The organism is Trueperella sp. HMSC08B05 (genome assembly GCF_001808405.1).
Taxonomy (GTDB): domain Bacteria; phylum Actinomycetota; class Actinomycetes; order Actinomycetales; family Actinomycetaceae; genus Trueperella; species Trueperella bernardiae.
This window is the reverse complement of record NZ_KV793272.1, coordinates 84,472-140,357: the sequence shown is the minus strand read 5'-3', so window position 1 is coordinate 140,357 and position 55,886 is coordinate 84,472. Positions and strand designations below refer to the sequence as shown.

The 55,886-nt window shown below is 66.8% G+C and carries 56 protein-coding genes and 1 tRNA gene (2 of these 57 only partly in view); 46 read left to right on the top strand and 11 right to left on the bottom strand.

What is annotated here, in order from left to right:
* Both HMPREF3167_RS08595 and HMPREF3167_RS08590 read left to right on the top strand, forming a co-directional pair.
* Positions 1 to 30, top strand: the 3' end of a protein-coding gene (locus tag HMPREF3167_RS08595; RefSeq protein ID WP_143601997.1) for a CpaE/TadZ family protein. It extends 1,086 nt beyond the left edge of the window; 30 of the gene's 1,116 nt are visible here — the last part of the coding sequence; its start codon lies off the left edge, out of view; its stop codon occupies positions 28 to 30.
* Positions 31 to 84: 54 nt separating this feature from the next.
* Positions 85 to 552, top strand: a complete 468-nt coding sequence (locus HMPREF3167_RS08590; RefSeq protein ID WP_062613407.1) for a DUF6912 family protein — start codon at positions 85 to 87, stop codon at positions 550 to 552.
* 71 nt (positions 553 to 623) lie between these two features.
* On the opposite strand, the gene HMPREF3167_RS08585 is transcribed toward HMPREF3167_RS08590, so the two are convergent.
* From HMPREF3167_RS08585 to HMPREF3167_RS08555, 7 genes are all read right to left on the bottom strand, one after another.
* The gene (locus HMPREF3167_RS08585) at positions 624 to 3,752 is read right to left on the bottom strand and encodes an AAA family ATPase (protein WP_070446468.1); all 3,129 of its coding nucleotides are present in this window, start codon (positions 3,750 to 3,752) and stop codon (positions 624 to 626) included.
* Complete coding sequence (locus HMPREF3167_RS08580) at positions 3,752 to 4,891, bottom strand: exonuclease SbcCD subunit D (RefSeq protein WP_070446466.1); 1,140 nt, start codon at positions 4,889 to 4,891, stop codon at positions 3,752 to 3,754. The genes HMPREF3167_RS08585 and HMPREF3167_RS08580 overlap by 1 nt, the downstream gene beginning before the upstream one ends.
* A gap of 66 nt (positions 4,892 to 4,957) precedes the next feature.
* Positions 4,958 to 5,755, bottom strand: a complete 798-nt coding sequence (gene hisN / locus HMPREF3167_RS08575) for a histidinol-phosphatase (RefSeq protein ID WP_062613410.1) — start codon at positions 5,753 to 5,755, stop codon at positions 4,958 to 4,960.
* A gap of 111 nt (positions 5,756 to 5,866) precedes the next feature.
* Positions 5,867 to 6,883, bottom strand: a complete 1,017-nt coding sequence (gene rsgA, locus HMPREF3167_RS08570) for a ribosome small subunit-dependent GTPase A (protein WP_070446464.1) — start codon at positions 6,881 to 6,883, stop codon at positions 5,867 to 5,869.
* The gene (gene aroA / locus HMPREF3167_RS08565; RefSeq protein WP_070446462.1) at positions 6,870 to 8,141 is read right to left on the bottom strand and encodes a 3-phosphoshikimate 1-carboxyvinyltransferase; all 1,272 of its coding nucleotides are present in this window, start codon (positions 8,139 to 8,141) and stop codon (positions 6,870 to 6,872) included. Before aroA ends, rsgA begins: the two co-directional genes overlap by 14 nt.
* Positions 8,138 to 8,605, bottom strand: a complete 468-nt coding sequence (locus HMPREF3167_RS08560; RefSeq protein WP_062613413.1) for a DoxX family membrane protein — start codon at positions 8,603 to 8,605, stop codon at positions 8,138 to 8,140. The genes aroA and HMPREF3167_RS08560 overlap by 4 nt, the downstream gene beginning before the upstream one ends.
* A 166-nt stretch (positions 8,606 to 8,771) precedes the next feature.
* Positions 8,772 to 9,533 carry a FadR/GntR family transcriptional regulator gene (locus HMPREF3167_RS08555; RefSeq protein ID WP_062613414.1) on the bottom strand — a complete coding sequence of 254 codons (762 nt, stop codon included), beginning with the start codon at positions 9,531 to 9,533 and terminating at the stop codon, positions 8,772 to 8,774.
* A gap of 64 nt (positions 9,534 to 9,597) precedes the next feature.
* On the opposite strand from HMPREF3167_RS08555, the gene HMPREF3167_RS08550 reads away from it, so the two are divergent.
* The 14 genes from HMPREF3167_RS08550 (at position 9,598) to HMPREF3167_RS08490 (ending at position 21,711) form a co-directional block, all read left to right on the top strand.
* Positions 9,598 to 11,178 (top strand): ABC transporter substrate-binding protein, encoded by a 1,581-nt coding sequence (locus tag HMPREF3167_RS08550; RefSeq protein ID WP_062613415.1) that lies wholly within the window; start codon positions 9,598 to 9,600, stop codon positions 11,176 to 11,178.
* Between the two features lie 133 nt (positions 11,179 to 11,311).
* Complete coding sequence (locus HMPREF3167_RS08545; RefSeq protein ID WP_062613416.1) at positions 11,312 to 12,265, top strand: ABC transporter permease; 954 nt, start codon at positions 11,312 to 11,314, stop codon at positions 12,263 to 12,265.
* 3 nt (positions 12,266 to 12,268) lie between these two features.
* The gene (locus HMPREF3167_RS08540) at positions 12,269 to 14,350 is read left to right on the top strand and encodes a dipeptide/oligopeptide/nickel ABC transporter permease/ATP-binding protein (RefSeq protein WP_062613417.1); all 2,082 of its coding nucleotides are present in this window, start codon (positions 12,269 to 12,271) and stop codon (positions 14,348 to 14,350) included.
* A complete protein-coding gene (locus HMPREF3167_RS08535; RefSeq protein WP_062613418.1) occupies positions 14,347 to 15,150 on the top strand; it encodes an ABC transporter ATP-binding protein in 804 nt (267 codons plus the stop codon). Before HMPREF3167_RS08540 ends, HMPREF3167_RS08535 begins: the two co-directional genes overlap by 4 nt.
* Before the next feature lie 9 nt (positions 15,151 to 15,159).
* The gene (locus HMPREF3167_RS08530) at positions 15,160 to 16,074 is read left to right on the top strand and encodes a dihydrodipicolinate synthase family protein (RefSeq protein ID WP_062613419.1); all 915 of its coding nucleotides are present in this window, start codon (positions 15,160 to 15,162) and stop codon (positions 16,072 to 16,074) included.
* Positions 16,075 to 16,083: 9 nt separating this feature from the next.
* Positions 16,084 to 17,010, top strand: coding sequence for an ROK family protein (locus HMPREF3167_RS08525; protein WP_070446460.1), 927 nt, complete (start codon positions 16,084 to 16,086; stop codon positions 17,008 to 17,010).
* Positions 17,011 to 17,682 carry an N-acetylmannosamine-6-phosphate 2-epimerase gene (locus HMPREF3167_RS08520; protein ID WP_070446458.1) on the top strand — a complete coding sequence of 224 codons (672 nt, stop codon included), beginning with the start codon at positions 17,011 to 17,013 and terminating at the stop codon, positions 17,680 to 17,682.
* 16 nt (positions 17,683 to 17,698) lie between these two features.
* Positions 17,699 to 18,475, top strand: coding sequence for a glucosamine-6-phosphate deaminase (gene nagB, locus HMPREF3167_RS08515; protein WP_062613422.1), 777 nt, complete (start codon positions 17,699 to 17,701; stop codon positions 18,473 to 18,475).
* Positions 18,472 to 19,638: an N-acetylglucosamine-6-phosphate deacetylase gene (locus HMPREF3167_RS08510; protein ID WP_070446456.1), complete on the top strand. Its 1,167-nt coding sequence runs from the start codon at positions 18,472 to 18,474 to the stop codon at positions 19,636 to 19,638. The genes nagB and HMPREF3167_RS08510 overlap by 4 nt, the downstream gene beginning before the upstream one ends.
* 53 nt (positions 19,639 to 19,691) lie before the next feature.
* Positions 19,692 to 20,291: a sigma-70 family RNA polymerase sigma factor gene (locus HMPREF3167_RS08505; RefSeq protein ID WP_070446454.1), complete on the top strand. Its 600-nt coding sequence runs from the start codon at positions 19,692 to 19,694 to the stop codon at positions 20,289 to 20,291.
* Complete coding sequence (gene rsrA, locus HMPREF3167_RS08500) at positions 20,291 to 20,584, top strand: mycothiol system anti-sigma-R factor (protein ID WP_062613425.1); 294 nt, start codon at positions 20,291 to 20,293, stop codon at positions 20,582 to 20,584. The genes HMPREF3167_RS08505 and rsrA overlap by 1 nt, the downstream gene beginning before the upstream one ends.
* Before the next feature lie 58 nt (positions 20,585 to 20,642).
* Positions 20,643 to 20,717, top strand: coding sequence for a 50S ribosomal protein bL37 (locus HMPREF3167_RS10225; protein ID WP_099981265.1), 75 nt, complete (start codon positions 20,643 to 20,645; stop codon positions 20,715 to 20,717).
* 4 nt (positions 20,718 to 20,721) lie between these two features.
* Complete coding sequence (locus HMPREF3167_RS08495) at positions 20,722 to 20,949, top strand: hypothetical protein (RefSeq protein WP_070446453.1); 228 nt, start codon at positions 20,722 to 20,724, stop codon at positions 20,947 to 20,949.
* A 48-nt stretch (positions 20,950 to 20,997) separates the two neighbouring features.
* Entirely contained in the window at positions 20,998 to 21,711 is a 714-nt protein-coding gene (locus tag HMPREF3167_RS08490; RefSeq protein ID WP_070446451.1) for a C40 family peptidase, read from the top strand.
* 53 nt (positions 21,712 to 21,764) lie between these two features.
* Here the strand turns inward: HMPREF3167_RS08490 and HMPREF3167_RS08485 are convergent, their stop codons facing one another.
* Both HMPREF3167_RS08485 and HMPREF3167_RS08480 read right to left on the bottom strand, forming a co-directional pair.
* Positions 21,765 to 22,352, bottom strand: coding sequence for a GDSL-type esterase/lipase family protein (locus tag HMPREF3167_RS08485; RefSeq protein WP_082661162.1), 588 nt, complete (start codon positions 22,350 to 22,352; stop codon positions 21,765 to 21,767).
* A gap of 84 nt (positions 22,353 to 22,436) precedes the next feature.
* The gene (locus tag HMPREF3167_RS08480) at positions 22,437 to 26,168 is read right to left on the bottom strand and encodes a multifunctional oxoglutarate decarboxylase/oxoglutarate dehydrogenase thiamine pyrophosphate-binding subunit/dihydrolipoyllysine-residue succinyltransferase subunit (RefSeq protein ID WP_070446449.1); all 3,732 of its coding nucleotides are present in this window, start codon (positions 26,166 to 26,168) and stop codon (positions 22,437 to 22,439) included.
* 242 nt (positions 26,169 to 26,410) lie between these two features.
* Here HMPREF3167_RS08480 and HMPREF3167_RS08475 point away from each other — a divergent pair, with 242 nt between their 5' ends.
* The 4 genes from HMPREF3167_RS08475 to HMPREF3167_RS08460 all read left to right on the top strand — a co-directional run bounded on the left by HMPREF3167_RS08475 (position 26,411) and on the right by HMPREF3167_RS08460 (position 30,632).
* Complete coding sequence (locus HMPREF3167_RS08475) at positions 26,411 to 27,712, top strand: hemolysin family protein (protein ID WP_062613429.1); 1,302 nt, start codon at positions 26,411 to 26,413, stop codon at positions 27,710 to 27,712.
* Positions 27,709 to 28,737, top strand: coding sequence for a hemolysin family protein (locus tag HMPREF3167_RS08470; protein WP_062613430.1), 1,029 nt, complete (start codon positions 27,709 to 27,711; stop codon positions 28,735 to 28,737). The genes HMPREF3167_RS08475 and HMPREF3167_RS08470 overlap by 4 nt, the downstream gene beginning before the upstream one ends.
* Before the next feature lie 198 nt (positions 28,738 to 28,935).
* Entirely contained in the window at positions 28,936 to 29,841 is a 906-nt protein-coding gene (locus tag HMPREF3167_RS08465) for a M23 family metallopeptidase (RefSeq protein ID WP_062613431.1), read from the top strand.
* Positions 29,842 to 29,855: 14 nt separating this feature from the next.
* Entirely contained in the window at positions 29,856 to 30,632 is a 777-nt protein-coding gene (locus HMPREF3167_RS08460; protein ID WP_082661142.1) for a glycerophosphodiester phosphodiesterase family protein, read from the top strand.
* Here HMPREF3167_RS08460 and HMPREF3167_RS08455 read toward each other — a convergent pair.
* Positions 30,629 to 31,222, bottom strand: a complete 594-nt coding sequence (locus tag HMPREF3167_RS08455; RefSeq protein ID WP_070446447.1) for a hypothetical protein — start codon at positions 31,220 to 31,222, stop codon at positions 30,629 to 30,631. The genes HMPREF3167_RS08460 and HMPREF3167_RS08455 overlap by 4 nt on opposite strands.
* Before the next feature lie 589 nt (positions 31,223 to 31,811).
* On the opposite strand from HMPREF3167_RS08455, the gene HMPREF3167_RS08450 reads away from it, so the two are divergent.
* From HMPREF3167_RS08450 to HMPREF3167_RS08440, 3 genes are read left to right on the top strand one after another with little or no spacing between them, the layout of a single operon-like run.
* A complete protein-coding gene (locus HMPREF3167_RS08450; RefSeq protein ID WP_070446444.1) occupies positions 31,812 to 32,843 on the top strand; it encodes a peptidoglycan-binding domain-containing protein in 1,032 nt (343 codons plus the stop codon).
* Positions 32,843 to 33,499 carry an ABC transporter ATP-binding protein gene (locus tag HMPREF3167_RS08445; protein ID WP_070446442.1) on the top strand — a complete coding sequence of 219 codons (657 nt, stop codon included), beginning with the start codon at positions 32,843 to 32,845 and terminating at the stop codon, positions 33,497 to 33,499. The genes HMPREF3167_RS08450 and HMPREF3167_RS08445 overlap by 1 nt, the downstream gene beginning before the upstream one ends.
* Positions 33,496 to 34,569 carry a hypothetical protein gene (locus tag HMPREF3167_RS08440; RefSeq protein WP_148132430.1) on the top strand — a complete coding sequence of 358 codons (1,074 nt, stop codon included), beginning with the start codon at positions 33,496 to 33,498 and terminating at the stop codon, positions 34,567 to 34,569. Before HMPREF3167_RS08445 ends, HMPREF3167_RS08440 begins: the two co-directional genes overlap by 4 nt.
* 24 nt (positions 34,570 to 34,593) lie before the next feature.
* Here the strand turns inward: HMPREF3167_RS08440 and HMPREF3167_RS08435 are convergent.
* Positions 34,594 to 34,666: transfer RNA gene (locus HMPREF3167_RS08435), tRNA-Arg, on the bottom strand.
* A gap of 97 nt (positions 34,667 to 34,763) precedes the next feature.
* Here HMPREF3167_RS08435 and argS point away from each other — a divergent pair.
* From argS to HMPREF3167_RS08320, 23 genes are all read left to right on the top strand, one after another.
* Positions 34,764 to 36,443 (top strand): arginine--tRNA ligase, encoded by a 1,680-nt coding sequence (gene argS / locus HMPREF3167_RS08430; protein WP_070446437.1) that lies wholly within the window; start codon positions 34,764 to 34,766, stop codon positions 36,441 to 36,443.
* Positions 36,444 to 36,445: 2 nt separating this feature from the next.
* Positions 36,446 to 37,801, top strand: a complete 1,356-nt coding sequence (gene lysA / locus HMPREF3167_RS08425) for a diaminopimelate decarboxylase (protein WP_070446435.1) — start codon at positions 36,446 to 36,448, stop codon at positions 37,799 to 37,801.
* A 14-nt stretch (positions 37,802 to 37,815) separates the two neighbouring features.
* The gene (locus tag HMPREF3167_RS08420) at positions 37,816 to 39,093 is read left to right on the top strand and encodes a homoserine dehydrogenase (RefSeq protein WP_070446479.1); all 1,278 of its coding nucleotides are present in this window, start codon (positions 37,816 to 37,818) and stop codon (positions 39,091 to 39,093) included.
* Positions 39,093 to 40,196: a threonine synthase gene (thrC, locus tag HMPREF3167_RS08415; protein ID WP_070446433.1), complete on the top strand. Its 1,104-nt coding sequence runs from the start codon at positions 39,093 to 39,095 to the stop codon at positions 40,194 to 40,196. Before HMPREF3167_RS08420 ends, thrC begins: the two co-directional genes overlap by 1 nt.
* Complete coding sequence (gene thrB / locus HMPREF3167_RS08410; RefSeq protein WP_070446431.1) at positions 40,193 to 41,086, top strand: homoserine kinase; 894 nt, start codon at positions 40,193 to 40,195, stop codon at positions 41,084 to 41,086. Before thrC ends, thrB begins: the two co-directional genes overlap by 4 nt.
* A 217-nt stretch (positions 41,087 to 41,303) precedes the next feature.
* The gene (gene rho, locus HMPREF3167_RS08405; RefSeq protein ID WP_068538683.1) at positions 41,304 to 43,016 is read left to right on the top strand and encodes a transcription termination factor Rho; all 1,713 of its coding nucleotides are present in this window, start codon (positions 41,304 to 41,306) and stop codon (positions 43,014 to 43,016) included.
* A 138-nt stretch (positions 43,017 to 43,154) separates the two neighbouring features.
* Complete coding sequence (gene rpmE, locus HMPREF3167_RS08400) at positions 43,155 to 43,367, top strand: 50S ribosomal protein L31 (protein ID WP_062613442.1); 213 nt, start codon at positions 43,155 to 43,157, stop codon at positions 43,365 to 43,367.
* A gap of 69 nt (positions 43,368 to 43,436) precedes the next feature.
* On the top strand, positions 43,437 to 44,549 hold the full coding sequence (prfA, locus tag HMPREF3167_RS08395) for a peptide chain release factor 1 (RefSeq protein ID WP_062613443.1): 1,113 nt from the start codon (positions 43,437 to 43,439) through the stop codon (positions 44,547 to 44,549).
* The gene (prmC, locus tag HMPREF3167_RS08390; RefSeq protein ID WP_068538684.1) at positions 44,550 to 45,368 is read left to right on the top strand and encodes a peptide chain release factor N(5)-glutamine methyltransferase; all 819 of its coding nucleotides are present in this window, start codon (positions 44,550 to 44,552) and stop codon (positions 45,366 to 45,368) included.
* Positions 45,365 to 45,970 carry an L-threonylcarbamoyladenylate synthase gene (locus tag HMPREF3167_RS08385; protein WP_062613445.1) on the top strand — a complete coding sequence of 202 codons (606 nt, stop codon included), beginning with the start codon at positions 45,365 to 45,367 and terminating at the stop codon, positions 45,968 to 45,970. Before prmC ends, HMPREF3167_RS08385 begins: the two co-directional genes overlap by 4 nt.
* The gene (locus HMPREF3167_RS08380; RefSeq protein ID WP_082661164.1) at positions 45,967 to 47,061 is read left to right on the top strand and encodes an MraY family glycosyltransferase; all 1,095 of its coding nucleotides are present in this window, start codon (positions 45,967 to 45,969) and stop codon (positions 47,059 to 47,061) included. Before HMPREF3167_RS08385 ends, HMPREF3167_RS08380 begins: the two co-directional genes overlap by 4 nt.
* On the top strand, positions 47,051 to 47,458 hold the full coding sequence (locus tag HMPREF3167_RS08375; RefSeq protein WP_062613446.1) for a hypothetical protein: 408 nt from the start codon (positions 47,051 to 47,053) through the stop codon (positions 47,456 to 47,458). The genes HMPREF3167_RS08380 and HMPREF3167_RS08375 overlap by 11 nt, the downstream gene beginning before the upstream one ends.
* Positions 47,459 to 47,640: 182 nt before the next feature.
* On the top strand, positions 47,641 to 48,462 hold the full coding sequence (gene atpB, locus HMPREF3167_RS08370) for a F0F1 ATP synthase subunit A (RefSeq protein ID WP_062613447.1): 822 nt from the start codon (positions 47,641 to 47,643) through the stop codon (positions 48,460 to 48,462).
* A gap of 28 nt (positions 48,463 to 48,490) precedes the next feature.
* Positions 48,491 to 48,700, top strand: a complete 210-nt coding sequence (gene atpE / locus HMPREF3167_RS08365; RefSeq protein WP_062613448.1) for an ATP synthase F0 subunit C — start codon at positions 48,491 to 48,493, stop codon at positions 48,698 to 48,700.
* 2 nt (positions 48,701 to 48,702) lie between these two features.
* The gene (atpF, locus tag HMPREF3167_RS08360; protein WP_070446429.1) at positions 48,703 to 49,257 is read left to right on the top strand and encodes a F0F1 ATP synthase subunit B; all 555 of its coding nucleotides are present in this window, start codon (positions 48,703 to 48,705) and stop codon (positions 49,255 to 49,257) included.
* Between the two features lies 1 nt (position 49,258).
* A complete protein-coding gene (locus HMPREF3167_RS08355) occupies positions 49,259 to 50,068 on the top strand; it encodes a F0F1 ATP synthase subunit delta (protein ID WP_070446427.1) in 810 nt (269 codons plus the stop codon).
* A 42-nt stretch (positions 50,069 to 50,110) separates the two neighbouring features.
* On the top strand, positions 50,111 to 51,736 hold the full coding sequence (gene atpA, locus HMPREF3167_RS08350; RefSeq protein WP_062613451.1) for a F0F1 ATP synthase subunit alpha: 1,626 nt from the start codon (positions 50,111 to 50,113) through the stop codon (positions 51,734 to 51,736).
* Positions 51,737 to 51,738: 2 nt separating this feature from the next.
* Positions 51,739 to 52,626 carry a F0F1 ATP synthase subunit gamma gene (locus HMPREF3167_RS08345; RefSeq protein ID WP_068538689.1) on the top strand — a complete coding sequence of 296 codons (888 nt, stop codon included), beginning with the start codon at positions 51,739 to 51,741 and terminating at the stop codon, positions 52,624 to 52,626.
* Between the two features lie 13 nt (positions 52,627 to 52,639).
* Complete coding sequence (gene atpD / locus HMPREF3167_RS08340; RefSeq protein ID WP_062613453.1) at positions 52,640 to 54,103, top strand: F0F1 ATP synthase subunit beta; 1,464 nt, start codon at positions 52,640 to 52,642, stop codon at positions 54,101 to 54,103.
* Positions 54,100 to 54,387, top strand: coding sequence for a F0F1 ATP synthase subunit delta/epsilon (locus HMPREF3167_RS08335; protein WP_062613454.1), 288 nt, complete (start codon positions 54,100 to 54,102; stop codon positions 54,385 to 54,387). Before atpD ends, HMPREF3167_RS08335 begins: the two co-directional genes overlap by 4 nt.
* 12 nt (positions 54,388 to 54,399) lie before the next feature.
* Positions 54,400 to 54,819, top strand: coding sequence for a DUF2550 family protein (locus HMPREF3167_RS08330; protein WP_062613455.1), 420 nt, complete (start codon positions 54,400 to 54,402; stop codon positions 54,817 to 54,819).
* Between the two features lie 125 nt (positions 54,820 to 54,944).
* Positions 54,945 to 55,640 carry an endonuclease NucS gene (gene nucS / locus HMPREF3167_RS08325; protein ID WP_062613456.1) on the top strand — a complete coding sequence of 232 codons (696 nt, stop codon included), beginning with the start codon at positions 54,945 to 54,947 and terminating at the stop codon, positions 55,638 to 55,640.
* Positions 55,640 to 55,886, top strand: the 5' portion of a protein-coding gene (locus HMPREF3167_RS08320) for a hypothetical protein (protein WP_062613457.1). It continues 53 nt past the right edge of the window; the window shows 247 of its 300 coding nt (coding positions 1-247); it begins with the start codon at positions 55,640 to 55,642; the stop codon falls past the right edge of the window. Before nucS ends, HMPREF3167_RS08320 begins: the two co-directional genes overlap by 1 nt.

The following is a 55,886-nucleotide window of genomic DNA, read 5'->3' as shown; positions in this document are numbered from 1 at the left end:
TGGGAGGTCATCGGCGCCGCGGGCGCATAGCGGCGGGGGCATCAGGCGAGCGCGTCAGCGGGCGCGGCGGTTTAGGATGTGTCTATGCGCATCTACATTCCGCTCACGCCCGAGGACCTCGCCGCGGCCATCGAGCCCCGGCTGGTTCACGCCGTCACACCCGAACTCAAGCGGACCGTGCCACGGGAGGACGACGAGGGGTGGGAAATGATCGCCACCCTTGCCGCCGCTGACGACTCGCTCCGCCTGCTTGCCGGCCGTCAGGCGCGCCGCCGGATGGTGTGCGTGGCCGAGGTGCCCGGCCGTGCGCTAGAGCACGCGGCCGAGCTCCCCACTGCCCGCCGGCTCACCGCTTCCGTGGAGTGGGGGGACGTGGAGACCATCCTCGTGGATGAACCGGGATACGAGGAGCTCGTCTCCCGTGCCATCGCCGGTGAGGAGGCGGCCTTCGCGGCAACCGGTGACATCGACCTGCTCTGGTACGACGTCATCGAGCGCGCCGACCTGGCCGCCGAACTTGAGGCAGGCGCACTGGTCGAGCCGGGCGCCTAGGGCCCGGGTTTTGCGCCTGCCGGGTGGGACCGCGAGTCAGAACCGGGAAGGGTTCATGCTCCGCGACCGGCCTACGCGGAGACGCTCATCGTGGAGCCCCCGCGGTCGAGCGGCTTGACCGTGACCCGATCGGGGATCATGGCCTTGAGTTCCTCCACGTGGGAGACCACGCCCACCGTGCGCCCGTCCGCTCGCAGCTGCCCGAGTGTGTCCATGACCGTTTGCAGGTAGTCGCTCGACAGGCTGCCGAAGCCCTCGTCGATCAAGAGCGTGTCAATGCGGATCCCGCCGTTCTCCGCCTGCACCACTTCGGACAGGGCGAGCGCGAGGGCGAGCGAGGTGTAGAAGGTCTCGCCGCCCGAGAGGGTGCCGGGGGAGCGGACGTGGTCGCCGCCAGGGCCGGAGTCGTGATGGACCACCTCGAGCCCGAGGCCCGACTTAAGCTCCCCGCGCCCCTCGTCGGCCCGGCGTAGCTCGTAGCGGCCGAAGGAGAAGCGGGCGAGGTGCTCGTTGGCTCGCTCGACGATCTGCTCGAAGCGGCGCAGAAGCACCCACACCGTGAGCTTGACGCGGCTGAGCGACATCGACCCGGCGTTCGCCAGATCCGCCAGCCGGACGGCCGGCCCGGCCGCATCGCTGATCCTCTTCCAGTCCCGATGGGCGGCGTGTAGCCGAGCGAGGTGCCCATTCGAGGCGGTCATCCGCTGTGAGGCGATCGCCTCGGCACGGTTGGCCTGGGAGACCGCCTCCCGCGCGGCGGCATCGGCTCGCCGGGCGGCCTCCAGGTCCACCTCCTGGCCCTCAACCTGCAGCCGTTCGCTGGCCAGTTGGCCTTCGATGCTTGCGCACTGGGCCGCGTGGTCCTCTACCTCCTTCTTCAGCGCTGTGAGCGTGGGACGGGGGAGGTGGCTTGCGCGGGCCTGCGCGGCGGTGACGTGCGCGGCAGCGAGCGCCTCGGACGCCGCGGCGCGGGCCTCTTCGAGCGAGCGGGCCGCAGATGCCGCCGTCGTTGCCACTGCGCGCAAGCTGCTGAGCTGTTCGCGCTGCCGGCCAAGCGCGGCCTGGCGGTCATGAACGCTGGGGAATTCCCCGCGCGCGTCGGAGACGCGCGCGGTATCGGCCCCGAGCATCTGGCTGGCGCTTGCGGTACGTTCGGTCAGCGCTCGCTGATCCTCCCGGACCTGCCCCAGTGCCAGACGTTGCTTGGCCTGGGCGTCCTCCAGCGCCGCGCGCTCGGCCTCCATCGCCGCCGCGTTCTTTTCGGCAGCGCTGGCCTTTGCCAGGTCAGCCGTGAGAGCAACAATCGTGGCCGCGATCGACTCGGGCGTGGCGTCGCCCAGCTGGGAACGCAACGCTTCGGCAGAGCTGGACAGGGCCGTGACCTTTTGGTTCGCTTGGTCAAGTGCGGCGGCCAGCGGCGCGAGCGCCGCCTCCTCGGCCTGGACCTGCTCGAGCGTGGCCGAATCCGCCGCTGGGGCGGCCGGAGCGGGGTGCTCGGTGGAACCGCAAACGGGGCACGGCTCAGATTCGCTCAGCGTGCTGGCTAGGTTGGAAGCCATCGATCTGCGCCAGGCCTCCGTGGTGGCATTTAATTTCTCGCGTTGGGCCGAGTGCGCGGCGGCGGCCTTCACCAGGGTCCCGCGCGCCCGCTCGAGCGTGCCCTCAACGTCCGTGAGCTTCGTGGCCGTGGCTTGGGCCGCTTGCTGGGAGGCAAGCTTTTCCGTGATGACCGGGGCGGTGGCGGCAAGTGTGCGCTTGGCCTGGAGCGCGGAGTCGAATTCGGCGGCGCGCGAAGGGTAGGCGGCAAGCTGTTCATCGAGCTCGGCAGCCCTCGCTTGCAGTGCCTCTGCCTCCTTTTCAAGACCGGCCAGTTCCTCTCGGCGCTGCGACAGGCCGGCCTCGAGTGCGGCCAGCTCCGCGAGCGCGCCGAGCTGGGTGTTGATCCCGGCCAGTTCCGCATCGCAGGAATCGATGACAGATTCGGCGGCCTCCAGCACGCCCTCCTGTGCCGCGATAGCGCTGGCGAGCGAGTCAATATCCGTGACGGTCGCAGCCCCCGCGGCTGGTGTGCCCACCGCACCCGTAGCCGACGGCTCCGTAGCAGCCGCATCCGGCCCGGACGCCCCCGCGGACGCCATGCCCGCGGGCAGCGCGATAGCAGACAGCGCCTCCCGCGCCGAGTCCTCCCGGTTCAGGCGGTCGATGGCGAGTGCCACCGATTCGTGGGCGGCGATCTTCGCCCGCGCCTCCTCGATGCGTGGCGCACGCTCGGCCAGCACTGCGCGCTCGGCCACCAGCCGACCCCGTTCGGCGATGGCGGCGGTGAGGATCTCCGCCTGCTGCAGGGCCTGAGCGGCCTGCCGGGCGGCGGCGCCGACCTCGACGGTCAGCTCCGAGGCCGCCGCCCACGCCTGGCCAAGCACGTGGTCGGCTTCCGCGATCGCCTCGAGCGGCGCCTCATCGTCCGGCTCGAGGACGAGCTGGACCAGGTGGGGGAACTGTTCGGCCACCCCGTCGATATCAAGCCAGGAGTGCAAGGCGCGGATGGCCTCCTCCGAGGCGGCCTTGACCTTTCCGCGTGCCTCCTTCGCCGCATCCTCCAGGGCGTAGGCGAAACGCTTGTAATCGCTGGTGTTGAACAGGGTTTCGAGCAGAGCCGCCCGCTCGGTGGACTTCATCTTCAAGAACTGAGCGAACTGACCCTGGGGGAGCACCACGGTTTGCACGAACTGTTCGCGCGTGAGCCCCAAAAGCCCCTCCAGCTCGGCATCCACCTGTGAGATCTTCGAGCCGAGGATCTCCCCGGCCTCCCACTTCTTCGCCTCCACGGCCGCCTCGGACATGCGCCACAGGTGTGCGGTGGCGCCTATGGGCGTGGTGCCCTCCCCGCGCACCTTCTGCTTGAGGTAGGCGGGCGTGCGCCGCACGCGGTACGTGCCCGAGGCGATGGTGAACACGAGCTCCACCACCGACTCCACGGTGCCGGGCGCGTAGCTGGAGCGCATGCGGGACCGATCCGAGTCGATTCCCGCCACGTCCCCGTACAGGGCGAAGACGATCGCGTCGATAATTGAGGACTTCCCGGCGCCCGTGGGCCCGTCAAAAAGGAACAGGCCGGAGGCCGTCAGGTCATCAAAGTTGATCGTGTGCGTGCCCGGGAATGGGCCGATCGCACTGAAAGTCAGGTGCCGGAACTGCATCAGGCCCTCACCTTCTCCCACGTATCGGCCACGAGCTGGTCCTCCATCTCGGTCAGTTCCCGCCCTCCCGCATGCGCAAAGAATTCGCGCATGACGGCCAGCGGGTTGGAACGGATCTCGGCCAGCTCCCTCAGCGTGACGGCCGTGGCCTCACTCACGTGTTCGAGCACGAGCATGTGCGCAAAGCGCGCCTTGAGCTTGGCGTACAGATCGGCCGGCCTGTCCGGATCCGTGACTCGGATGCGCACGAAGTAATCGCCAAACGCCGCGTACTTTACCGACAGCAGGTTTTCCAGCGTGTCCTCCAACGTGGCAAGCGGCCGGTATACGGGCGCAGGGATGAGCTCCACGCCCCCGCTTTGGGTATCGAGCAGCACGGAGGATTTGACGTGCTTTTCCTCGGAGAAGGAAAAGGCGATGGGCGAGCCCGAATAGCGCATGAGCGGATCGCCCTCCGTGCCCACCCGTTGCGGGCCGTGGATGTGGCCGAGGGCCACGTAATCCGTGAGCCCGCCCAGGCGGAACAGGTGCGAGGGGATCGAATCCGCCCCGCCCACCGAGATATCCCGCTCCGACTCCGTGGGTTGCGCGCCGATGACGAACGAATGGGAGAGCACCACCCGGTACGGGTTGCCCCCGCGCCGCTTCATGTCCGCCTCCACGCGGGCCAGCATCTCGGTGTTAACCGCCATGTGGCTGCGTTCGAGCACCTCATCCCCGGCCAGCTTCTCCCGCTCCGTGGGCGGATCTAAGTAGGGGATGGGGTAGATGAGGGCGCCCCCGGTGTCGTCGTCCATCACCACGGGGACGTGGGCGCGGCGCGAATCGGTACAGATATGCAGCCGATCCCGCACCAAACCTGACAGGAAGCCGAGGCGCTGGGGCGAATCGTGGTTGCCGCTGGTCATGATCACCCGCGTGTGCTCGAGCAGGCGCCCAAGCGTGTCAGACAGCAGCTCCACCATGGTGACGGGCGGGACGTTGCGGTCAAACACGTCACCTGAAATGAAGAGCGCATCCACACTCTCCGCCGCCACGAGATCGACCACGTGATCGGCCCACTGCTCAAAGGCAGGGGTGAGATCGGCACCGTGCATTTCCCGGCCCAGGTGCCAATCGGCCGTATGTAAAAACCTCATGTCTTCAGGCTAGCGGTCCCCTCCGACAACTTTTTCTCCGCACGCCCCGCCGGCGGCAGAAACCGCTTAATCCCGCACGGAATTGAGGATCTCGAGGGCGGGGTTGTGAAGGTGGCCGTTCGTGGCGATCGCGTTGTGCCCCCACGGCCCATCCTCGCCCTCGAGCGAAGTGAAGCGCCCGCCGGCCTCGGTCACGATCGGCACGAGCGCGGCCATGTCATACAGGTTGAGCTCCGGCTCGCTCGCGATATCCACCGCGCCCTCGGCCACCAGCATGTACGACCAAAAGTCGCCGAAGGCGCGCGTGCGCCAGCAGGTCTGAGCCAGGCGCAAAAAGGCGCGCAGCTGGTTGCGATCCGACCAGCCATCCAGCGACGAATAGGACAGCGACGCGTCTGAGACCCGCCCCACCTGCGACACGTGGATGCGCCGCGCCGCAGCCGCCGACCGCCCCGCGTAGGCTCCCAGGCCCTTCGCCGCAAACCAGCGTTGCTTGAGCGCTGGGGCTGAGACGATGCCGAGCACGATCGCCCCGTTGTCCTCCAGCGCGATGAGCGTGGCCCACACCGGCACGCCGCGCACGTAATTCTTCGTGCCATCGATCGGGTCGATGATCCACCGCCGCCCCGACAGGCCCTCCACCGGGGCCTCCTCCTCGCCCGTCACGCCGTCGCGCGAACGGAACTGGCGCAACATGTCGCGAATGAGGCGCTCGGCGGCGCGGTCGGCGTCAGAGACGGGGGTCATGTCGGGCTTGGTCTCGACCCGCAGGTCGGCGGCCCGAAAGCGCTCGAGGGTAAGGACATCGACCCGGTCGGCGATCCCGAGGGCCACCTGCAGGTCATCGGCGTAACGTGGTTGCATGCCCCAAGCATAGCCGCTGATTGGCTTTCGCACGCCCCGCGCGCCCATCGAGCCCCGCGCACGACGCCGCCATGCCGGTTACGCCCCGGCCACCAGGCCCGCCCGGTGTGGCTAGGCCCAGTGGGGGTCCATCTTCTGGCGTGAATCGAGCAGGCGGTGGAAGGACTCAACACGGGCCATGAGCCGCTCGCCTTCCACCTCTTCGAGCGCGCATTCGAGCGCGCCGGGCTCGTGCGGGCAACCGCGCGGACAGTCTTCGGCCGCCTCGCGCAGATCCGGGAACCCGCGCAGCAGGTCCTCGGCCTCGACGTGCGCGAGGCCGAACGTGCGCACGCCTGGCGTATCGATGACCACGCCGCCGCCCTCGAGGCCGAAGGCCATCGCCGACGTCGACGTGTGCCGCCCGCGTCCCGTCACCTCGTTCACGTGCCCGGTCTCGCGCTCGGCGCTCGGCACGAGTGCGTTGATGAGCGTCGACTTCCCTACCCCCGAGTGCCCCACCAGCACCGACACGTGGCCTTCTAGCGCAGCGGCAATCTCACCCACGTCCGACGTCTCGCGCTTCTCGTCGATCGTGGAGGTGTAGATGTCGAGGTCGAGGTCGGCATACAGGTCGAGCAGCGCCTGGGGGCTGGCCAGATCCGACTTGGTGAGCAGCAGGATCGGGTGCATGTCGGCGTCGTAGGCGGCTACGAGGCAGCGGTCGATCATGCCGGGGCGCGGCTCGGGTTGGGCGAGCGCCATGACGATGACCAGCTGGTCGGCGTTCGCCACGATGACCCGCTCGGTACCTGCCGCCTCCGACTCCTCGGCCGTGCGCCGCAGGGCCGTCTTGCGCGGGTCCACCTGGACGATCCGGGCGAGCGTGTCCTTCCGACCCGACAGGTCGCCCGTGAGGGCCACGATGTCGCCCACCACGATCGCACCGCGTGCCAGCTCCTTGGCCTTGACGGCCGTCACCTTTGTTCCGTCCTCGAGCGTGACGTGATAGCGCCCGCGATCCACCCGGTAGACTCGGGCGCGCGCGGCCTGGCTGTAGTCGGGCCGGATCTTCGTGCGCGGGCGCGAGCCCTTGCCCGGGCGCACCCGCACCCGGTGGTCGTCCGTGCCGATGTCACGCCTCGACATGCCCGAACGCCCCTTCCCACATGGCAACGAAGCCCGGCAGTGTCTTCGCTGTCGTCTCCACGTTCTGGACGCGCGAGCCCTCCAGGCGTAGCCCGAGGAGCGCGGCGAACGTGGCCATCCGGTGGTCGTCGTACGTGTCGAACGTGGCGGGGCGCCCGGCCCCGCCTTCGATCACCAGGTCATCGCCCTCCTCGCGGGCCGAAATCTCAGCGCGGCCAAGCTCGGTCACGAGCGCCGCGAGCCGGTTCGTCTCATGCCCGCGCAGCTGGCCGATGTTGCGCAGGCGCGACGTGCCGCCGGCAAACGCGGCGACGGCGGCCACGGTTGGCACGAGCTCGCCCACGTCCTTCATGTCGGCATCAAACGGCACGATGCGCTCCGGCCCGGTCAGCTCCAGTGTGCCGCCCTCCAGGCGCGCCCGCCCGCCCATCTGGGTAAAGATCCGACGGTAGGCATCCCCCGGCTGCGTGGTCGCCTCCGGCCAGCGCTCCACGCGCACGGTTCCGCCGGTCACCATCGCGGCGGCGAGGAATGCCCCCGCGTTCGAAAGGTCTGGCTCGATCGCCACCTCGCCCAGTCTGGGTACGCCGGGGGAGACCACCCAACGCTGCCCCTCGTCCACGACCTCGATCCCCGCCTCGCGTAGGACCTCCACCGTCATCGCGATGTGCGGTGCCGACGGGAGGCTAGCGCCCACGTGGCGCAGGTCGAGGCCGCGCTCCATCCGAGGCGCGGCGAGCAGCAGGGCGGAAACAAACTGGGAGGAGGCCGAGGCGTCGATATCGAGCTGGCCGCCGGCCACGCGGCCAGTCCCGTGCACGGTCAGTGGCAAAACGGGGGAGCCTTCGTGCTCGCCGGCTTCCACGCGCGCCCCGAGCCTGCCCAGTGCTTCCACGATCGCGCCCATCGGCCGCACACGGGCCGCCCGGTCGCCGTCGAGAACCACGGGATCACCCGCCAGCGCGGCGAGCGGCGGAATGAAGCGCATAACCGTGCCGGCAAGCCCGCACTCGATGCGCCCGCCCCGGAACGGGCCCGGCTCCACGCGCCACGCATCGCCGCCGCGCACCACCCGCGCGCCCAGCGCCTCAAGGGCGCCGGCCATGAGCTCGGTGTCGCGCGCCACCAGCGGGTGGCGAATCACGGTCGGCTCATCGCCCAGGGCGGCAAGCACGAGGTACCGGTTCGTCAGCGACTTCGAGCCGGGGATGGAGAACGTGGCGTGGGCAGGGCCCGACGCGGGGGCCGGCCACGTCACCGGCTGGTACCGATGTGGGCGTTCTCGGAGACGTCCTTCGCCCACGTGGAGGCGCGCCAGCCGAGCGAGGGCCTGCCGCCCCGGTCGGTCGAGGCGATGAGGGCGCCACCGATGAGGCCGGCGTCGGCAACCAGCGCCGAAAGAGAGGCACGACGCGCGGGCCCAGACTGCTCCCAGAACGGGTTGCGGCCCAGCGACATCGGGATCTGCATCGCGCCCAGCATGAGGGCGGTAGAGCGCGGCATGCGCCCGCGCGCGAGCGAAACGCCGGCAACAGTGAAGACCGCACCCGTGACGCGGGTCAGCACGTCAACCGGGATGTCCTTCGTGGGCACGCCCGCCCGCTCGAGCACCCCGAGGATGCGTTCGGCGGCGGCACGGTGGCCGGCGGGCTTACGGATCGCGTCGATACCGGCGGCCACGAAGGGCGCCGCGAGCAGCGGGCGGGCAAGAGTGGAAAGCATGAGGTCCTCCGTTCGTCTGTGTGTCCAGTCTAATCGACCGCGCCGACACTGTCCGGACACAGCGCCATCACGCGCGAACAGACCCGCTCGGCGTCGCCCCTTGCCGGCCTGCGCGACGCCGTCCTTTGTCGGCTCGCCACGGGTCCGCCTTCGTGCCGCGCGGCGGTTAGCTCATCTCGAGGATGTCGGCGAGCGGGGCGTAGTGGTCGATGACCGCCTGGCGGTAGGCCGCCTCGTCGCCGGCCTCGGCCGTGAGGAGCATGCGCTCGTGGGCGCGCGCGGTCTGGAGCAGCCCGTCGTCCTGTTCCACGTCCAGATCGGGGATGAAGGTTTGGTGGATGAGCCACATCGCCGCGTTGAGCTGGGAGATCAGCTCGTTATCCAGGTAGGCCATGATCCCGTTGTGGAAGGCGCTGTCCTCTTCCATGTACCGCTCCCCGCGGGAGGCCTTCTCCACCATGCGCTCAACCAGCCGGTGCAGCTCCGGGTTGGCGGTGCCTTTCATCGCGGTGGTTACCGCAACGGCGACGCCCAGGTCGAGGAAGCGCCGCGTGGAGACCACCTGGCGCAGCGACTCCGTGCCCGAGGCCCGGTCGAGGGCGAAGCGCAACACGAGGGTTTCGACCATCGGCTCGAGTGACATGTCGCCCACGAAGGAGCCCCGGCCCTGGTGGACGCGGATGATGTCGAGCGCCTCGAGCTTGCGCAGGGCCTCGCGCACGGAGGAACGCGAAACGCCGAGCGCCTCGCACAGGGCCGCTTCGGTGGGAAGCGGATCTCCGGGCTTGAGGTCGTGTTGGATGATATAGGACTTGACGGCATCGATCGTGGCTGATGAGCGGTTCGTGGTTGGAATGGCGCTCTTCCCCGGCATCGTTGTCGGGGAGTACTTACTTAAAAGCACTTGCGCGGACTTGTCAGACAACATACGATGAGTGTACCCGATGAGAAGCGTTGGCGCTTCACATTTAACTCAATGGAGAGGAAACAACATGCGTTCTACAAAGCGCTGGGCGAAGTTGACGGCTGTCGCTGCCGCCACCACGCTCGCCCTGGCCGCCTGTGGCGGAGGAAGCTCGCAGACGCCGTCATCGTCCGGGACCACCGATTCGAACACCTCCACAGGTGGGGCCCCGTCCGGTCAGCTGAACCTGGGTGTCGCCTACGAGACCACGAACTACGATCCGTCCACCACCTCCTCGGCTCTGGCCATGGGTGCGAACTGGCACGTCGTTGAGGGTCTGTACGAGTTCGACATGTCCAACTACGAGCTCTTCCCGGCCCTGGCTGCCGGCGATCCGGTCAAGGTTTCGGACACCGAGTACGAGGTCACCCTGCGCGACGGCGCGAAGTTCTCGGATGGCACCGACGTCACCACGGCTGACGTGCTCGAGTCCTATGCCCGCACGACGGCCGACACCTCGATCTACAAGCAGTTCTTCAGCTTCGTCGATTCGGTCGAGGCGAAGGATGACAAGACGATCACGATCAAGACGAAGTACCCCTTCGCCGCCGTCGCTGAGCGCTTTGTCGATGTGAAGATCGTCCCCGCGGCCTCCACGCAGGAAGAGATGACCGCCAAGCCGATCGGCACCGGCCCGTACAAGTACGAGTCGATCACCAACACCGCGATCGAGGCCGTCCCGAACGAGCACTACAATGGCTCCAAGCCCGCCACCGTTGAGAAGATCCACTGGGATGTCCTCAAGGACGACGCGGCCCGTCTGGCTGCCGCCCTCGGTGGCACCATCGACGTGATGGAGACCGTCCCGTCGGCCACCAAGGATCAGCTCGCAGCCGCCGGCTGGACCCTGGACGAGGTTCCGGGCTACAACAACCCGTTCCTGATGTTCAACACCTCCAAGGCTCCGTTCGACAACAAGGACGTCCGCAAGGCCTTCCACTACGCGATCGACCGTGCGAAGCTGGTCAACGACGTGATGGGCGGCGACGCGACCGTTGCCACCTCCTTCCTGCCCGCTGCCAACCCGATGCACAAGGAGGCTGCCGAGCAGTTCACCTATGACACGGCCAAGGCTAAGGCTGCCTTCGAAGCCGCCGGCCTGAAGGAGATCACCCTCATCACCACCGATCACCCGTGGATCGCCAACCTCGCCCCGCAGATCCGCCAGGATCTCGAGGCCGCTGGCCTGACCGTCAACGTTCAGTCGATGGCCTCGGGTGACCTCTACGCGAACTTCGCCGACGTCGACAACCCGACCTTCGACGTCGCCCTCGCACCGGGCGATCCGTCGGTCTTCGGTTCCGACCCGGGCATCATCATCAACTGGTGGTACGGCGACAACGTGTGGACCCAGAAGCGTACGCAGTGGGCCAACTCCGCGCCCGAGCAGTTCGCCAAGCTCTCCGAGATCGTGACCGGTGCCGAGCAGGCCTCTGGTGACGAAGCGAAGAAGCTGTGGGGCGAGGCGCAGGATCTTATCGCCGATGAGGCTCCGCTCTTCCCGCTCTTCCACCGCACGATGATCACCGGCATCAACGGGGATAAGGTTGTGGGTGCCCACGGTATTGGCACCACCGGCCTCAACCTTGTCGGCGCTTCGGTCAAGTAACATCCATTCGAGTCAAAGAGTGGAGGGTAGGTCCTTCCGCCTACCCTCCACTTTTTGCACCCTCAGCCAGTTAGGCCAGCGCACATAGGTGCGCACTGACCTCAGCCCTCCCTCGTCGGAAGAGGAAATACAGATGAACAATCTGCTCAGACTTCTCGGGCGGCGCCTGATCGCGCTACCCATCATGGTGATCGGCGTGACCCTGCTCGTCTTCTTCATCATGTCTCTCTCGCCGATCGACCCGGCCTACACGGCTCTCGGCGAGTTCGCGACGCCGCAGGCGCTGGAAGAGTTCCGCGTCGCACACGGCCTCAACGATCCCTTCTTTATCCAGTACGGCAACTATGTCATCAACATGTTCCAGGGGGACCTGGGCATCTACGGCGTCGGCGAAACCAACCGCGTGTCCGACATGGTGATGGGCGCACTCCCGGTCACCCTGTCTCTGACCTTCTTCGGCCTCATCATCGCTATCCTCGTTGCCTTCCCGCTCGGCATCCTCGCCGCCATCTACCGCGACCGCTGGCCAGATCAGGTCATTCGCGTTTTCTCGGTGATCTGCATCGGCACCCCGTCCTTCTGGCTAGCCTCCCTCCTGGTGCTGGCCTTCGTGGGCGGTTCGATCCCCGTCTCCGGTGGCCTGCCCGCGATGAGCGAAGACTTTGGCGGATGGTTCATGCGCATGCTGCTTCCCGCCTTCTCCCTGGCGGTCCCCGTGATCGGCCAGATGACCCGCGTGGTGCGAACCTCCATGGTGGAAGAGCTCGATAGGGATTACGTGCGCACCGCACTCGGCGCCGGCATCCCGCGCTCGGTCGTCATCGGCCGCAATGTTCTGCGCAACGCCCTCATTACCCCGGTGACCGTGCTCGGCCTGCGCGTTGGCTACCTCATGGGTGGCGCCGTCGTCATCGAGATCATCTTCGGCCTGCAGGGCATGGGCCGCGTGCTCATCCTCGGCATCCAGAACAACTGGGTCAACCTCGTGCAAGGCGGCGCGCTCGTGGTCGCGATCTCCTTCATCATCGTCAACATTGTGGTTGACATGCTCTACCTCCTCATCAACCCGCGTATTAGGTCGGTGTAACAGATGACTTCCAAGAAAAAGAAGCTCGAGAAGGTCACGGCGCCCGGAGCCCGTTTCTCGCGGATCAAGAACATGTCGCTCGGCGCGCGCCTGGCCATGGTGTTCCTCATCCTCATCTTCATCATTTCTTTCCTCTCCCCGCTGATCGCCCCCTACAACCCCAACGAGCTGGGCGGCCAGTGGCTCGCCCCCGGAGGCGAGCACCCGTTCGGCACGGACCACGTGGGCCGTGACATCCTGTCCCGCATCCTCTACGGTGGCCGCTTCTCGCTCATCATCGGCATCGCCGCCACCCTCGTGGCACTGGTCTTCGGCGCCCTCATCGGTGCGGTCGCCGCCGTGTCGCGCAAGTGGATCGGCGAAGTGATCATGCGCATCATGGACGTCATCATGGCCGTCCCCGGCATCGCAATGGCCGCGGTCATGGTGCTAGTCTTCTCCCGCCGCCTCGAGCCGGACAACGTGGTGGGCCTGGTAATCGTCATCATCTGCTCGATCGCCTTCGTCTACATCCCGCAGCTGGCCCGCATCGTTCGTGCGAACGTCATGAGCGCCTACGGCGAGGACTACGTGCGCGCGGTCATCGTCTCCGGTGCGCGTGCACCCTGGATCCTCATCCGTCACGTGGCCCGCAACACGGCCGCCCCGGTCCTCGTGTTCGCCACCGTGCTGGTTGCTGACGCGATCATCCTCGAGGCCTCGCTGACCTTCATCGGCTCGGGCCTGCAGTCCACGATGGTCCCCACCTGGGGTAACGTCCTGTCGGACGCGTCGTCGAACCTGTCGGTGTTGCTCGGCATGTGGTGGACGGCGCTCTTCCCGGGTCTGTTCATCATGCTCACGGTGCTATGCCTCAATATCCTGTCCGAAGGTATTACCGACGCGATGGTGGCGGCGCCGTCGTCGGCCCAGAAGGTCGAGGCCGTCACGGGCGCCCGCGAGCAGGACAAGCTGCTGCTCGACCCACGCCTCGCCTACGCCGCCCAGGCCGAATCGCTCAAGGCTCGCCTCGATCAGCTCGAGGTGGTCGAGTCCAAGCGCACGGACCGCTTCGTCGCCACCGCCACCGGCCAGCCGCTGCTGGAGGTGCGCAACCTGTCGATCAAGTTCCCGCGCCACGGCGACATCAACGTGGTCGACCACGTCAACTTCTCGGTCCGCAAGGGCGAGACGATGGGCCTGGTGGGCGAGTCCGGCTGTGGTAAGTCGATCACCGCGCTCACGGTCATGGGCCTCATCGACCCGCGCGCCGAGATCAGCGGCGAGATCTTCTACGAGGGTAAGGACCTTCTGAAGATGAGCGCCAAGGAGCGCCAGGCGCTGCTCGGCAACGAGATGGCGATGATCTACCAGGACGCCCTGTCCTCGCTCAACCCGGCCATGCTCATCCGCAGCCAGATGAAGCAGCTGACCTCGCGCGGCGGCACCCGCAGCGCCGAGGAGCTGCTGGAGCTGGTGGGCCTGGACCCGAAGCGCACGCTCGAGTCCTACCCGCACGAGCTCTCCGGCGGCCAGCGCCAGCGCGTGCTCATCGCCATGGCCCTCACCCGCGACCCGAAGCTCATCATTGCCGACGAGCCGACCACCGCCCTCGACGTGACGGTGCAAAAGCAGGTCATCGAGCTGCTCAACAACCTGCGCGAGAAGCTCGGATTTGCGATGGTCTTCGTCTCCCACGACCTGGCCCTCGTGGCCGAGGTCGCCCACAAGATCACGGTCATGTACGCCGGCCAGGTGGTCGAGCAGGCGCCGGCCTCGGAGCTGCTCACCCACCCCGTCCACGAGTACACCCGTGGCCTGCTCGGCTCGGTGCTCTCGATCGAGGCGGGCGCCGACAGGCTCCACCAGGTCCCCGGCACGGTCCCGTCGCCGAAGGACTTCCCGGCGGGCGACCGTTTCGCGCCGCGCTCCTCGCACCCCGACGTCGGGCTCACCACCCCGCCGCTGCGCATGGAGATCCCCGGACGCGACCACTACTACGCCGCCATCCCGGATTCGGCCTGGACCGACGCCGGCTACCCGGCCCCTGCCCAGCCCGGTGTCCCGGCGGGGCAGAACACTGAAGCGAAGGGAGAAGCACGATGAGCGAGACCCCGATCATCGAACTGCGCGACCTGCACGTCATCTTCAAGACCCGCGCCGGCACTATCTTCAACCCCACCAAGGTCCACGCGGTGGACGGGGTGTCGATGAAGGTCATGCCCGGCCAGGTGCTCGGCATCGTGGGCGAGTCCGGGTGTGGCAAATCCACCACCGCGAACGTCATGTGTGGCCTGCAGGAGGCCACCACGGGCCGGGTCTTCTTCAAGGGTGAGGAGGTGACGAAGCGTTCGGCTGCCGACCGCCGGAAGATCGGGCGCGTCGTCTCGGTCGTCTTCCAAGATCCGGCCACCGCGCTGAATGCCCGCATGCACGTGCGTGACCAGCTACTCGACCCGCTGCGCGTCCACGACATCGGCACCGAAGCCGAGCGTGACGCCCGCGTGGAGGAGCTGATCGCCCAGGTGGGCTTGCCGCAGTCGGCACTCGACGCGCTTCCCGGCCAGCTGTCCGGTGGCCAGCGCCAGCGCGTGGCGATCGCCCGCGCGCTCGCCCTGCGCCCGGACGCGATCATTGCCGACGAGCCGACGTCGGCCCTCGACGTGTCGGTGCGCGCCCAGATCCTCAACCTTCTCATGGACCTGAAGAACGAGCTGGGGCTCGCGATGGTCTTTATCTCCCACGACATCCAGACCGTGCGTTACATCTCCGACCGCATTGCGGTGATGAACAAGGGCAAGGTCGTGGAGGAGGGCCCGGCGAAGGAGCTCCTGGCCAACCCGAAGGACCCCTACACCAAGAAACTGCTCGGAGCGGCACCGTCGCTTCTCCATCCTCAACTGTAAGGAAGACCAATGAAAATCCGTGGAGTTGTCCCTCCCGTTGTCACCCCGCTCACCGCGGACGGCGCGCTCGACGTCGCCTCGTTTGAGCGTTCGATTAACCGCATGATCGACGCCGGAGTCGATGGCCTGTTCGTCCTCGGCTCCTCCGGCGAGGTCGTGTTCTCCACCGATGAGCGCCGCCGCGAGGTCATCGAGAACGCCGTGCGGATCGTGGCGGGCCGCGTGCCCGTGCTGGTCGGTGTCATCGACATGACCACCAAGCGCACGATTGAGCACGCTCGCGTGGCCAAGGAGCTCGGCGCCGACGCCATCGTCGCCACCGCCCCCTTCTACGCAATCCTGGGCCCGAAGGAGATCAAGCGTCACTTCCGCCTCGTCCACGAGGAGGTGGACCTGCCGCTGTTCGCCTACGACATTCCGGTGTGCGTGCACGTCAAGCTCGCCCCGGCGCTCATCCTCGAGCTCGCCCGAGAGGGCGTGCTGGCGGGCGTGAAGGATTCGTCCGGCGACGACGTCTCCTTCCGTTTCCTGGCCCAGGCCCGTGACGAGGAGAGCCTTGACCTGGCCCTGCTCACCGGGCACGAGGTCGTGGTGGACGGCGCCTACATGTCCCACGCGGACGGTTCGGTGCCGGGCCTGGCGAACGTTGACCCGGTCATCTTCGTCGAGCAGTGGCGCGCCTACCAGGCCGGCGATTGGGGCCGGGTGCGCGAGCTGCAGGATGAGGCGACCCGCCTCATGCGGATCGTCCAGGTTGCCTCTGGTGAGGTGGGCTTCGCGGCCGGCGTCGGCGCCTTCAAGACGGCGCTCATGCTGCTCGGCGTGTTCGAGACGAACACGATGCCCGAGCCCGTCCTCGCTCTTGAGGGTGAGAACGTGGAGGCCGTGGCCCGCGTGCTCCGGGAAACCGGGCATCTCAACTAGGAGGGGACCATGGCTGGTGCCGAGATCCTGACGATCGATATTGGTGGCACCAAGGTGGGTTGGGCTTTCGCCGACGCCGAGCACCTGTGCGTCGGCGAAAGCCAATCCATGAAGACTCTCGCTCGCGCTGGCGGTGCCGATGTGGCACGGCGCATCCGCGACATGGTGGTGGATGCGTGTGCTAACCGCTCTCTCCTCGGCATCGGAATCGCCAGCGCGGGTGTGGTCGACCCGGCCACGGGCGCGATCGTCTCAGCTACGAACACGATGCCCGGATGGGCCGGGACGCGCCTGGGGGAGATGCTGTCCCAGGCCACGGGCCTGCCCGTCCACGTCATCAACGACGTCCACGCCCACGGGCTGGGCGAGGCCGTCATGGGTGCGGGCAAGGGGGCGACGTCGGTGGTGTCGATGGCGCTCGGCACCGGGATCGGGGGCGCGCTCATCCGCGATGGCCAGATCGATTTTGGTGATCACTTCCTGTCCGGCCACTACGGGCACATCCACCACCACCTGGCCGAGGGCATGCCCTGCTCGTGCGGGCGCACCGGCCACATTGAGGCCATCGCTTCCGGGCATGGGATCACGAACTGGTACAACTCCCGCCGCGGCGCCGCCGACCCGGAGGTCACCAACGGCAAGGAGCTCCAGGACCTCGCCGAATCCGGCAACGAGCTGGCGCGGGCCGTCTTCAACGAGTCGGCTTACGCCACGGGCGAATCGCTCGCCACGCTTGCCAACTGTATCGACCCCTCCGTCATTGTTCTTTCCGGTTCGATGACGCGCTCGGGGGAGGAATGGTGGCAAAATGTTTACGCGGGATTTGTTGCGCGCGCAATGGACCCGGTCGCCACCGTGCCGATCAAGCTCGGCGAACTCGGGTCCGCCGCGCCCCTGTACGGGGCGGCGATCAACTTCATGAGGAAAGAAGTCTAAATGCATCAGCTCATCGAATCGCTGCGCGGGCGCCTGATCGTCTCCGCGCAGGCATACCCGGGCGAGCCTATGCGCCACCCTGAGACCATGGCACAGATCGCGCTCGCGGCCGAGCGTGGTGGCGCCGCCGCGATCCGCTGCCAGGGCCTGGCAGACATCGCCGCTATCAAGGGGCAGGTGGACGTGCCTGTCATCGGCCTGTGGAAAGAGGGTCACGACGGCGTCTACATCACCCCCACCCTGCGCCACGCGCGCGCCTGCATCATGGCCGGTGCGGACATCGTGGCGATCGACGCCACCCGCCGCCCCCGCCCTGACGGGCGCACCTACGCCGAGACGGTGGCCGAGCTGAAGAAGGACGACGCCCTCGTCATGGCCGACTGCGGCTCGTTTGACGACGCGGTGATGGCGGCCGAGGCTGGCTCCGACATCCTGTCGACCACCCTGTCCGGCTACACGGGCGAGCGCCCGAAGAGTGTGGGCCCGGACCTCGAGCTGTTGCGCGAGATCGTGACCACCTTCCCCGACCTGCCGGTCTTCTGCGAGGGCCGCGTTCACACGCCCGAGCACGCCAAGGCCGTCATGGACGCGGGCGCCTTCGCGGTCGTCGTCGGCACGGCCATTACCCACCCGACCACGATCACGTCGTGGTTTGCAGATGCCATCAGTTAAGAAAGCGAGAAGAAACATGCAGATCGGAATTTTCAGCGACGAGACGGAACTTGCCAAGGCTGCCGCCGCTTACCTGATGAACACGATGAAGGGCGCCGAGCCGAAGAACCTCGGCGTCGCTACGGGCTCCACCCCGCTCGGGCTGTACGCCCAGCTGCGCGAGGCCCACGCCACTGGCGACTTCACGCTCGCGGACGCGAAGGCCTTCGCGCTCGATGAGTATGTCGGCATCGACCCGGCCCACCCGGAGGCCTACCGCAACGTGCTGCGTACCGAGCTCGTGGGGGATGAAAAAACGGGCCTGACGGAGGACAACCTCCACACGCCGAACGGTCAGGCCGACGATCCGTACGCGGCGGCCGAGGCCTACGACGCCGACATTCGCGACAACGGCGGGGTACACCTGCAGATCCTGGGGATCGGCGCCAACGGCCACATCGGCTTCAACGAGCCGGGCGTCTCGCTCGTCTCGCGCACGCACGTGGACGCGCTGACCCACCAGACCCGCAAGGACAACGCCCGCTTCTTCGAGGGCAACCTTGACCTGGTGCCGGACAAGTGCGTCACTCAGGGCCTGGGCACCATCATGGAGGCCAAGCACCTGCTCCTCATCGCTCTCGGCGAGAACAAGGCCGACGCGATCGCCGGCATGGTGGAGGGCCCGATCTCGGCCTCCTGCCCGGCGTCGATCACGCAGATGCACCCGTCGGTCGTCGTCTTCTGTGACGAGGCGGCCGCCTCGAAGCTGACGAACACCGACATGTACCGCACGCGCTGGGAGGTCCTCAAGTGATCGAGCTTCGCGGCAAGCTCCTTAACGGCTACGGCAAGATCGTCGGCTCGGGCGTGCGCTTGGAGGACGGCGTCGTGGCCGAGGTCTTCCCCGTGGAGGAGGGCGTGGAGGGCTGGGTGACACCGGGCTTTATCGACGTCCACTGCCACGGCGGCGGCGGGGCCTCCTTCCCCGACGACCCGAGCGCCGAGGGCGTGGATAAGGCCGTCGAGGCCCACCGCTCCTTCGGCACGACGGCGCTCATCGCCTCCACCGTCTCGCTCATTGACACGCTGACCCCGATCAAGGGGCTGGCGCAAGCGTGCGAGGAGGGCAAGCTGGTGGGCATCCACCTGGAGGGCCCCTACATTTCGCCCGCCAAGTGTGGCGCCCAGAACCCGGCCGCGATCCGTATGCCGGATCTGGATGAGCTGCGTGGGTGGCTCGAGGCCGGCAAGGGCTGGATTAAGACGATGACGATCGCGCCTGAGGTGGACAACGCCATCGAGGCCGCCCAGCTGCTCCTCGACTACGGGGCCGTGCCCTCGTGGGGTCACACCTCGGCCGACGAAGAGCAGACCCGCGCGGTCATCGAGGCCACCTCGGCCTACGCCGCGAAGATCGGCTTTACTAAGCCGCCGCAGATGGCCACTCACCTGTTCAACGCGATGCCCCCGCTCGGGCACCGCGCCCCGGGCCCGGTCCGCGAGCTCATGGCGGCGGCGCGCAGGGGAGAGGCGGTGGTCGAGCTCGTGGCCGACACGGTCCACGTCCACCCCGACCTGGTCGCCGACGTCGTTACCTTCATCCAGCGAGAGAACCCGCTCGGCGTGGTCTTCGTGACCGACGCGATGGAAGGTGCGGGCATGCCGGACGGCAAGTACGTGCTCGGCGGGCAGGATGTGGATATTGTCGACGGCGTCGCGCGGCTTTCGCGCAACGGCGCCATTGCGGGCGGCACTGCTCGCGTGGCCGAGGAGGTCCAGCGGATGGTCCGCGGCGGGTACCTCGACATGGAGGACGCCGTGCGGTGCGGGGTGGGAGCCCCGGCCCACGCCGTCGGGCTGACCCAAGCCGACCCGGGCGTGACCCTCGAGTGGAAGGTGGGGGAGCCGGCGAATGCCGTCGTCTTCACCGAAGACCTGGAGGTCACCACGATCGTCCGGGAGGGCGTAGCAAGGTAGCTCACAGGGCGCCGCGGGAATAGACCGCGGCGCCCTGTGCGTTTGCCCCGGTGATGGATGGAGGAGATGCCATGACGGTCGAGGAGACGCCCGAGGAGCGCACCGCCCGCTTTGAGCGCGACGCGATGCCCTACCTCAACCAGCTCTACGGCGCAGCCCTGCGGCTCACCCGCAACCAGCAGGACGCCGAGGACCTCGTCCAGGAGACCTTCGCCAAGGCCTTCGCCTCCTTCCACCAGTTCACGCCAGGCACCAACCTCAAGGCGTGGCTGTACCGGATCCTCAACAACGCCTTCATCTCCTCCTATCGCAAGCGCCAACGCCGGCCCCAGGAGGCCGCGGCCGAGGTGGAGGACTGGCAGGAATACAAGGCCTCGTTCCACCACTCGCGCGGGCTGGAGTCCGCCGAGATGCTCGCGCTTGAACTGTTGCCGAACGAGGATATCCGGCAGGCACTCGACCAGCTTTCGGACGAGCGCCGTACGGCGGTCTACCTGGCCGACGTGGAGGGTTTTAGCTACCAGGAGATCGCGGACATCATGGGCACCCCGATCGGGACCGTCATGTCACGCCTGTACCGGGGCCGCACCCAGTTGCGTGAGGCCCTGCGCGACTACGCGCGCGATCTGGGATATGTCAAGGAGAACGTGTGATGAAGGAGTTTGACGAGCTCATGTCCAAACTCGAGGCCTGCACCTGCCACGGGGAGTGCACGTGCGCCCAGTGCGGCTGTGAGGAGGTGCTCGACCACCTCTTCGAGCTGGTGGATGACGAGATTTCCGACGATGACGCCCGCCGCCTTCTCCGCCACGGCGCCACGTGTAGGGCGTGCGCGGCGAGGATCGAGGAGGAGATCGTGGTGCGCAAGGTGATCCGCCGCGGGTGCTGCTCCCAGGAGGCGCCCGAGTCTTTGCGTACGAAGATCACACACATCGTTGGCGAGTAGGTTGGTAGGATACCGGCTGAAAAGATACACTTGAGACCTATCTACCGGAGGAGTAAACATGTCGAAGCGTGGACGGAAGCGCAAGGATCGCAAGAAGAAGAGTGCGAACCACGGCAAGCGCCCCAACGCCTAGGTAAATGGTCGGAGTTGTCTCCGGCCATTTCTTTTTGCCCGGGTTTCTCCGCCGGGTTTCCTGCCGGCTTGCCGCCGGTTTGAATTTACTGGACGATTCCAGGGTGATCTTCGTATATGAGCAGATCGGCCCGGAATCGTCCAAAACTCTTCAATCGGCCAGCATATATTCGCCCGCGGGCGGGCCTGTGAAGTCGTCCACAGGTGTGGACGATGGTGTGATCCTGCTGTGATCCTTTGTTATGGTTTCGTTATCAAATGATTGTCTGACAAGGAGCCTCATGTCTCGTGCCGATCGTCGCGTGATCAAGCAGCGCAACCACTCCGCTACTCGCATCACCACCGCGTCCACATTCGCGGCATCGACCATGGTGGGTATGGTTGCCCCTATCGCTTTCGCTGATACCGAGGCCGAGCCGGCGGCCCGGCCTGAGGCCGTTGCCCCTGCGGTCGTTGCCCCTGAAGCTTCCTCCGCGTCGCTGGCCACCACCGCCGAGGGTGAGTGGCAGTTCGAGGCCGTGACTGTTGAGGCCGAGAGCCCGGCCGTTGCCGCGCCGGCCGTCGAGACCGCGCAGACCGCCCAGGCCGCGCAGACCGCCCGCGCGGACTCCTCCGAGGCGGCGACCGAAGCCACCTACGCAGAGCCTGCCGCGGCCCCCGCCCCGGCAGCCTCCGGCATTGTGGGAATCGCGCGTTCCTACGCCGGCTCCGCGTACGTCTACGGCGGCACGTCGCCCGCCGGCTTTGACTGTTCGGGCTTCACCTCCTACGTGTACGCGCTAGCCGGCATCTCCTTGCCGCGCTCGTCTGGCTCTCAGCTGTACGCCGGCCAGCAGGTCTCCGCCGCGGAGGCCCAGCCTGGTGACCTCGTGTGGTGGCCCGGCCATGTGGGCATCTACACCGGCAATGGCCAGCACATCGCGGCCCGCAACCCTGCCACGGGCGTCATGGAGGGGCCGATCTACGGTAACCCGATCTACATCCGCGTCGGCTAAGACGCACTGAACTGAAGAGGGGGAGCGCGATCCGCGCTCCCCCTTTCAACGTGCTAGTCGGCCGTGGGCGGCTCGATGCCCAGCCAGCGGTGCCAGCCCTTGTGGAGCACCAGCCAGGTCATGAGGCCGTAGCCGGCCTGGCGGGGGCAGTAGGAGTCGGCGGAGGTGGCCATGTCAGTCAGCCACTGTTCGTGATCGCGCAATGGATTGTAGGTGTCGACGAATGGGATCTGGCGCCTCTCGCACACCTCGGAAAAGGCCCGGGTGAGCTCGGCCTGGTCGCGGGCAGCGATGTTGAGCCGCGGCGGCGGGCCCACCACGAAGGGGCTCATGCCCCGGCGCACGGCCGTGTCGAGCATGTTGGCCAGGTACAGGCGAGAGCGCGAAGTTGAGGTGACCGACAGGTCGTGTGAACCGAGGCCAACCACCAGGCGGTTGTCGGCGTCGCGATCGAGGCGGGGGAGCACCTCAGCCTCCCAGCGTGACACCAGCCGGTCGGTGGTTTCGCCGGGATAGGCGAGCGAGATCGGCATGAGGGGTGGGTCGCTTGGGGAGCGCGCGATGGTGCGCCCCACCCAGCCCAGGGCGCGGGCATCGCCGTAGCCCGCCACCAGTTCGTCGCCTACGAAGAATACTCGGATGCTCACACGCCCATTATAGAGTACGTGGCCCCCACCCGAAGGCAGGGGCCACGTGGTCGGCAATATCTCGATGTTATCGCGCCATTACCGCGCGAAGGCCTGGCGCATGAGCTCCTCGGCCTCGATACGATGGCGGCCGATCATGCCCGCGGCTGTCGAGGCGGCGGCCGGGCGCGAGATGCGCGTGATACCGCGGTCGAGCTCCACGAACATGTCGAGCGCGAAGTGCGCCCAGGCGCCCTGGTTGGCGGGCTCGTCCTGCACCCAGAACACCTCGGCGTTCGGGTACTTGTCGAGCTCAGCGCGAAGCTCCTCCACCGGGTTGGGGTAGAGCTGCTCGACGCGGATGATCGCGGTGCGGTCATCGCCCTTCTTGGCACGCTCCTCGATGAGGTCGTAGTAGATCCTTCCGGTGCACAGCAGCACCCGATCCACGGTGCCGAGCTCCTGGGTCTCGCCGATCACCTTTTGCACCGTGCCCGAGGTGAACTCCTCCACCATCGAGTCCGCGCCCTTGCGGCGCAGGAGCTGCTTGGGGGAGAAGACGATCATGGGCTTGCGCGGGCGGCGGTAGGCCTGTTCGCGCAGCATGTGGAAGTAGTTTGCCGGGGTGGAGGGCTGAACCACGATCATGTTGTCCTCCGCGCACAGCTGCAGGTAGCGCTCGATGCGGGCCGAGGAGTGGTCCGGGCCCTGGCCCTCGTAGCCGTGGGGGAGCAGCAGCACGATCGACGCCGTCTGGTGCCACTTTTGTTCGGCGGAGGAGATGAACTCGTCCACCACGGTCTGGGCGCCGTTGGCGAAGTCGCCGAACTGGGCCTCCCACAGCACGAGCGCGTCTGGGCGTTGCACCGAGTAGCCGTACTCGAAGGCCATGATCGAGTACTCGGAGAGGGCCGAGTCGTAGATCTTGAACCGCGCCTGGTCTTCGGTCAGGCCCATGAGCGGCGTCCACTCCTCGCCCGTCACCAGGTCGTGGGCCACGGCGTGGCGCTGGGTGAACGTGCCGCGGCGCGAATCCTGGCCGGACATGCGCACGGGCACGCCCTCGATGAGGAGGGAGCCGAAGGCGAGCAGTTCGCCAAAGCCCCAGTCGATGTGGCCTTCGTGGGCCATCTTGTTGCGCTTGTCGAACAGCGCCATGATCTTCTTGTGCGGGGTGAAGCCCTCCGGCGGGGTGGTGTGGGCCCGGCCGATGCGCTGGAGGATTTCGGGGGAGACGGCGGTGGTCCAGCCGACCATCGTGCCGGCGTCCTCCTGCTGGGAGGCGGGCATGCCGAGCGCGTCGGCGGCGTCGGCCTCGTCGTTTTCGGCCTTCTTCTCCGCCTCGCGCGCGTCCTGGAACGCCTTCTCGAGTAGGGCGTGGAAGTCGTCCTCCACCTTGGCGGCCTGCTCGTCAGAGATGTCGCCGCGGCCGAGCAGGGCCTCCTGGTATAGCTGGCGCGTGGTGCGCTTTTCGTCCACCAGGGAGTACATGATCGGCTGGGTCATCGACGGGTCGTCGCCTTCGTTGTGGCCGCGCTTGCGGTAGCAGATGATGTCGAGGATGACGTCCTTCTTGAACTGCATGCGGTAGTCGTAGGCCATGCGGGCCATCCGGCACACGGCCTCCGGGTCGTCTCCATTGACGTGGAAGATTGGCAGCTGCAGGCCCTTGGTGATGTCGGTGGTGTAGCGCGAGGAGCGCGAGTTCGACGGGGCGGTGGTGAAGCCGATCTGGTTGTTGACGATGATGTGGATGGTGCCGCCGGTGCGGTAGGCGGGCAGCTGGGAGAGGTTGAGCACCTCGGTGACCACGCCCTGGCCGGAGAAGGCCGCATCGCCGTGAATGAGGAGGGGGACCACGGCGCCGCCGTCGTCGTCGAGCTGGTCCTGCATGCCGCGCACCACGCCCTCGAGCACGCCGTCGGCTGCCTCGAGGTGGGACGGGTTCGCGGCGAGGTATACGCCCACCTGGTCGCCGCGGGCGGAGGTGTAGGTGCCCTCGGTGCCGAGGTGGTACTTGACGTCGCCCGAGCCCGGCTTGCGCGGGTCCATCACCCCGTCGAACTCGGAGAAGACCTGGCCGAAGGACTTGCCGGCGATGTTGGTCAGCACGTTGAGACGGCCGCGGTGGGCCATGCCGATGGCGACCTCGTGCAGCCCGTCGTCGGCGGCGCCGTCCAGGATCGAATCGAGGGCCGGGATGAGGGACTCGCCGCCTTCGAGCGAGAAGCGCTTCTGTCCCACGTACTTGGTTTGGAGGAAGACCTCGAAGGCTTCGGCCTGGTTGAGCTTTTCGAGGATCCGCACGCGTTGTTCGGGCGTGGTGGCCTCAGGCGTGCGCTCGAGGCGTTCCTGGAACCACTTGCGCTGGACCGGGTCCTGGATGTGCATGTACTCGATGCCCACGGTGCGGCAGTAGGCCTCGCGCAGGTTGGTGAGGATCTGGCGTAGCGTGAGGTGGCTGGTGCCGGCGAAGCCGCCGGTGGGGAAGGAGCGGTCGAGGTCCCACAGGCTGAGCCCGTAGGAGCCGATCTCCAGGTCCGGGTGGCGGCGCAGGTGGAAGGATAGCGGGTCGGTGTCCGCGATGAGATGGCCGCGCGAGCGGTAGGCGTGGATCAGTTCGGCGATGCGGGCGGGCTTGCCGAGTTCGCGTTCGGCGTCGTACTCGATGTCCTTTTCCCACACGACGGGCGTGTAGGGCACGCGCAACGAGAGGTAGACGCGCTCGTAGAAGCTATCCTCGCCGAGCAACTTGTTTTCCATGAGGCGCAGGAAGCGCCCGGAGGTGGCGCCCTGGATGACGCGGTGGTCGTAGGTGGAGCCGATGTGGACCACCTTCGACACGCCCAGGCGGGCGATCGTCTCATCGGCGGTGCCCTGGAATTCGGGCGGGTAGGTCATGGAGCCGACGCCCACAATGAGCCCCTGGCCGACCATGAGGCGCGGCACGGATTCGGTGGTGCCGAGCCCGCCGGGGTTGGTGAGTGTGGCGGTGGTGCCTTGGTAATCCTCGATCGTGAGCTTGCCCGCGCGCCCGCGGTCTACCAGCTCCTCGTAGGCGGCCACGAACTCGGAGAACGTCTTCGTCTCGGCGGCCTTGATTGAGGGAACGACGAGCGTGCGTGTGCCGTCGGGCTTGGCGACATCGATCGCGATGCCCAGGTTGACGTGCTTGGGTTCGACCAGGGACGGCTTGCCATCCTCGATCGAGTAGGCCACGTTCATCTCTGGCATTTCGGCCAGCGATTCGACCATGGCGTAGGCGATGAGGTGGGTGAAGGAGATCTTGCCGCCGCGGGTGGCCGCGAGGTAACGGTTGATGACGGCGCGGTTGTCGAACATGACGCGCGCGGGCATGGCGCGCAGCGAGGTGGCGGTGGGGATGGACAGTGAGGCGTCCATGTTCTTCGCCAGCCCGCGGTCCCCGCCCTTGAGGGCCGTGACGTCCTTGGCCTTGGGGTCCATGTCCGCTTCGGCGCTGGCCGGGCGGAGGGAGTAGGACGTGGCGTAGGGGGTGATGGCGGGGGCGGCCGCGGCGCGCGGTTGCGGGGGCAGGTCGGAACGGGTGACGTTCGTGGTGGGGGTGGAAGCGCGATCGGCTTGGGAGTGGACGGCGCGCTGGGCGGGCGTCACTTCCTTTTTCGGCTCCGGGGCGTTCACGACGCCGGCCTCGCTCGCCGCGCCCGCAGGCTTGCGGCCCTGTGCTTCCCAGCTACGGAACATCTCGGCCCACTGGGGGCCGACCCCGTCCTTGTTTTGAAGGTATGCCGCGTAAAGATCTTCGATAAAACCCTGGTTCGCGCCAAAATCATCGGAGTTGGTTGACGACACTGTCTGCCTCACTTGTTCGTTGGATGACCGATGTATCCAAGCCTAGTGATCTTTCTTTCGCACGGGGGAGCAAAGTCCCAAAACTGGCCTCAAATCGGGGTGTTTTCGCCGGTCAAAATCTCTTAGCGTCAAGAAAACTCCCGTGATGATTCAAGAATTCCCCTGTGGGCGAGGGCGGGGCCGCAGCGCGCCCAGGCGGTGGGTTACGATGGTGGGTATGGAAGGACGACAAGAGGTGGCCCGTGGCCACTGATCTCATATTGCTTTGTCTTGCCCTTGTACTTATTGCGGGCAACGCCCTGTTCGTTGCCGCCGAATTCTCGCTCGTCGCCCTGGATCCAGCCACGATCGATGACCGCGCCCAGTCGGGGGACGCGAAGGCCGGGCGCGTGCAAAAGGCCCTGCATCACCTCTCCCTCCAGCTGTCCTCGTGCCAGGTGGGCATTACGATGACGACGATCCTGCTCGGCTACGTGGCCACGGCCCCGCTGCAACACTTCTTCTCTGGCCTGTTGGGCAGCCTGGCGCCCGCAGCGGCGGTCGGCACCGCCGCGACGCTGGCCTTCATCATCATTAACGTCGCCTCCATGCTGTTCGGTGAGCTCATCCCCAAGAACATGGCGCTCGCCGAGCCGCTCTCCACCGCCGCCTTCGTCTCCCTCCCGTTGCGCATCTTCACGGCGGTGTTCAAGCCGGTGGTCGTGCTGCTGAACGAGACCGCGAACTGGATCTTGCGCAAGTTCGGCATCGAGCCGGCCGAGGAGCTCTCGGGTGCGCGCTCGGCCTCCGAGCTCGCCGCGCTCGTGCGGCACTCGGCGGAGGAGGGCACGCTCGACCTGCCCACCGCCCGTCTGCTCACCCGCTCGATCGACATCGGCGCGCTGACCGCCGTGGACGTCATGACCGACCGCGGGCGGGTCGCCGCCCTCCACGTGGACGACACGGCGGCCGACGTCATCGCGCGCGCTGCCGAGACCGGACACTCCCGCTTCCCCGTCATCGGCGAGGACCTCGACGACATCCGCGGCTTCGTCCACCTGCGCCGCGCGGTGGCGATCCCCTACGAGGCGCGCGGGCAGGTGCGCGTGACGTCGTCGTCGTTGCTGGTCGAACCCACGCGCGTGCCCGAGACCATCGCGCTCGCCCCGCTCCTCGTGCAGCTGCGCGCCGAGGGGCTGCAGATGGCTGTCGTCGTCGATGAATACGGCGGTACCTCGGGCATCGTCACCCTCGAGGACGCGGTGGAGGAGATCGTGGGCGACGTGGCCGACGAACACGACCGGCGCCGCGTGCGCACGCATATCGTCTCTGGAGGTAGCTGGATGATCCCCGGCCTCATGCGCCCGGACGAGGTGGCCCGCGAGCTCGGGCTCGACGTGCCGGACGAGGGCCCGTGGGAAACCGTGGGCGGCTGGATGATGGCCCGGCTCGGGCGGATGCCCGAGGTAGGGGACGAGGTGGAGGAAGACGGCGTGCGCGCGGTGGTTGCCACCATGGATGGCCGACGCATCGAACAGGTGCGGATTTGCGGGGTGGACGAATGAGCATCGGAATGGCACTCCTTGTCACGGGCCTGCTCCTGCTGACCAACGCGTTCTTTGTGGGCGGCGAGTTCGCGGTCATGGGCGCCCGGCGCTCGCGGGTGGAACCGCTGGCGGACGCGGGGAAGAAGTCGGCCAAGACCGTCATCTACGCCCTGGAGAACGTCACCCTTATGCTTGCCACCTGCCAGCTCGGGATCACGCTCGCCTCGGTGGCGCTCGGCGCGATCTCGGAGCCGGCGATCGCGCACTGGATCGAGGGCCCGCTCGAGGCGGCGGGCGTGCCCGCGTCGTTCCTCCACCCGATCGCGCTGGTGCTGGCGCTCGCGCTGGTGGTCTATCTGCACGTGGTGCTGGGGGAGATGGTGCCGAAGAACCTGTCGGTCACCACCCCCGAGCGGGCGGCTTATATCCTGGTGCCCCCGCTTGTGTTCGTCTCGAAGATCTTCCACCCGGTGGTCTTCTCCCTCAACTGGTTCGCCAACCACATCATCCGCGTCTTCGGGCTCGAGCCCAAGGACGAGGTGGGCGCAGCGTTCACGGTGGACGAGGTGGCATCGATCGTGCAGGCCTCGAAGAATGCAGGCGTGCTCGACGCGGACGTCGGCCTCATCTCCTCCGCCCTCGAGTTCTCCGAGTACACGGCTGGCGACCTCATGGTGGCAACCGAGCAGCTAGTCATGGTCATGCCGCAGACCACCCCGGCCGAGCTGGAGGCAGAGATCGCCCAGCACGGGTTTTCGCGCTACCCGGTTGAGGAGGGCGGCGAGATTGTCGGTTACGTCCACCTCAAGGACATCATCGACGTGGCGCCCGGGCGGCGGAACGCGCCGCTGGCGCCGTGGAAGATCCGCACCATGTCGAAGGTGGATTCGAAGGACGAGATCGAGACGGCTCTGCGCTCCATGCAGAAGGACGGCACTCACCTGGCGGGCGTGGTGGTGGACGGCGAGGTGCGGGGCGTGCTCTTCCTCGAGGATGTGATTGAGGAGCTGATCGGCGAGGTTCGCGACGCCATGCAGAAGTAGCGCCGCCGCGACCATTTCGTGACCATGACAAGTGAGACTTCACCGGCAGTGGCTCACATCATAGGGAGTTCAGTCCCGAGGTTGTGAATACTACTCGCGGTAGCGTTATCAAACCGTTATCATTGGGAGATGTCCGGGGTTTTCCCGATATTGTGCGCACAAGAAAGAGGAGGGGCCGGATTGGCTGAGCGTGAAACTGTGCGACCATCGCGCCGTGATCTCCGGCTCGCCCGCGAAGCTCAACTTCGCGACGCCCAGGTCACTGAAGTGATCGAGCTCCCGCCCGTTGCTCCGCGGGCCACCAAGGAGCTCTCATTCTTCCGCCGGCTCTTCAAAGAGGCGAAGAATCCCGCCACGGCAGGCGTGCTCAGCGCCGTCGTCGCCGGCTCCGCAGTCACCGGCATCCTATTCGGCAGCCTGTATTCCGCCTCGGCCGTCCAGGGCGCGCAGAACCTGGCCACCTCCACGGTGGCCACCCCGCAGCCCACGGTCCCGGACACCCTGAAGAAGACGAGCGGCGCGGCGGACTCGGCCCGCTATCGTGGTTTCGAACGCACGTATTCGGGGGCTGCTATCCAGTGCGAGTTGCGCGGGGGAGCGAACTCGCTCGCCTCGGCCTTCAAGTCCGAATCCGACCTGGTGGTCATGCCGATGGCGGCGGGCACCTACCGCCTCACCTCGCCCTTCGGGTTGCGCATTGACCCGATCTCCTACACCTCATCCTTCCACCTGGGCCAGGATATGGCAGCCCCGGCCGGCACACCGATCTACGCGATGGCCGACGGCGAGGTCGTCTACGCGGGAGAGGGTATTGCAGGACGCTCGTCGAACCTCATCGTCATCGCCCACGTGATCGATGGAAAGGAATACACCACCTGGTACGTCCACATGTACGACGACGGGGTGCACGTGAAGAAGGGTGACAAGGTCAGGGCCGGCCAGCACATCGCCGACGTCGGCTCGAAGGGCTGGTCCACCGGCCCGCACCTGCACTTCGAGGTCCACACGGGCCATGAGATCGAGACTACGGGGCAGGATAACCTGCTGGACCCGATCAAGGCTCTGGAGGACTTCGGCGCGGTCGATCTGTCCGATATGTGCTAGCGAGCGCAGGCTTCATGGTTCATCAGCGCATGTGGGAGATCGGCGAGCCCGTCATCCTCGCTCACCGCGGTGGTGGGGACGAGCACCCGGAGAACACCATCGTCGCTTTTGAGGCGATGCGTGATCAGGGCTTCCGCTACGTCGAAACCGACTGTCATGTGACGGCCGACGGCACGGCGGTCATCATTCACGATCCGATCCTCGACCGTCTCACGGACGCCTCTGGCGCGGTCTCCTCCTGGGCGTGGAAGGACTTGCGGCACGTGCGCGACCACTCGGGTAACCCGCTCGTGCGCCTCGATGACCTGCTCGAAGAGTTCCCGGACCTCATTTTTAACCTGGACGCGAAGAACAACGCGACCGCCCCGGCGATGGTGGCGGCGATTCGCCGCCAGAATGCCGCCCACCGCGTGAGCCTGGCCTCCTTCTCCGAGGTCCGCCTGGCGTGGATGCGCAGGCGCCTTCCGGGAGTGCGCTCCTCGATGGGGACGTCCGCGATCGCGCGGCTAGTGGTGGCGGCCAAGGGCCCGCGCGCGCTGGCCTACCGGCTGCCGGGTCCGGAGCGCGGCGTGGAATGCGTGCAGGTCCCCGAGCTGTTCAAGACCATCCAGGTGGTAGATGAGAAGTTCATCGCGCTGGCCCACGCACGCGGCCTGGCCGTGCATGTGTGGACCGTCAACGACGCCGACGACATGCGCAGGGCTCTCGAGCTCGGCGTGGACGGGCTCATCACCGATCGGCCGACGTTGGCGCGGTCGGTGATCGACCAGATGCGGGGCGGGGCGAACTAGCCGAAGAGCTTGTTGCTCGGCGGGGATTGCCGGCACGCCTCAGCTAGCTCGGCGCCCTCGGGGGTCGTCTCGTCCGTCAGCTTGTGATAATCGGGATTGTCGAACCATTCTGCCACGGGACTCCACCTATCAGCGCCGGACAGGGCGCTCTCGATAAAAGTCCGTTCTTCAGGGATACTGTCCTTGTCGATCGCGATGCCGAAGGACTCGACGCACGGAGTGTAGTACCCGACCATGTACTCGTAGTAGACCCTCCACTGGTCGGCTGTCCACTCTTGCGTGTATTTCGCGTCGATGGGGTACTGGGCGGCACAGTCTGCGCGAACTTTGGCGAAGGACTTCTCCTGTTCATCGGCCACGTCGAGCGTGGTGATGATTCCACCCGAAGACGTGCTGGAAAAGCCGTTGTCCGTCAGGCACTGTGCGATGAGGGGGCCGGAATCCTCGTAGCTCACCCGTCGCACGACCGGCGGGAGCTCGACCTCGGAGGGGGGTGCGGGAAGGTCGTAAGCCTGGAGGATCTGCGTTACCTGCTCGAGCCGCGATGCTTCCTGCTGTTCTTCGGTGATGGGGGCGCTCGTCGGGATCACTGAGGGAGACCACGCGGTGACGTCCCGTGGGTTGTCGGGAGTGCCAGTGGGCGCCGTGGTTTCCTCTTGTGAGGAGCAGCCGGCGAGTATGAGAGCGGCACACAGGGCAACACCAACGACGCGTAAACTCTTGCAGCTGCGAGAAGATATGAACATGAGAGACAACTAACGCGGGTTACAGTAGCCGGCTGCTTTACGAAGACTCGGACTCTGGGCGTACCAAAATGCAGTCTTTAGGTTGGTGTCGATCTGCAAACGGTCGTGACCTGTTCCGTCCTTAACTGAGGTGCCGACCTTCACATACATGTAGTTACTAGGAAACCGTTGCTCGGAATAGGCGGAGATGCCCCCCGGCAACTCCCGCCGGGCAGGTTGCTGTTCCGCTTCGAGAGGCAGCTGTTGCCGGAGCAGCGATGCTCAGTGCGAGTGCGAGCGAGGTGGAAAGAGCAATGAGAGTCTTTCTAATGTACATGATCCGATCTCCTATCTGAGGTGTACTGGGATTTATGTGATTAAAGTAATAGCGTTTCAATGTGGAGGAGCGCTTTTGACCAAAAGGCGTTGCTGATCGAAAAAGAAGGGTGGCACGATGCGCCGGGTCATCGCATTTTTCCTCACGGTGCTGGTTGCTGCCGGCCTCGGGCTGGGTGCGGGCTACGTCGTTCTCCGCGGTGAGGAGGCGTTGCCGGTCAAGGCCGCGCCCGCAACCGTCACGGTGGAGACGGGAAGCGTGGGCCGTAGCCTGAGCTTTGGCGCGAGCGTTGACGTGGATAGCACGACACTAGCAACGAACGTGCTCCCCGGAGTCGTGACGTTCGTGGCCGAGGATCAGGTGTTCTCCGCCGGGCAGACGTTGTACGAAGTGGGCGGGCTGCCCGTCGGCGTCGTCGACGGCGACGTCCCGTTTTATCGCGACCTCTCCCGTGGCATGACGGGCGCGGACGTCAAGCAGCTCAACGCTTACCTCAACGCGCTCGGCTACCCGGGGGCCGTGGATTCAGACTTCGGGCCGATCGCTGAGAAGAACGTGCGCCAGTGGCAAAAGGACACGGGCCAGCCTGTTACGGGAACGGTTCAGCTCGGGCAGCTGGTGGCCAGCCCGAGCCTGCCCGCCGAGCTCACATTCGACCGGAAGGTCCTCAAAAAGGGCGCGCTACTTGCCGGGGGAGAAGTGGTGGTGTCCGCACCGGCCGGCACTCCGCGCGTCTTCCTTGTGCTCAACGAATCACAGCAGGCCCTCTTGCCCGCCGAGGCCCAGGTGCGCCTCACGAACGGCGAGCACGAGTGGAGCAGTGTGGTGGGCGAGACCCGCAAGAACGAGGAGTCCTTCACCTACGAGGTCAAGATCCAAGGCGTCGGCGGTGGCACCGTGTGCGACGACGACTGCGAGGGGCTCACCCCCGGCAGCGAGCTTCAGGCGATCATCGAGATTGTGCCGCAGGTCTCCGGCCCGCTCGTGCCGCGCTCGGCCATCATGACCGACGCACTCGGCGCCACCTATGTCGTCGACGCCGCCGGCGAGCGGCACGACGTCGTGGTGCTGGGCGCTTCCCAGGGCGTCGCGGTCGTCGACGGGATCGATGTGGGAAGCGAGATCCGCGTCTTCGGCGAGGGCGACTGATGGACACGCTGCGCGCCAACAACGTGAGCTTCGCCTATGGCAAGGGCCCAAGCGTGCTCGAGGGGCTCTCCTACGACTTCCACCCCGGGGCACTCACGGCCCTCACCGGCCCGTCCGGCTGCGGGAAGTCGACCTTCCTCTATATCCTCGGGCTCATGCTTCAGCCGCGCTCGGGGGCGGTCTGTGTTGGGGAGCGGGACGTTAGCGGGCTAAGCGACTTTCAGCGCAGCACCTTTCGGGCCCGCAACATTGGATTCGTCTTTCAGGACTCCGAGCTGGACGACTTCTCACCGATCCTCGATTCCGTGGTGGAGCCGGGACTCTACGTGGGCAACACGTACCGACAGCTCGTTGAGCGCGGTACGGAGCTACTGGCCAAGGTGGGGCTGAGCGGCTTCGAGGGCAAGCGCCCCACCAAGATCTCGGGCGGCCAGGGCCAGCGCGCCGCGATGGCTCGCGCGCTCATTAATAGCCCGGCGATCATCCTCGCCGACGAGCCGACCGGAAACCTTGACCGCGGCAACGCGCAGACTATCCTCTCCCTCCTCCAGGAGGAGGCACGTGCCGGCCGCACCGTCGTCGTCGCCACGCACGACCCGTTTGTCATCGAGGCGTGCGATTACGTGCTCGATGTCAGCGCGGGGGTGGAGGTATGAGGTTGGTGCAGTTGCTACGCGAGGCGCGGCGGGACGCGCGCCGGCAGGTGGTCCCCACCCTCCTCCTCTTTATCGTCTCGCTCGGTGCGACGCTCGGCGCGCTGCTCACTGCCGGACAGCAGGTGGCTCAGCGCGAGGCCTTGGCAGGCGAGCTCAACGATCCCTCGGCGCGCGTGCTCACGGTTCGCGAGGCCACGGGCAAGCTCCTCAATGCCCAGGTGGTCCAGCTCTTGCGAACCACCCGTGGCGTGGAGTCGGTGATCGGCGTGGGGGAGGTACTGGAGGTGGATGCGGCCGTCCCGGGCGCCAAGACCACCGCGTGGCAGGTGACCGACCTGAGCGTGCCGTTCGTCCTCTCCCACGGGCGCCCGCCCGCCGACGGCGAGGCCGCGATCGACGAGGAGGTCCTCCGCAAGCTGGGCTGGGAGGTGCCCTCCGGCGTCGTGCTCACCAGCGCCGGGAGGGAGTTTCCCGTGGTGGCGGACGCGACCGTCCGCCCAGGATACGAGGTGTTCGCCGAGTCAATGGTCGTCCAGAACTCCGAGCTACAGACCATGCGTAGCATCGTCGTCATGGCCGATGCCATCGACGCCGTGCCCTCCATCCAGGCCGCGATCCGCACGTACGCGGCCGAGGAGTCTCCGGGCCAGCTGACCTTCGAAAGCTCGGGGCTAGCCATTGTTGACCGCGTGACGTCCGGGGACTTTGCCAGCTACACGAAGTCGGTCCTGCTGACCGTCATCGGGCTCGGTAGCGTCCTCACCACGGTGGTCTCCCTTGCCTACGTGCTCCTCTACCGCCGGCTGCTGGGGCGGCGGCGAGCGCTGGGGATCACGCGAATAGACCTCACAGCACTAACGCTGGTGAGGGTGACGCTACCGATCGCGCTAGGAGCGGCGCTCGCGGGCCTGGCAGCCGACGTCGTGGCGCGCGTGTGGCTGAGCCCGATTCCGCCGCAGTTCACGGTGGCGGTGGCGCTCGTGATGGTGCTGACCTCGTCGCTGACGGCGCTCATCCCGATCGCGTGGGCGGTCAACAGAGATCCGGTGGCGATCTTGCGCACGGCGTAGGACGCGGCGCGGGCGAGGGAAAAGTACCCCGAACAGGATTCGAACCTGCGACCTTCTGCTCCGGAGGCAGACGCTCTATCCCCTGAGCTATCGGGGCCCGGCGATTTGTCAGTCTAACACCGCAGGCCGCGCAGAATCGAATCGTGTGGTGATACCAAATTGGGTGCGTCGGCGGGCGCCGGTATGCTTGGTGCATGACTCCTGAAGATCTTTCTGCCTTTATACGCACCTCGCTCGAGCAGGCGATCGCCGCCGGTGAGGTCAACCTGGATCCGGCCGACCTGCCGGACGTGAAGGTCGAGCGCCCGCGCAGTCGCGAACACGGCGATTGGGCCACGAATGTTGCCCTGCAGCTGGCAAAGAAGGCGGGCACGAACCCGCGCGCGCTCGCGGAACTCCTCAAGGGCAGGATTGCAGGCTCGGAGGCGATTGCGGCCGTGGATATCGCCGGCCCGGGATTCATGAACATCACGCTGAACGCGGCCGCCGCGGGTGAGCTTGCTCGCACGATCGTGGAGGCCGGGGAGGCCTACGGCACGGCGAATGTGCTGGCGGGCTCCACCATCAACCTTGAATACGTCTCGGCCAACCCCACCGGCCCGATCCACGTGGGCGGCGCGCGCTGGGCCGCCGTCGGCGATTCGCTTTCCCGCATCCTCAAGGCCAGCGGTGCGGACGTGGTACGCGAGTACTACTTCAACGATCACGGCGCCCAGATCGACCGCTTCTCTAAGTCCCTGCTCGCCCGCGCCCGTGGTGAGGAGGCGCCGGAGGACGGGTACGGGGGCCAGTACATCGCCGACATCGCCCAGCAGGTGATCGCCGACGAGCTCGCGGCCGGGCGCCCGGACCCGGCGGGGCTTGACGACGACGCGGCGCGCGAGGTCTTCCGCGAGCGCGGCGTCAACCTCATGTTTGCCGCGATCAAGGATGAGATGCGTGACTTCCGCGTGGAGTTCGACGTGTACTTCCACGAGGATTCGCTGCACGAGTCGGGCGCGGTGGATGCGGCGATCGCGCGCCTAGATGAGCAGGGCGTGATCTTTAAGGCCGACGGCGCCACGTGGATCCGCACTACGGACTTCGGCGATGACAAGGACAGGGTGATCATCAAGTCCGACGGGGACGCGGCCTACTTCGCGGGCGACATCGCCTATTACCTGAACAAGCGCGAGCGTGGCGCGGACCGCGTGGTCATCATTCTGGGCGCCGACCACCACGGCTACATCGGGCGCATGTACGCGATGGCGCGCGCTTTCGGTGACACGGCCGGCCAGGGGGAGAACTTGGAGATCCTCATCGGCCAGCTGGTGAGCCTGGTGCGGGACGGGGAGCCGGTGAAGATGTCCAAGCGCGCCGGCACGATCGTGGTATTGAGCGACCTGGTGGAGGCGGCCGGGGTGGACGCCGCCCGCTACTCGCTGGTGCGCGCCGCGATGGACTCCCCGCTGGAGATCGACCTGGGCCTCATTACCTCCAACACGAACGAGAACCCGGTCTACTACGTTCAGTACGCCCACGCGCGCACCTGCGCCGTGGACCGCAATGCGGCCGAGCACGGCGTGAGGCGCGATGCCTTCGACCCGGCCCTCCTGGATGGGGAGGCGGACGAGGAGCTGCTGGCAACGCTCGCCCAATACCCGGTGATCGTGGCGCAGGCGGCCGAGCTTCGCGAGCCGCATCGTGTGGCCCGCTACCTCGAGGAGCTGGCGGGCAAGTACCACTCGTGGTACGGCATCTCGCGCGTGACCCCGCGCGGGGATGACCCGGTCAGCCCCGTCCACCAGACCCGCCTGTGGCTCAACGACGCCACCGGTCAGGTGCTGTGCAACGGTCTGGCGCTGCTCGGCGTCAGCGCCCCGGAGAGGATGTAACCGTGGTGGCCCGCGCACCCGAGCCGACAGGCCGCCCGGACGGGGTGTGGTCGGCGAACGTCGCCCGCACCGAGTCGGGCGAGCTTGCGGTGGCGGGCGTGCCCGTGACGCAGATCGCCGGCGAGTTTGGCACGCCCACCTACATCTTGGACGAGGCGGACATGCGTGCCCGGGCGCGGGCCTGGAAGAACGCGATGGATGTGGCCTTCGCCCCGCTCGCGGGCGCTGACGTCTACTACGCCGGCAAGGCCTTCCTCAGCAAGGCCGTGGCCCGCTGGATGGCTAAGGAGGGGCTGAACATCGACTCGGCCTCCGAGGGAGAGTTGCGCACGGCGCTCGCGGCCGGCGTGCCGGGCAGCCGCATCGGCCTGCACGGGAACAACAAGTCGGATGCCGAGATCACGCTCGCGCTCGAGTGCGGCTCGGCCCACATCGTGGTCGACTCCCTGCCCGAGATCGAGCATGTGGCGCGTATCGCGCGGGCGGCCGGCACGCGCGCCCCCGTCTACGTGCGCCTGACCACGGGCGTTCACGCCGGCGGGCACGATTTCATCCAAACGGCCCACGAGGACCAAAAGTTCGGCCTGTCGGTGACCACGGGCGCGGCGCAGGAGGCCATCTCCCGCATCGCCGCGAATCCCGCGCTCTCGCTCATCGGCCTGCACTCCCACATCGGCTCCCAGATCCTCGCCGCTGACGGCTTCGCACAGGCAGCGCGCGCCGTGCTGGACGTGCGGGCGTGGGCAGCGGGCCAGGGCATTGAGATTACGGAGGTGGACCTGGGCGGGGGATACGGCGTGCGTTACACCGACGCCGACGCCGTCCCGCCAGCCCCCGAGGAGTTCGCCCGGGTGCTCGCCGCCGCCGTTTCCGAGCACGTGGCACAAACGGGCCTGCGCCCGCCGCGCGTGTCGATCGAGCCGGGCCGCTCGATCGTGGCACCGGCGATGATGACCCTCTACACGGTGGGCACGATCAAGGACGTGGCCACCGATTCCGGCCCGCGCCGCTACGTTTCCGTGGACGGCGGCATGTCCGATAACCTCCGTCCCGCCCTCTACGGCGCCCAGTACACGGCGCTCGTGGCGAACCGGCTCGTGGAGGGCGAGGAGGCGCGCTGTCGCGTGGTGGGCAAGCACTGCGAGTCGGGGGACATCGTGGTTCACGACGTCGCTCTGCCGCCGCTCGCGGCCGGGGACCTGCTGGCCGTGCCCGTCACCGGGGCCTATGGGCGCTCGATGGGATCGAACTACAACATGTTGCCGCGCCCTGGCGTTGTCTCAGTAAGAGACGGACACTGCAGGGTTATCCTCCGCCGTGAGACAATCGAGGATCAGCTCGCCCTTGACGTGGGCTAGTGCGAAAGGACGACATGAGTATCAAGATTGCGCTCCTCGGCTGCGGCACCGTGGGCACTCAGGTGGCCCGCCTGCTGTCCGAAAACAACGCGCTGCTCTCGGCGCGCGCCGGGGCGGACCTCGAACTAATCGGGATCGCGGTATCGAACCTCGCCGCCGAACGCGACCCGGCGATCGACCGGGCCCTGCTCACCACTGACGCGGCCGGGCTCATCGAGCAGGCCGACGTCGTGATCGAGCTCATTGGCGGCATCGAACCCCCGCGCACGCTCATCCGCCACGCCCTCGAATCGGGCGCCTCGGTAGTGACGGGCAACAAGGCGCTGCTAGCCGAGCACGGCCCCGAGCTGTATGACCTGGCGAAGGAAAAGAAGGTCGACCTGTATTACGAGGCGGCCGTGGCCGGCGCGGTGCCGGTGGTCTACGCGGTGCGCGAGTCGCTCGCGGGGGACTCGGTCAAGGCGATCAAGGGCATCCTCAACGGAACCACGAACTACATCCTCGATGAGATGACCACCAAGGGCCTCACCTTCGACGAGGTGCTCGCCACCGCCCAGGAGCTCGGGTACGCGGAGGCGGACCCCACGGCCGACGTCGACGGCTTCGACGCCGCTGCGAAGATCGCGATCCTCGCCTCCCTCGCCTTCCACAAGCGGGTCTCGCTCGCCGACGTCGACGTGGAGGGCATCCGCTCGATCACGGACGCGGACATCGAGGCGGCCACGAAGAACGGCTACGTCATCAAGCTGGTGGCGACCGCAACCCAGGCCGGCGGCAAGATCGAGACGCGCGTGGCGCCCTCGCTCGTGCCCGTATCCCACCCGCTGGCCTCCATCGGCGGTTCCTTCAACGCGGTGGTCATCGAGGCCGAGTCCGCGGACCGACTCATGTTCTACGGCAGGGGAGCGGGAGGCGCCCCCACGGCGTCGGCGGTGCTGTCCGACGTCGTTGCAGCGGCGGCGAAGAAGGTGCTGGGTGGGCGTGCCCCGCAGGAGATCGTGCTCGGCGAGTCGGAGTTCATGGGCGCCGGGGAATCGGTCTCGCGCTACTTCGTGCGCCTGCAGGTGGCCGACAGGGTGGGCGTGCTCGCTGAGGTCACGGACGCGTTCGCGGAGGCGGGCGTGTCGATCTCGGCCGTCAACCAGGAAGTTGACGGCCAGCCTGGCCTGGCGGCGCTCGCGATTACTACGCACGCCGCGTCTGCCGCCGACATGGCGGCTACCATCGAGGCTGTAGGAAAGATTAGTGACGTGCATGAGGTGGTGCGCGTTTTTCGGGTAGAGGACGAATAATGGCTCATCAGTGGCAAGGACTCATCAGCGAATACCGTGAGCGGCTGCCGTTTGCGGACTCGGACCCGGTGGTCACCCTCAAGGAAGGTGGCACGCCGCTCGTTTATGCCAAGGCGCTGTCGGAGAAGCTGGACGCCGAGGTGTACGTCAAGGTGGAGGGCGCGAACCCCACCGGCTCGTTCAAGGACCGCGGCATGACCACCGCGATCTCGCAGGTGCTGCAGACTGGCGTGGAGGTGGTGGCTTGCGCCTCCACTGGTAACACGTCGGCGTCGGCGGCTGCCTACGCCGTGGCGGCGGGGCTGCAGTGCGCTGTTATCCTGCCCGCGGGCAAGATCGCGGCGGGCAAGCTCGCCCAGGCGATCGTGCATGGCGCCCGCCTCGTGGCGGTGGACGGCAACTTCGACGACTGCCTCAACATCGTGCGCGAGCTGACCGACTCCCACCCGGTGGCGCTCGTCAACTCGGTTAACCCCTACCGCCTGCAGGGTCAGAAGACCGCGGCGTTCGAGATCGTGGACGAGCTGGGTGACGCCCCGGACATCCACGTGTTGCCCGTGGGCAATGCCGGCAACATTTCGGCCTACTGGATGGGCTATAACGAGTACGCGGGCCGGACCACCCTGGCCTCCTTCGACGACTCGGCCCTCCACATGGATCCCGTGGCCGCGAAGGTGCCGCAGATGTGGGGCATTCAGGCGTGGGGCGCGGCACCGCTGGTGCTCGGCCGCGTGGTGGACCAGCCCGAGACGATGGCCACCGCGATCCGGATCGGCAACCCGGCCTCCTGGAAGTACGCCGAGGCCGCCCGGGATGAATCGCGCGGCTGGATTGACCGTGTACGCGACGAGCAGATCCTCGCCGCCCAGAAGATCCTCGCCTCCGAGGTGGGGGTGTTCGTGGAGCCGGCGTCGGCGGCGTCGGTGGCCGGGCTCCTCCAGGCCGGCGAGCAGGGCAAGGTGCCGAGCGGTGCGAAGATCGTGTGTACGGTGACCGGCAATGGCCTGAAAGACACGGCCACCGCGCTGGGCGACATGGAGCTGGACTTCGATCCGATCGAGCCGACCACGCAGGCCGCCGCCCGGGTCCTGGGGCTGTCATGAGGATCGTGAACGACACGGCGCGGGTACGGGTGCCGGCGTCGTCGGGAAATCTTGGCCCGGGCTTTGACTCGATGGGCATGGCTCACGACGTGTGGGATGAGGTCTCGGCTACCCTCACCACGGGTGCCTCGAAGGTGATCGTGGTGGGCGAGGGGCATGACACGCTTCCGAAGGACGAGACGCATCTCATCATCCGTGTCATGCGCGAGACCTTCGAGCGTGTGGGCGCGCCGGCCGCCGGCATCGAGCTGGTGTGCCGCAACGCGATCCCGCACGGCAAAGGTATGGGGTCTTCGGCGGCGGCGGTCGTGGCGGGCGTGATGCTCGTGCGCGAGATGCTGGGGAGCCCCGCCGAGTTCATGCTCGAGCAGGTGCTCAACATCGCCGCCGAATACGAAGGCCACCCGGATAACGCCGCGCCCGCGATCTACGGCGGTGTCACCGTGTCTTGGACCGAGGGCGAGGGCTACCGCACGGCCCAGCTCGCGGTTTCCCCGCAGGTGAGGACCACGCTGCTGGTGCCGCACGAGGTGTTACCGACGACGACGGCGCGCGCAGTCCTGCCGCCCACGATTCCGCACGCGGACGCCGCGTTCAACGCCGGGCGGGCCGCGCTGCTCACCCACGCGCTGGCGAGCGATCCCTCGCTGCTGTTTGCCGCTACGGAGGACCGCCTCCACCAGGGCTACCGAGCCGATTCCATGCCGCACACGGCCGCGATGCTCAAGGCGTTGCGCGAGGCGGGCTGGCCCGCCGTGGTGAGCGGGGCTGGGCCCACGATCCTCCTGTTTGCGCAGGTGGCGCCCGAGATGGCGAACATTTTGGCCAAGCAGGGTTTCCGCACGGTGGACTCGAAGCAGGTTGCCGGTGCTCACATTTTGGCGCGTTAGGTTTCCCAAAACGGCCGTGCGCGTGTAGGCTAGCCCCTGACGTGATTGGCTGATTGCCGCGTCAGCGAGGCCCGCTGGGCCCGCGCCACGCACATGTTTCGAGCGCACTGCGCCATCGTGCGGATTATTAACCAAGTGATCTCCGGCTTTGTCCCGGATCCGAGGAAGGAACCTCGTGAGCGAAAATCCAACGCCACCCACAGGCCCCATTTCGACGATGCGCCTTGCCGACCTGCAAGAGTTGGCGGCCTCCATGGGCCTTTCGTTGCCGGCCAAGTCCCGCCGCAACGACTACATTTCTGCCATCCGTGAGGCGCGCTCCGGCCAGGCGCCCGCGAAGAAGGACGCGGCCGAGAAGCCGGCAGGTGCCGAGAAGCCGGCGGAGAAGAGCGCCGAGCGGCCCGCGCGTCGTGACAAGACCCAGCCTGCTGATTCGCAGGCGGTCAACCAGCACGGCGATCCGAGTGCCCGGCTCGACCTGCCGCCGGTCAAGGGCCGGCCGGCGAAGGAGCTGAGCCAGGACGAGAAGAAGGCGGCGCTCGACGCGCTGGGCGATGCCGCCGAGCGTCGTGCCGAGGAAAACGCGGACGACGACTCGCGTGGTCGCCGCGGCCGCCGTCAGCGCAGCCGCAACCGCAACCGCGGCGATCGCAATGACCGAAACGACCGGGGCGAGCGTTCTGAGCGGGGCGACCGTAATAACCACAATGATCGCAATGATCGCAACGATCGGAACCGCGACCGCGACCAGGATCGCACCGAGCGCGAGGACGACATCGAGTCGGGTGACGTGCTCATCCCGGTGGCCGGCATCCTCGACATCGACGGCAACAACAACTACCTGCGCACGGGCGGCTACCTGCCCGGCAAGAATGACGCCTACGTCTCCACCCAGATGATCCGCCGTTACGGCCTGCGCCGAGGCGACGCGATCCAGGGCGCAGTGCGCGACGCGTCGGCGGCGGGTAATCGCCGCGGCCGCCAGCACAAGTTCAACCCCTTGGTGGAGGTCACCGCCATCAACGGCATGGCCCCGGACGAGGCGCGCGAGCGGCCCGAGTTCAACAAGCTCACCCCGCTCTACCCGAACGAAATGCTGCGGATGGAGACCACGCAGAAGGCGCTGACCACCCGCGTCATCGACCTCGTGGCCCCGATCGGTAAGGGCCAGCGTGGCCTCATCGTCTCCCCGCCGAAGGCGGGTAAGACCGTGGTCATGCAGCAGATCGCGATGGCGATCGCGAACAACAACCCGGACGTTCACCTCATGGTGGTGCTCGTGGACGAGCGCCCCGAGGAAGTGACGGACATGCAGCGCCTGGTCAAGGGCGAGGTCATTGCTTCCACCTTCGATCGCCCGGCCTCCGACCACACGATCGTGGCCGAGCTGGCGGTGGAGCGCGCCAAGCGCCTGGTCGAGCTCGGCCAGGACGTTGTCATCCTCCTCGATTCCCTCACCCGCCTCGGGCGCGCCTACAACCTGGCCGCCCCGGCGTCGGGCCGTATCCTGTCGGGTGGTGTGGACGCCGGCGCGCTCTATCCGCCCAAGAAGTTCTTCGGCGCGGCGCGCAACATCGAAAACGGCGGCTCGCTCACCATCATCGCCTCGGCGCTGGTGGAGACGGGCTCGAAGATGGACGAGGTCATCTTCGAGGAGTTCAAGGGCACGGGCAACATGGAGCTGCGCCTCTCGCGCCAGCTGGCCGACCGCCGTATCTTCCCGGCCGTGGACCTCAACGCTTCCGGTACGCGCCGCGAGGAGCTGCTGTTCAGCCCTGAGGAGCTCAAGATCGTGTGGCACCTGCGCCGCGCGCTGGGCACCCTCGAACTGCAGGAGGCCTCGGACTACGTGCTGGGCCGCATGCGCAAGACCGAGTCGAACGCTGAGTTCCTCATGTCGGTGGTGCGAGGTATGCAGAACGCGGACTAGGAGTGGGGCCGGCGGTGTGACCAACGGGGCACCGCCGGCCGCTACCCAATCCCTTGCGTGCTGTGGTTAAATTGACCGTCGGCTTCTGGTTCACCGGCTCGCCGGACCCAGGGCATCAAACGATCCAAGGAGAAAGAAATGAAGCAGGGTATCCACCCCGATTACCACGACATTCACGTCACCTGCACCTGCGGCAACGAATTCGAGACTCGGTCCACGCTTCCGGGCGGTTCGTTGCGCGTTGAGGTGTGCAGCGCCTGCCACCCGTTCTACACGGGCAAGCAGAAGATCCTCGACACCGGCGGCCGCGTGGCCCGCTTCGAGGCTCGCTACGGCAAGCGCACCAAGTAACTGGGCTTTACAACGCCGGTACAGTGTTATCTGTACCGGCGTTGGCTTTTATGTTGAGAGATTAGGTTCATGAGTGAGTTCCCTGCCGCGCAGGCCGCGGCCGAAGAGTATGCGGACATTGAAAAGCAGATGGCGTCCCCCGAAGTGCTGGCCAAGCCGGAGAAGCTACGTAAGCTGGGCCGGCGCTACGCCGAGCTGCGGCGTGTGGTGACGCGCTACGAGCACTGGCTGGCCGCCTCCACGGATCTGAGCGAGGCGAAGGAGATCGTGGAGCTCGGCGGAGAGGACGGGGAACTGTTCGCCGCGGAGTTGCCGCGTCTGCAGGCCGAGGTGGACGACGCGGCCGATTCGTTGCGTGACGCGCTGTTGCCGCGCGATCCCGACGACGGCCGAGACGTCATCCTCGAGGTCAAGGCGGGCGAGGGCGGCGAGGAGTCCGCGCTGTTCGCCTCCGACCTGCTGCGCATGTACCAGCGCTATGCCGAGTCGAAGGGCTGGTCCACCCAGATCCTGTCGCACACCGACACGGACATGGGCGGGTACAAGGACGTCCAGGTGGCGATCAAGGCCAAGAATGTGCCGGAGGATCCGTCCGACGGCGTGTGGGCGCACCTGAAGTATGAGGCGGGCGTGCACCGCGTCCAGCGCGTGCCGGTCACGGAGTCGCAGGGCCGCGTGCACACCTCCGCCGCCGGCGTCCTCGTGTTTGCCGAGGTGGACGAGCCGGAGGAAGTGCAGATCAACGATAACGATCTGCGCATCGATGTCTACCGCTCCTCGGGCCCGGGCGGCCAGTCGGTCAACACCACGGATTCGGCCGTGCGCATCACCCACCTGCCCACGGGCATCACCGTGTCGATGCAGGATGAGAAGTCACAGATCAAGAACCGTGAGGCGGCCATGCGCGTGCTTCTGGCACGGCTGCGCCAAGCCCAGATGGAGGAGCTGGCGGCCAAGGAGGCCGATCAGCGCCGCTCGCAGGTGCGCACCGTGGACCGCTCCGAGCGTGTGCGCACGTACAACTTCCCCGAGAACCGGATCGCCGATCACCGCACGGGATTCAAGGCTCACAACCTCGATCAGGTGCTCGCCGGCCACCTCGACGACGTCATCACCTCCCTGCGCGAAAAGGACGAGGAGGAGCGCCTCCAGGCGGCAGCCGACGAAGCCGAGGCCCAGTAAATGTGGGCGCAGGCGATCGCCCGGGCGTGCGCTGAGCTGACCGCCGTGGGCGTGCCCTCCCCGGAGGCCGACGCCCGCCTACTCGCCCAGCTCGTTGCAGGGGAGCGAGTGCAGGGGACGCCATCCCCGCAGGAGCTGGCCCGCTACGAGGAGCTCGTGGCCGCCCGCGCCCGCCGCGTGCCGCTCCAGCACCTGGAGGGTACGATGTATTTCCGCTACCTTGAGCTCGAGGCGCGGCCGGGGGTGTTCATCGTGCGGCCTGAGACCGAGTCGGTGGTCGAGGCCGCGCTGGCCGACATCCGAGCGTTGCCGGATCCGCTGGTGGCGGACCTGTGCACTGGCTCGGGCGCGATCGCGATCTCGATCGCCACCGAATCGAACGCCCGCGTGCTCGCGGTTGAGCGCTCTGCCGATACCTTCGCCTCCGCCGCCCTCAACAACGCCCGCTACGGCGGCCTTGTCAGCCTCGTCCAGGGCGACGCGCTTGAGGAGCTGGAGGAGTACGCGGGCCGCATCGACGTCGTCGTGAGCAACCCTCCCTACGTGGCGCCGTGGCACGAGCTGTCGCCGGAGGTGCGCCAGGACCCGGAGCTCGCGCTGTTTGGCGGCGGGACGGACGGGCTGGATCTGCCCCGGCAGTTGGTGGCGCGCGCCCACCTCCTCCTGCGAGGTGGGGGTATCCTCATCATGGAACATGGAGACGAGCAGGGCGAGGCCCTCCGCGCGGCCGCCACCGAGTGCGGCTTCGTGGACGTCACCACCGGGCGTGACCTGGCCGGCCGGGACCGGTGGCTGCGCGCACGAAAGGAACGCCAATGAAAGTACCGGCGAGCGACCAGCGCGCCATTGCACTGGCCAGCGCGGCGATTGCGCGCGGGGAAGTTATCTGCCTGCCCACCGACACGGTTTACGGCATCGGCGCCGATCCCTTTAACACCGACGCCGTCACCCGGCTGCTGACAGCCAAGTCCCGCACGCGCGCCAACCCGCCGCCCGTGCTCGTGGCCGAGGGACAGGCCGAGGAGCTGAGCGAGGAGATCTCGCCGGCGGCCCGGGCGCTCATGGAGGCCTTCTGGCCGGGAGCGATGACAATCGTGGTGCCCGCGCGCGCCTCGATTGGCTGGGACCTGGGCGAGACGAACGGGACCGTGGCGCTGCGCATGCCCGATTCGGATACCACGCTTGCGCTCCTTCGCGCGGTGGGCCCGCTCGCGGTGACGAGCGCCAACCAGCACGGCCAGCCGCCCGCCACTGCGGTGGAGGCGGCGATGGACCAGCTCGGCGGCGCGGTCTCCCTTTACCTCGACGGCGGCCCGTCGGCCGGGGGAGTGGCCTCCACGATCGTCAGCGTGGTTGGCGAGCCGACAATTTTGCGTCAGGGCGCGATCAGCGCCGACGCCGTGTGGCAGGCGCTGGCGTGAGAACCTACCTCCTCATCCTCGTCCTCGCCGCGGCCCTCACCTACCTGCTGGTGCCGCTGGTGTTGCGCATCGCGCTCGCCACAGGCGCGATAACCCAGATCCGCGAGCGTGACGTCCACTCCACCCCGATCGCCCGTCTGGGCGGTGTGGCGATGTTTGCCGGGCTCGTGGGGGCGCTCGCGCTCGCCAGCCAGATCCCCTACCTGCGTGAGGTGTTCGCGCCGAGCACGGGGGTGTGGGCGATCCTGTGGGGCGGGGCAATCATGTGCGTCCTGGGCGCGATCGACGACGTGTGGGAGCTGACCTGGTATTCGAAGTTCGCCGGTGAGATCCTGGCGGCCGGTGTGATGGCGTGGCAGGGCGTGCAGCTGGTGACGGTGCCGCTTTTGGGACTGACCGTGGGCTCCACGCGCCTGACCCTGTTTGCCACAATCATCGCGGTGGTCGTGGTGGCCAATGCCGTGAACTTCGTGGACGGCCTGGACGGGCTGGCGGCCGGGGTGGTCGGCATCGCGGCGTTCGCCTTCTTCATCTACGCCTACTACCTCACCCGAGAGGTCTCGCCCGGTGACTACACCTCCGTGGCGACGACCGTGCTCGCGGCTCTCGTGGGCAGTTGCGTGGGCTTCCTGCCGCACAACTTCCACCCGGCGAGGATCTTCATGGGTGATTCGGGCGCACTCATGCTCGGTACCGTGCTCGCGGGCGCCACGATCCTGGTTACGGGTCAGATCGACCCGGCCACGGTGGGCGCCCGCCAGGCCCTGCCGGCATTCATGCCGCTCGTCATCCCCCTGCTCGTGCTCCTCATTCCGCTCATTGACCTCACGTGGGCCGTGTTCCGCCGCGTGCGCCAGGGGCGTTCGCCCTTCTCCGCCGACGCCGGCCACCTCCACCACCGCCTCCTGCGCCGGGGCCACTCCCACACCGTGGCCGTGCTCATCTTGTACATGTGGACCGCGATCGCCTCCTTCTCCGCCGTCGCCTACACGGTCTATCCCGGCCCGCGCGTGCTGGCGGGCGCGGCGCTCACGATCTTCGCCGGCACTGCGGTGACTTGGCAGAAGTTCGGAAAGCGCCGTGCGGCGTAGGCCGGGCGAGTCGTACACGGCGGCCGGGCTGATCGCTCGGGCCACGCTGGGCGCGGCGGCCCTGGTCGGCGTCGTGACCGTGATCGCCGCGCTCCTCGTCCCGGCCGAGCGCCTGTCCATCTTGGCCGGCGGCGGGATCGCGGTGCTCATCAACCTCGTGACGCTCAGCGCGAGCGCGCTTGCCGCGCGCTATTTCGCCGACGCGCAGGGTGCGGCGATGGTTGGGGCGTACGTGGTGAAGATGGCGGCCTTCGGGGTGGCCTTGCTTGCGTTGCGGGGTTCGGGGCTGAACCTGCGCGTGGTCGTCGGCGTCTTCGCCCTCGCCCTCCTTGCCTCCCTCCTCGTTTACTCCGTCCTTGCCCTCCGCAGGGCCGGCCCACACGTGGGGCAGGGGTAGCGGAAAACCACCGGTCAGGCACGCGCCACGAGACGGGCATAAGTCACAAAAATCTCCGAGCGAGACCAGGGGGTCATGGGTTACCTTGGAAGCAAGGAAAATACTCAGGTAGAGTGTTTTTTGAGGTCGTGTCAGCATCGACGCACATGAGGACATCGCACTAGTTGGGGTTTGAACGCACTGTGAATCTTTACGCGCTTGCAACGCTACCCATCTTCCTCACGGGGGAGGGTGAGAGCTTCGTTCCGCCTACGCTCGAGCACGAATTCAACCCGCCGGCGCTTTTCTTCGAAGGCACGATCTTTGAGATGAACCGCATCATCATGGTGCGCATGATCGCCGCCCTGGTGCTGGCCTTCATCCTCATCTGGTACGCGCGCAACCGCAGGCTCGTCCCCAACCGCCGCCTGGCCGCCGTCGAATCCCTCCTTGACTTTTCCAAGGTGCAAATTGGCGAGGAGATCCTCGGCAAGGAACGCGCCCACCAGTACCAGCCCCTGATCATGACCATCTTCTTGGGCATCTTCTTCATGAACATCACCGGCGTGGTGCCCGGCCTGCAGATCGCCGGAACGTCGCTGATCGGCATGCCTCTCATCTTCGCGATCTTCTCCTACGTGGGCTTCATCGCGGCCGGCGTCAAGGCCCGCGGGGGCCTGCGCTTCTTCAAGGAGCAGCTCTTCCCGCCGGGCGTGCCGTGGCCGATCTATTTCATCATGACGCCGATCGAGTTCCTCTCCACCTTCGTGCTACGCCCGGCTACGCTCACCCTGCGACTCCTCATGAACCTCGTGGCGGGCCACCTCATCCTCGCCCTGTGCTTTGCCGGTACGCACTTCCTCTACTTCACGCTGTCGGGCGCGCTCGGCGTGGCCACCGGTACGGTGACCTTCATCGGCGCACTCGCGTTCATGTGCTTCGAGATTTTCGTCGCGGCACTGCAGGCCTACATCTTCGCGATGCTGACGGCCTCCTACATTTCCCTGTCCATTTCAGAACACTGATACCCACTCAACAAAAGGAAAGAAAACAATGATCGGAAACATCGCCACCATCGGTTACGGTCTTGCTACCCTCGGCCCGTCTATCGGCATTGGCATGATCGGCGCCAAGAACCAGGAAGCAACGGCTCGTCAGCCGGAGATCGCGGGTATCCTCCGCGTCAACATGTTCCTTTCGATCGCGTTTGCGGAGGCCCTGGGCCTGATTGGCTTCGGTGCTGGCCTCGTCTTCGGTGCATAAGAATGCGTGAGACGATTCTTGCAGAGGGCGGCGACTACAACCTGCTCTTTCCTGCAGCGTCGGAACTCCTCTGGGGCACGCTGGCGTTCATCCTCGTGGCTGTGGCGGTCTACAAGTTCGCCTGGCCGTCGTTCGTCGCGATGCTTGACGAGCGCGCGGAGAAGATCGAGGAGGGCCTGAAGGCCGCTGAGGTCGCGCGCGCCGAGGTTGCCGACCAGCAGGCTAAGCTCGCGGAGGAGATCCGCGAGGCCCAGCGTGAGGCCACGGGCATCCGCGAGAACGCCCAGGACAACGCGAAGGCGATCATCGCCGAGGCCCAGGCCAAGGCCCGCAGCGAGGCCGACGGCCTGATCACTAGCGCCCAGCGCCGTATCGACGCCGACTCGGAGGCAGCCCAGCGCTCCCTCCAGGCAGAGGTGGGCGTGCTGGCCACGGAGCTGGCCGGCCGCATTGTGGGCGAAGCGATTGCTGATGAGGCGCTCGCCCGCCGTGTCATCGATCGCTTCATGGATGATCTTGAGACGATGACCCCGGAGCTGACGGAGGCGGAGTCCTAGGATGCGTGCAGCAAGTCAAGGCGCGCTCGACCGGGCGCGGGAGCGGTGGGAGCCGTTCGTCGCCACCCAGGTGGGCAAGGAGATCGAACTGGCCCTCCAGATGTTCTCCATCGTGGATGTCATCAAGGTCTCCACGGCGCTCACCAACGCACTCGAGGGCGGATCGCGGGACGCGCAGGCGCGTGCGAAGCTCGCACGCGACGTGTTCGGCGGGCGCGTGAGCGACGGAGCGGCCGAGCTCGTGGAGGGACTCGTGCGCGAGGAGTGGTCCCAGCGGGATGACCTGCAGCGAGCCATCGAAGCGCTCGGGGTTGACACGATCCTGCTGGGCGCCCGCCGCGAGGGCGTGCTGTCCACCGTGGAAGAGGAGCTCTACCAGACGATGCGCCTCTACTCGGACAACCGCGATCTGCGCCTTGCCTTCACCACGCCGAACCTGTCCCCGGAGGCCCGCCACCGGTTCGCCGAGCAGCTGTTCCACAACCTCCAGCCGTGGACCGTGGCGCTCATCCGGCGCTCGATCGCGCGCGAACACCACACGATCCCGGGCCTGCTGCGCCGCTACACGTTCGCAGCCGCGCGCCTGGACGAGCACATGGTGGCCGCGGTGACCAGCGCCCTGCCGCTCACGCGCGAGCAGGAGGAGCGCCTGGCACGCATCCTCAGCGCCAAGTACGGCACGCCGGTCAAGATCCACGTTTCCATTGACACGGAAGTCATCGGAGGCCTGCGGATCTACGTGGGGGATGACATCATCGATGGCACTATCGCCAGCCGACTCGACTCGGTTCGAGGGGCATTTACCAACTGATTTTGAAAAGCGGCTTAGCCGCAAGCGAGCGAAGGAAGATAAATGGCTGAACTGATCAAGCCGGAGGAAATCCGGGCTGCGTTGGACAGCTTTGTGAGTTCGTATGAGCCTCCGAAAGCGGCCAGCGAGGAAGTCGGCCACGTCACCCTGACGGCCGACGGCATTGCCCGCGTGGACGGGCTGCCGGGCGCTATGGCGAATGAGCTTTTGCAGTTCGAGGATGACACCCTCGGCTTGGCGATGAACCTGGAAGAGGAAGAGATCGGCGTCGTCGTCCTCGGTGAATTCGAGGGTATCCGCGAGGGCATGGAGGTGCGTCGCACCGGGGAAGTTCTTTCCGTCCCCGTGGGCGATGGCTACCTCGGCCGCGTTGTCGATCCGCTTGGTAAGCCTATCGACGGTCTGGGCGAGATCACGGACCTCGACGGGCGCCGCGCGCTCGAGCTGCAGGCCCCGGGCGTCATGATGCGTAAGTCGGTCCACGAGCCGCTGCAGACCGGCCTCAAGGCGATTGACGCAATGATCCCGATCGGGCGCGGCCAGCGCCAGCTCATCATTGGCGACCGCAAGACGGGCAAGACTGCCCTGGCGATCGACGCCGTACTCAACCAGAAGGCGAACTGGGAGTCGGGCGATCCGACCAAGCAGGTGCGCTGCATCTACGTGGCGGTGGGCCAGAAGGGCTCCACCATCGCTTCTGTGCGGGCCACGCTCGAAGCCAACGGCGCGCTCGAATACACCACGATCGTGGCCGCGCCCGCCTCCGACTCGGCGGGCTTCAAGTACCTCGCCCCCTACACCGGCTCAGCCATCGGCCAGCACTGGATGTACCAGGGCAAGCACGTGCTCATCATCTTTGACGACCTGTCGAAGCAGGCAGAGGCCTACCGCTCGCTGTCCCTCCTGCTGCGCCGCCCGCCGGGGCGTGAGGCCTACCCGGGCGACGTGTTCTACCTGCACTCCCGCCTCCTCGAGCGCTGTGCGAAGCTCTCCGACGAGCTCGGTGCCGGCTCGATGACGGGCCTGCCGATCATCGAGACAAAGGCCAACGACGTCTCGGCCTACATCCCCACCAACGTCATCTCGATCACGGACGGGCAGATCTTCCTCCAGTCGGATCTGTTCAACGCCAACCAGCGCCCCGCTGTCGACGTCGGCATCTCCGTGTCCCGCGTGGGCGGTGACGCGCAGATCAAGGCGATGAAGAAGGTAGCCGGCACGCTGAAGATCACGCTGGCGCAGTACCGCGCCCAGGCGGCGTTCGCGATGTTTGCCTCCGATCTTGACGCGACCACCCGACGCCAGCTCACCCGCGGCGAGCGCCTCATGGAGCTACTCAAGCAGCCGCAGTACACCCCGTACGCGGTCGAGGACCAGGTGGCGTCCGTGTGGGCCGGCACCAACGGTTACCTCGACACGATCGAGCTCAAGGACGTGCACAAGTTCGAATCGGGCTACCTCGACTACCTGCGCCACAACACGAACGTGCTGCAGACCATCCTCGAGACCGGCAAGCTGGAGCCCGAGACGGAGGAGGAGCTGAAGGCGGCCACCGCCAAGTTCCTTGACTCCTTCACCTCCGCCTATGAGACCCACGAGCTGCCGACCGACCAGGTCGATCCTGCCCAGAAGTCGCAGGAGCAGATCGTTCGGTCCAAGAGGGGTTAGTAGTGGCCGGCGAACAGCGTATCTACAAGCAGAAGATCAGGGCGACCGAGACGCTCGAAAAGGTCTTCTCCGCGATGGAGCTCATTGCGGCTTCTCGCGTGGGCAGGGCGCGCAAGCGCGCGCTCGGCCAAGATCCCTATACGCAGGCCCTGACCAAGTCGATCGCGGCGGTTGCCGCACACGCTGACGAGAGCCACCCGATGCTCAACGAGCGTACCGACACGAACCGGGTCCTCGTCTTCGTGGTCACCTCCGATCGCGGCATGGCCGGCGCCTACTCGGCATCCGTGCTGCGCGAGGCGGACCGGCTACGCGAGGAGCTCGAGGCCCAGGGCAAGGAGCCGGTGCTCTACGTCTTCGGCCGGCGCGGGGTGTCGCACTTCAAGTTCCGCGGCGTCGAGCTCGCCGGCTCGTGGACGGGGGAGTCCGACAACCCGAGCGCGGACACCGCTCACGAGATCGCGCGCGAGTTCCTCGCCCGCTTCCTCGCCTCACCGGAGGAGGGCGGAGTTGCCGAGCTGCACACCGTTTACACGCGGTTCGAGTCGATGATCACGCAGAACGTGGAGGTGCGGCGGATGCTGCCGCTCGTCGTCGTCGACGACGAAGCCGGGCTTCACGAAGAGGCGCCGCTGTACGAGTTTGAGCCCTCGCCACGCCAGCTCTTCGACGCCCTGCTGCCTATGTACATCGACCAGCGCATCTACGCGGTCCTGCTCATGGCGGCCGCATCGGAGCTGGCCTCGCGCCAACAGGCGATGCACGCGGCCACCGAGAACGCGCAGAACCTCATCGAGGACTACACGCGCCTTGCGAACAATGCTCGCCAGGCAGAGATCACCACTGAAATCACCGAAATTATCTCCGGCGCGGACAGCCTCGGAAAGTAGCGCCAAGAAGGAAATGACTATGACAGATACGTCTCAGAAGCTGGCTGATGGCCGCATCATCCAGGTGGTCGGAGCGGTCGTGGACGTCGAGTTCCCGCCGGATGGCCTTCCTGAAATCAACTACGCCCTCGAAGTCGAGGTCGCCCTGCCCGAGGACGAGGCGGACGGCGCCGAGGTCACGAAGACCATGGTGCTCGAGGTGGCCCAGCACCTGGGCGACAACATCGTGCGTACGATCGCGATGAAGCCCACCGACGGCCTGGTGCGCGGCGCGAAGGTGCGCAACACCGGCGCCCCGATCTCGGTGCCCGTGGGCGACGTGACCAAGGGCCACGTGTTCAACGTGGTGGGCGAGTGCTTGAACCTTGAAGAGGGCGAGACCCTCGAGGTCACCGAACGCTGGCCGATCCACCGCACAGCCCCGAACTTCGATCAGCTCGAGGGCCAGACCAAGATGTTCCAGACGGGCATCAAGGTGATCGACCTCCTCACCCCGTACGTGCAGGGCGGCAAGATCGGCCTGTTTGGCGGCGCGGGCGTGGGCAAGACCGTGCTCATCCAGGAGATGATCCAACGCGTTGCCCAGGATCACGGCGGTGTGTCCGTGTTCGCCGGCGTCGGCGAGCGCACTCGCGAGGGCAATGACCTCATCATGGAGATGGAGGAGGCCGGCGTTCTGGACAAGACCGCCCTGGTCTTCGGCCAGATGGACGAGCCGCCGGGGGTGCGTCTGCGCATCGCCCTGTCCGGTCTGACGATGGCGGAGTACTTCCGCGACGTGCAGAACCAGGACGTGCTACTGTTCATCGACAACATCTTCCGCTTCACGCAGGCTGGCTCCGAGGTCTCCACGCTGCTGGGCCGCATGCCGTCCGCGGTGGGCTACCAGCCCACGCTCGCCGATGAGATGGGCGCCCTCCAGGAGCGCATCACGTCCACGCGCGGCCACTCGATTACGTCGCTGCAGGCCATTTACGTGCCTGCTGACGACTACACCGATCCGGCGCCTGCCACGACGTTCGCCCACCTGGATGCGACCACCGAGCTCTCCCGTGAGATCGCCTCGCGCGGCCTGTACCCGGCGGTGGACCCGCTGGCGTCGACGTCGCGGATCCTCGACCCGCAGTACGTGGGTCAGGCGCATTACGACGTGGCGACCCGCGTGAAGTCCATCCTCCAGAAGAACAAGGAACTTCAGGACATCATTTCGATCCTGGGCGTGGACGAGCTCTCCGAAGAGGACAAGATCACCGTTGCGCGTGCACGCCGCATCGAGCAGTACCTCTCGCAGAACACCTACACGGCCGTGAAGTTTACGGGCGTGGAGGGATCCACGGTGCCGATCGACGAGACGGTTGAGGCCTTCCGTCGCATCACCGAGGGCGAATACGATCACATCCCGGAGCAGGCGTTCTTCAACATCGGCGGCATCGAGGACATCGAGCGCGCCTGGGCGAAGATTCAGGCCGAGTCATGAGGCTAGAGATCGTTACGCGAACCGGGGGCCTCTACAAAGGTGAGGTCTCTGAGCTCGTGGTGCCCGCATTCAACGGCGAGATGGGTATCCTGCCGGGTCACGCCCCCGTCATGGCCGTGATCTACAAAGGCACGGTACGCCTGGTGGAGAATGGGGAGCCGAAGTCCTTCAAGGTTGGCAACGGCTTCATGACCGTGGACCAGGACGACATCACGGTGGTCGTGGAGGATTACGACGACGCCGAGGCCAACGCCAAGATGTTCGAGGAACTGGGCGCGGAATAGGAACGGGCTGATATGGGCGAGGGCGGCATCTGGTGGATCATCGCGATCCTTGTGATGCTCGCTCTCGCCCTGTCATCCCTCTACCTGTATCGCATTCGCTACTTGCTCAATCACGAGGCCTCGATCCAGGTGTCGGTGCGGGGCGAGGACGGGGCGTGGCACAACGCGATCGCGATCCTTGGGCCTGAGTCCCTTGACCTGTATTCCACGCGCTCCCTGTCCTTGGCGCCGAAGGTGCGGTGGGTGCGCAACACGATGAGTTTTGAGGTGCAGCGCCCGCGCGGGGGTATCTCCGTGGTCACGGTCCTCATGCCCGGCAAACCAGGTAGCGCGGGGGAGAGCCGGCGGGTGGCCTCCAGTCCGGAGGAGATGGCGGCGCTGCTGTCCTGGATGGATTCCTCGCGCCCCTCGGCCGAGCCCACGCTCGGGTAGGGGTGAGCCGGGCGGGCGGCGTCGTGCGGCGGCTTGCATTGCCGGGCAGCGTCGTGAGGTAGCGGGCGCAAGACGCGCGGGCCGGGCGCTCTGCTAGGCTGGAGCTTCTAGCGGAAAGGAAGCTCGTGCGAATCGTCATTGCGACATGCTCTGTGGATTATTCTGGTCGCCTCGATGCCCACCTTGAGCCCGCCAAGCGGGTAGTCATGCTCAAGTCAGACGGGTCGGTGCTTATCCATTCCGATGGCGGGTCGTACAAGCCGCTGAATTGGATGTCGGCGCCGTGCACGATGCGCGTGGAGGAGCCGGAAGCAGCGGAGGCTGAGCGCGGGATTACCGAAAAGTGGCGGGTGGAGCACGCGAAGATGGATGACGCGCTCGTCATCCACATTTTTGAGATCCACGAGGACATCACGGACGATTTGGGCGTGGAGCCAGGCCTGCTCAAGGACGGCGTAGAGGAACACCTGCAGCGCCTGCTCGCCGAGCAGACCGAGATCCTAGGCGCGGGCACGCAGCTGGTGCGGCGCGAGTATCCGACGGCGATCGGGCCGGTGGACCTGCTGGTGACGGACGCGCAGGGGCGCCACATCGCGGTGGAGGTCAAGCGCCGGGGCGGGGTGGACGGCGTGGAGCAACTGACCCGCTACCTTTCGCTGCTCGAGCGCGATTCCACGCTCCGTCCGATCCGCGGCATCTTCGCGGCCCAGGAGATCCGTCCACAGGCGCGGGTGCTGGCGGAGGACCGGGGGATTGAGTGCGTGGTGCTCGACTATGACGCGATGCGCGGAGTGGACCGGCCTGAGGATCGGCTGTTCTGATGGCCCGGCGGCGGAACAAGTATCAGCGTGAGGTTCGCCCGCTCGATCCGGAGCGGTTGATGAACTACACCCACTACGAGACCGCCGATAACGGCATGGAGTTCAAGGTTCACACCATCCGCGCGGGCACCAAGGAGTACGTGTGCCCGGGGTGTAACGGGATCATCATGGTGGGGGAATCGCACGTGGTGGCCTGGACGGAGGACAGCTGGTTTGGCCCACAGGCGGGCCAGGAGGCGCGCCGGC

Excerpts from the sequence above, each read along its gene's own strand:
- HMPREF3167_RS08580 (WP_070446466.1), bottom strand. The coding sequence starts at position 4,891 with ATGAGGTTTTTACATACGGCCGATTGGCACCTGGGCCGGGAAATGCAC.
- rpmE (WP_062613442.1), top strand. The coding sequence starts at position 43,155 with ATGAAGCAGGGTATCCACCCCGATTACCACGACATTCACGTCACCTGC.
- HMPREF3167_RS08460 (WP_082661142.1), top strand. The coding sequence starts at position 29,856 with ATGGTTCATCAGCGCATGTGGGAGATCGGCGAGCCCGTCATCCTCGCT.
- prfA (WP_062613443.1), top strand. The coding sequence starts at position 43,437 with ATGAGTGAGTTCCCTGCCGCGCAGGCCGCGGCCGAAGAGTATGCGGAC.
- HMPREF3167_RS08330 (WP_062613455.1), top strand. The coding sequence starts at position 54,400 with ATGGGCGAGGGCGGCATCTGGTGGATCATCGCGATCCTTGTGATGCTC.
- atpD (WP_062613453.1), top strand. The coding sequence starts at position 52,640 with ATGACTATGACAGATACGTCTCAGAAGCTGGCTGATGGCCGCATCATC.
- HMPREF3167_RS08550 (WP_062613415.1), top strand. The coding sequence starts at position 9,598 with ATGCGTTCTACAAAGCGCTGGGCGAAGTTGACGGCTGTCGCTGCCGCC.
- rsgA (WP_070446464.1), bottom strand. The coding sequence starts at position 6,883 with ATGTCGAGGCGTGACATCGGCACGGACGACCACCGGGTGCGGGTGCGC.
- HMPREF3167_RS08495 (WP_070446453.1), top strand. The coding sequence starts at position 20,722 with ATGGTCGGAGTTGTCTCCGGCCATTTCTTTTTGCCCGGGTTTCTCCGC.
- HMPREF3167_RS08355 (WP_070446427.1), top strand. The coding sequence starts at position 49,259 with ATGCGTGCAGCAAGTCAAGGCGCGCTCGACCGGGCGCGGGAGCGGTGG.
- HMPREF3167_RS08530 (WP_062613419.1), top strand. The coding sequence starts at position 15,160 with ATGAAAATCCGTGGAGTTGTCCCTCCCGTTGTCACCCCGCTCACCGCG.
- HMPREF3167_RS08450 (WP_070446444.1), top strand. The coding sequence starts at position 31,812 with ATGCGCCGGGTCATCGCATTTTTCCTCACGGTGCTGGTTGCTGCCGGC.
- HMPREF3167_RS08505 (WP_070446454.1), top strand. The coding sequence starts at position 19,692 with ATGGATGGAGGAGATGCCATGACGGTCGAGGAGACGCCCGAGGAGCGC.
- HMPREF3167_RS08560 (WP_062613413.1), bottom strand. The coding sequence starts at position 8,605 with ATGCTTTCCACTCTTGCCCGCCCGCTGCTCGCGGCGCCCTTCGTGGCC.
- thrC (WP_070446433.1), top strand. The coding sequence starts at position 39,093 with ATGGCTCATCAGTGGCAAGGACTCATCAGCGAATACCGTGAGCGGCTG.
- thrB (WP_070446431.1), top strand. The coding sequence starts at position 40,193 with ATGAGGATCGTGAACGACACGGCGCGGGTACGGGTGCCGGCGTCGTCG.
- atpF (WP_070446429.1), top strand. The coding sequence starts at position 48,703 with ATGCGTGAGACGATTCTTGCAGAGGGCGGCGACTACAACCTGCTCTTT.
- atpA (WP_062613451.1), top strand. The coding sequence starts at position 50,111 with ATGGCTGAACTGATCAAGCCGGAGGAAATCCGGGCTGCGTTGGACAGC.
- HMPREF3167_RS08490 (WP_070446451.1), top strand. The coding sequence starts at position 20,998 with ATGTCTCGTGCCGATCGTCGCGTGATCAAGCAGCGCAACCACTCCGCT.
- HMPREF3167_RS08555 (WP_062613414.1), bottom strand. The coding sequence starts at position 9,533 with ATGTTGTCTGACAAGTCCGCGCAAGTGCTTTTAAGTAAGTACTCCCCG.
- HMPREF3167_RS08470 (WP_062613430.1), top strand. The coding sequence starts at position 27,709 with ATGAGCATCGGAATGGCACTCCTTGTCACGGGCCTGCTCCTGCTGACC.
- atpE (WP_062613448.1), top strand. The coding sequence starts at position 48,491 with ATGATCGGAAACATCGCCACCATCGGTTACGGTCTTGCTACCCTCGGC.
- HMPREF3167_RS08520 (WP_070446458.1), top strand. The coding sequence starts at position 17,011 with ATGCATCAGCTCATCGAATCGCTGCGCGGGCGCCTGATCGTCTCCGCG.
- HMPREF3167_RS08335 (WP_062613454.1), top strand. The coding sequence starts at position 54,100 with ATGAGGCTAGAGATCGTTACGCGAACCGGGGGCCTCTACAAAGGTGAG.
- prmC (WP_068538684.1), top strand. The coding sequence starts at position 44,550 with ATGTGGGCGCAGGCGATCGCCCGGGCGTGCGCTGAGCTGACCGCCGTG.
- HMPREF3167_RS08545 (WP_062613416.1), top strand. The coding sequence starts at position 11,312 with ATGAACAATCTGCTCAGACTTCTCGGGCGGCGCCTGATCGCGCTACCC.
- HMPREF3167_RS08585 (WP_070446468.1), bottom strand. The coding sequence starts at position 3,752 with ATGCAGTTCCGGCACCTGACTTTCAGTGCGATCGGCCCATTCCCGGGC.
- HMPREF3167_RS08535 (WP_062613418.1), top strand. The coding sequence starts at position 14,347 with ATGAGCGAGACCCCGATCATCGAACTGCGCGACCTGCACGTCATCTTC.
- HMPREF3167_RS08590 (WP_062613407.1), top strand. The coding sequence starts at position 85 with ATGCGCATCTACATTCCGCTCACGCCCGAGGACCTCGCCGCGGCCATC.
- rsrA (WP_062613425.1), top strand. The coding sequence starts at position 20,291 with ATGAAGGAGTTTGACGAGCTCATGTCCAAACTCGAGGCCTGCACCTGC.
- hisN (WP_062613410.1), bottom strand. The coding sequence starts at position 5,755 with ATGCAACCACGTTACGCCGATGACCTGCAGGTGGCCCTCGGGATCGCC.
- rho (WP_068538683.1), top strand. The coding sequence starts at position 41,304 with ATGCGCCTTGCCGACCTGCAAGAGTTGGCGGCCTCCATGGGCCTTTCG.
- argS (WP_070446437.1), top strand. The coding sequence starts at position 34,764 with ATGACTCCTGAAGATCTTTCTGCCTTTATACGCACCTCGCTCGAGCAG.
- HMPREF3167_RS08445 (WP_070446442.1), top strand. The coding sequence starts at position 32,843 with ATGGACACGCTGCGCGCCAACAACGTGAGCTTCGCCTATGGCAAGGGC.
- HMPREF3167_RS08540 (WP_062613417.1), top strand. The coding sequence starts at position 12,269 with ATGACTTCCAAGAAAAAGAAGCTCGAGAAGGTCACGGCGCCCGGAGCC.
- HMPREF3167_RS08440 (WP_148132430.1), top strand. The coding sequence starts at position 33,496 with ATGAGGTTGGTGCAGTTGCTACGCGAGGCGCGGCGGGACGCGCGCCGG.
- HMPREF3167_RS08420 (WP_070446479.1), top strand. The coding sequence starts at position 37,816 with ATGAGTATCAAGATTGCGCTCCTCGGCTGCGGCACCGTGGGCACTCAG.
- HMPREF3167_RS08525 (WP_070446460.1), top strand. The coding sequence starts at position 16,084 with ATGGCTGGTGCCGAGATCCTGACGATCGATATTGGTGGCACCAAGGTG.
- nagB (WP_062613422.1), top strand. The coding sequence starts at position 17,699 with ATGCAGATCGGAATTTTCAGCGACGAGACGGAACTTGCCAAGGCTGCC.
- HMPREF3167_RS08385 (WP_062613445.1), top strand. The coding sequence starts at position 45,365 with ATGAAAGTACCGGCGAGCGACCAGCGCGCCATTGCACTGGCCAGCGCG.